50 protein-coding genes, 1 tRNA gene and 1 riboswitch (2 of these 52 running past the window's edge) are annotated in these 57,671 nt (G+C 43.1%); of the genes, 27 read left to right on the forward strand and 24 right to left on the reverse strand.

Features of this window, described 5'->3' with window-relative positions; genetic code table 11:
* The 3 genes in view from DD657_RS01935 to DD657_RS01945 are tightly spaced (at most 42 nt apart) and all read left to right on the forward strand, a layout consistent with a single transcriptional unit that may run on beyond the window.
* On the forward strand, positions 1-133 hold the final stretch of the coding sequence (locus tag DD657_RS01935; protein ID WP_287048265.1) for an acetate and sugar kinases/Hsc70/actin family protein. Its footprint begins 854 nt before the window's first position; the window shows 133 of its 987 coding nt (coding positions 855-987); the start codon falls outside the window, past its left edge; the stop codon is at positions 131-133.
* A 42-nt stretch (positions 134-175) separates the two neighbouring features.
* Positions 176-1,459, forward strand: coding sequence for a hypothetical protein (locus DD657_RS01940; protein WP_287048266.1), 1,284 nt, complete (start codon positions 176-178; stop codon positions 1,457-1,459).
* Between the two features lie 22 nt (positions 1,460-1,481).
* Positions 1,482-2,132, forward strand: a complete 651-nt coding sequence (locus DD657_RS01945; RefSeq protein ID WP_021989385.1) for a hypothetical protein — start codon at positions 1,482-1,484, stop codon at positions 2,130-2,132.
* 77 nt (positions 2,133-2,209) lie between these two features.
* Positions 2,210-2,403: riboswitch (cobalamin riboswitch) on the forward strand.
* 123 nt (positions 2,404-2,526) lie between these two features.
* Here the strand turns inward: DD657_RS01945 and DD657_RS01950 are convergent.
* Positions 2,527-3,093: a YtfJ family protein gene (locus tag DD657_RS01950; RefSeq protein WP_118773987.1), complete on the reverse strand. Its 567-nt coding sequence runs from the start codon at positions 3,091-3,093 to the stop codon at positions 2,527-2,529.
* Between the two features lie 118 nt (positions 3,094-3,211).
* Between DD657_RS01950 and DD657_RS01955 the strand changes: the two genes are divergently transcribed.
* Together DD657_RS01955 and DD657_RS01960 are read left to right on the forward strand one after the other, a co-directional pair.
* A complete protein-coding gene (locus DD657_RS01955; RefSeq protein ID WP_118773986.1) occupies positions 3,212-4,384 on the forward strand; it encodes a BamA/TamA family outer membrane protein in 1,173 nt (390 codons plus the stop codon).
* Positions 4,385-4,512: 128 nt separating this feature from the next.
* Entirely contained in the window at positions 4,513-6,114 is a 1,602-nt protein-coding gene (locus tag DD657_RS01960) for a phosphoethanolamine transferase family protein (RefSeq protein WP_235837440.1), read from the forward strand.
* 176 nt (positions 6,115-6,290) lie between these two features.
* Here DD657_RS01960 and DD657_RS01965 read toward each other — a convergent pair whose 3' ends face one another.
* Together DD657_RS01965 and DD657_RS01970 are read right to left on the reverse strand one after the other, a co-directional pair.
* Positions 6,291-6,929, reverse strand: coding sequence for a SagB/ThcOx family dehydrogenase (locus DD657_RS01965; protein ID WP_021989389.1), 639 nt, complete (start codon positions 6,927-6,929; stop codon positions 6,291-6,293).
* Positions 6,930-7,036: 107 nt separating this feature from the next.
* Positions 7,037-8,020: a lamin tail domain-containing protein gene (locus tag DD657_RS01970; protein WP_287048270.1), complete on the reverse strand. Its 984-nt coding sequence runs from the start codon at positions 8,018-8,020 to the stop codon at positions 7,037-7,039.
* A 515-nt stretch (positions 8,021-8,535) separates the two neighbouring features.
* Here DD657_RS01970 and DD657_RS01975 point away from each other — a divergent pair.
* Positions 8,536-9,552, forward strand: coding sequence for an aspartate-semialdehyde dehydrogenase (locus tag DD657_RS01975; protein ID WP_068691175.1), 1,017 nt, complete (start codon positions 8,536-8,538; stop codon positions 9,550-9,552).
* Positions 9,553-9,604: 52 nt separating this feature from the next.
* Here the strand turns inward: DD657_RS01975 and DD657_RS01980 are convergent, their stop codons facing one another.
* Complete coding sequence (locus tag DD657_RS01980) at positions 9,605-10,273, reverse strand: 4'-phosphopantetheinyl transferase family protein (protein WP_287048273.1); 669 nt, start codon at positions 10,271-10,273, stop codon at positions 9,605-9,607.
* A 255-nt stretch (positions 10,274-10,528) separates the two neighbouring features.
* On the opposite strand from DD657_RS01980, the gene DD657_RS01985 reads away from it, so the two are divergent.
* Complete coding sequence (locus DD657_RS01985; RefSeq protein ID WP_021989393.1) at positions 10,529-11,218, forward strand: energy transducer TonB; 690 nt, start codon at positions 10,529-10,531, stop codon at positions 11,216-11,218.
* 219 nt (positions 11,219-11,437) lie between these two features.
* The gene (hflX, locus tag DD657_RS01990; protein WP_021989394.1) at positions 11,438-12,688 is read left to right on the forward strand and encodes a GTPase HflX; all 1,251 of its coding nucleotides are present in this window, start codon (positions 11,438-11,440) and stop codon (positions 12,686-12,688) included.
* Positions 12,689-12,744: 56 nt separating this feature from the next.
* On the opposite strand, the gene DD657_RS01995 is transcribed toward hflX, so the two are convergent.
* From DD657_RS01995 to DD657_RS02005, 3 genes are all read right to left on the reverse strand, one after another.
* Entirely contained in the window at positions 12,745-13,089 is a 345-nt protein-coding gene (locus DD657_RS01995) for a hypothetical protein (protein WP_021989395.1), read from the reverse strand.
* Positions 13,090-13,353: 264 nt separating this feature from the next.
* The gene (tyrS, locus tag DD657_RS02000) at positions 13,354-14,643 is read right to left on the reverse strand and encodes a tyrosine--tRNA ligase (RefSeq protein ID WP_021989397.1); all 1,290 of its coding nucleotides are present in this window, start codon (positions 14,641-14,643) and stop codon (positions 13,354-13,356) included.
* Positions 14,644-14,700: 57 nt separating this feature from the next.
* Positions 14,701-15,180 (reverse strand): CvpA family protein, encoded by a 480-nt coding sequence (locus DD657_RS02005; protein ID WP_021989398.1) that lies wholly within the window; start codon positions 15,178-15,180, stop codon positions 14,701-14,703.
* A gap of 143 nt (positions 15,181-15,323) precedes the next feature.
* Between DD657_RS02005 and DD657_RS02010 the strand changes: the two genes are divergently transcribed.
* From DD657_RS02010 to DD657_RS02045, 8 genes are all read left to right on the forward strand, one after another.
* Positions 15,324-17,726 (forward strand): glycoside hydrolase family 95 protein, encoded by a 2,403-nt coding sequence (locus DD657_RS02010; protein WP_287048278.1) that lies wholly within the window; start codon positions 15,324-15,326, stop codon positions 17,724-17,726.
* 242 nt (positions 17,727-17,968) lie between these two features.
* Positions 17,969-19,714: an aspartate--tRNA ligase gene (gene aspS, locus DD657_RS02015; protein WP_021989400.1), complete on the forward strand. Its 1,746-nt coding sequence runs from the start codon at positions 17,969-17,971 to the stop codon at positions 19,712-19,714.
* A gap of 61 nt (positions 19,715-19,775) precedes the next feature.
* Positions 19,776-20,894, forward strand: coding sequence for a DNA polymerase III subunit (locus DD657_RS02020; protein WP_287048280.1), 1,119 nt, complete (start codon positions 19,776-19,778; stop codon positions 20,892-20,894).
* A 37-nt stretch (positions 20,895-20,931) separates the two neighbouring features.
* Positions 20,932-22,482, forward strand: a complete 1,551-nt coding sequence (locus tag DD657_RS02025) for a PSP1 domain-containing protein (RefSeq protein WP_021989402.1) — start codon at positions 20,932-20,934, stop codon at positions 22,480-22,482.
* Positions 22,483-22,494: 12 nt separating this feature from the next.
* On the forward strand, positions 22,495-23,313 hold the full coding sequence (locus tag DD657_RS02030) for a rhomboid family intramembrane serine protease (protein WP_021989403.1): 819 nt from the start codon (positions 22,495-22,497) through the stop codon (positions 23,311-23,313).
* A gap of 78 nt (positions 23,314-23,391) precedes the next feature.
* Positions 23,392-24,309, forward strand: a complete 918-nt coding sequence (locus DD657_RS02035; protein WP_021989404.1) for a rhomboid family protein — start codon at positions 23,392-23,394, stop codon at positions 24,307-24,309.
* A gap of 18 nt (positions 24,310-24,327) precedes the next feature.
* Positions 24,328-25,395, forward strand: coding sequence for an endonuclease/exonuclease/phosphatase family protein (locus DD657_RS02040; RefSeq protein ID WP_021989405.1), 1,068 nt, complete (start codon positions 24,328-24,330; stop codon positions 25,393-25,395).
* Between the two features lie 82 nt (positions 25,396-25,477).
* A tRNA-Ala gene (locus tag DD657_RS02045) sits at positions 25,478-25,554 on the forward strand.
* Between the two features lie 121 nt (positions 25,555-25,675).
* Here DD657_RS02045 and DD657_RS02050 read toward each other — a convergent pair.
* The 3 genes from DD657_RS02050 to DD657_RS02060 all read right to left on the reverse strand — a co-directional run bounded on the left by DD657_RS02050 (position 25,676) and on the right by DD657_RS02060 (position 27,729).
* Positions 25,676-26,140 (reverse strand): hypothetical protein, encoded by a 465-nt coding sequence (locus tag DD657_RS02050; RefSeq protein ID WP_287048284.1) that lies wholly within the window; start codon positions 26,138-26,140, stop codon positions 25,676-25,678.
* Positions 26,141-26,142: 2 nt separating this feature from the next.
* Complete coding sequence (locus DD657_RS02055) at positions 26,143-26,661, reverse strand: Panacea domain-containing protein (protein WP_147379495.1); 519 nt, start codon at positions 26,659-26,661, stop codon at positions 26,143-26,145.
* Between the two features lie 381 nt (positions 26,662-27,042).
* The gene (locus DD657_RS02060) at positions 27,043-27,729 is read right to left on the reverse strand and encodes a hypothetical protein (protein ID WP_287048287.1); all 687 of its coding nucleotides are present in this window, start codon (positions 27,727-27,729) and stop codon (positions 27,043-27,045) included.
* Positions 27,730-28,012: 283 nt separating this feature from the next.
* Here DD657_RS02060 and DD657_RS02065 point away from each other — a divergent pair, with 283 nt between their 5' ends.
* From DD657_RS02065 to DD657_RS02080, 4 genes are read left to right on the forward strand one after another with little or no spacing between them, the layout of a single operon-like run.
* On the forward strand, positions 28,013-29,113 hold the full coding sequence (locus DD657_RS02065) for a lysylphosphatidylglycerol synthase transmembrane domain-containing protein (RefSeq protein ID WP_021989406.1): 1,101 nt from the start codon (positions 28,013-28,015) through the stop codon (positions 29,111-29,113).
* Positions 29,097-29,417: a hypothetical protein gene (locus tag DD657_RS02070; RefSeq protein ID WP_287048288.1), complete on the forward strand. Its 321-nt coding sequence runs from the start codon at positions 29,097-29,099 to the stop codon at positions 29,415-29,417. Before DD657_RS02065 ends, DD657_RS02070 begins: the two co-directional genes overlap by 17 nt.
* 43 nt (positions 29,418-29,460) lie before the next feature.
* Positions 29,461-31,320: a DNA mismatch repair endonuclease MutL gene (gene mutL / locus DD657_RS02075; RefSeq protein WP_287048290.1), complete on the forward strand. Its 1,860-nt coding sequence runs from the start codon at positions 29,461-29,463 to the stop codon at positions 31,318-31,320.
* 36 nt (positions 31,321-31,356) lie between these two features.
* On the forward strand, positions 31,357-32,280 hold the full coding sequence (locus tag DD657_RS02080) for an ATP-binding cassette domain-containing protein (RefSeq protein WP_287048292.1): 924 nt from the start codon (positions 31,357-31,359) through the stop codon (positions 32,278-32,280).
* On the opposite strand, the gene DD657_RS02085 is transcribed toward DD657_RS02080, so the two are convergent.
* From DD657_RS02085 to DD657_RS02125, 9 genes are all read right to left on the reverse strand, one after another.
* Positions 32,266-33,162 (reverse strand): radical SAM protein, encoded by an 897-nt coding sequence (locus DD657_RS02085; RefSeq protein WP_021989410.1) that lies wholly within the window; start codon positions 33,160-33,162, stop codon positions 32,266-32,268. The two genes, DD657_RS02080 and DD657_RS02085, sit on opposite strands and share 15 nt — an antisense overlap.
* A 15-nt stretch (positions 33,163-33,177) precedes the next feature.
* Positions 33,178-34,179, reverse strand: coding sequence for a prenyltransferase (locus tag DD657_RS02090; protein ID WP_287048294.1), 1,002 nt, complete (start codon positions 34,177-34,179; stop codon positions 33,178-33,180).
* 142 nt (positions 34,180-34,321) lie between these two features.
* On the reverse strand, positions 34,322-35,674 hold the full coding sequence (locus DD657_RS02095) for a TlpA family protein disulfide reductase (protein WP_287048296.1): 1,353 nt from the start codon (positions 35,672-35,674) through the stop codon (positions 34,322-34,324).
* A gap of 105 nt (positions 35,675-35,779) precedes the next feature.
* Positions 35,780-36,226: a ribose 5-phosphate isomerase B gene (rpiB, locus tag DD657_RS02100; RefSeq protein WP_021989413.1), complete on the reverse strand. Its 447-nt coding sequence runs from the start codon at positions 36,224-36,226 to the stop codon at positions 35,780-35,782.
* A gap of 143 nt (positions 36,227-36,369) precedes the next feature.
* The gene (gene rprY / locus DD657_RS02105; protein WP_021989414.1) at positions 36,370-37,059 is read right to left on the reverse strand and encodes a response regulator transcription factor RprY; all 690 of its coding nucleotides are present in this window, start codon (positions 37,057-37,059) and stop codon (positions 36,370-36,372) included.
* A 41-nt stretch (positions 37,060-37,100) separates the two neighbouring features.
* Positions 37,101-38,636: a sensor histidine kinase gene (locus tag DD657_RS02110; RefSeq protein WP_021989415.1), complete on the reverse strand. Its 1,536-nt coding sequence runs from the start codon at positions 38,634-38,636 to the stop codon at positions 37,101-37,103.
* Positions 38,637-38,708: 72 nt separating this feature from the next.
* Complete coding sequence (gene ruvB / locus DD657_RS02115; protein WP_021989416.1) at positions 38,709-39,734, reverse strand: Holliday junction branch migration DNA helicase RuvB; 1,026 nt, start codon at positions 39,732-39,734, stop codon at positions 38,709-38,711.
* Between the two features lie 110 nt (positions 39,735-39,844).
* Complete coding sequence (locus DD657_RS02120) at positions 39,845-40,810, reverse strand: DUF4435 domain-containing protein (RefSeq protein ID WP_068691194.1); 966 nt, start codon at positions 40,808-40,810, stop codon at positions 39,845-39,847.
* A gap of 202 nt (positions 40,811-41,012) precedes the next feature.
* Positions 41,013-41,849, reverse strand: a complete 837-nt coding sequence (locus tag DD657_RS02125) for an AAA family ATPase (RefSeq protein WP_021989418.1) — start codon at positions 41,847-41,849, stop codon at positions 41,013-41,015.
* A gap of 94 nt (positions 41,850-41,943) precedes the next feature.
* Between DD657_RS02125 and DD657_RS02130 the strand changes: the two genes are divergently transcribed.
* On the forward strand, positions 41,944-42,312 hold the full coding sequence (locus DD657_RS02130; protein ID WP_021989419.1) for a DMT family protein: 369 nt from the start codon (positions 41,944-41,946) through the stop codon (positions 42,310-42,312).
* Positions 42,313-42,345: 33 nt separating this feature from the next.
* Here DD657_RS02130 and DD657_RS02135 read toward each other — a convergent pair whose 3' ends face one another.
* On the reverse strand, positions 42,346-44,982 hold the full coding sequence (locus tag DD657_RS02135) for a PAS domain-containing protein (protein WP_068691196.1): 2,637 nt from the start codon (positions 44,980-44,982) through the stop codon (positions 42,346-42,348).
* Between the two features lie 198 nt (positions 44,983-45,180).
* Here DD657_RS02135 and DD657_RS02140 point away from each other — a divergent pair, with 198 nt between their 5' ends.
* The gene (locus DD657_RS02140) at positions 45,181-46,989 is read left to right on the forward strand and encodes a TrkH family potassium uptake protein (RefSeq protein ID WP_021989421.1); all 1,809 of its coding nucleotides are present in this window, start codon (positions 45,181-45,183) and stop codon (positions 46,987-46,989) included.
* Positions 46,990-47,011: 22 nt separating this feature from the next.
* On the forward strand, positions 47,012-47,683 hold the full coding sequence (locus tag DD657_RS02145; RefSeq protein WP_021989422.1) for a potassium channel family protein: 672 nt from the start codon (positions 47,012-47,014) through the stop codon (positions 47,681-47,683).
* A gap of 55 nt (positions 47,684-47,738) precedes the next feature.
* On the opposite strand, the gene DD657_RS02150 is transcribed toward DD657_RS02145, so the two are convergent.
* Entirely contained in the window at positions 47,739-48,932 is a 1,194-nt protein-coding gene (locus DD657_RS02150) for a phosphoglycerate kinase (protein WP_021989423.1), read from the reverse strand.
* A 216-nt stretch (positions 48,933-49,148) separates the two neighbouring features.
* On the opposite strand from DD657_RS02150, the gene DD657_RS02155 reads away from it, so the two are divergent.
* From DD657_RS02155 to DD657_RS02170, 4 genes are all read left to right on the forward strand, one after another.
* On the forward strand, positions 49,149-49,580 hold the full coding sequence (locus DD657_RS02155; protein WP_068692314.1) for a nucleoside deaminase: 432 nt from the start codon (positions 49,149-49,151) through the stop codon (positions 49,578-49,580).
* 158 nt (positions 49,581-49,738) lie between these two features.
* Positions 49,739-50,779, forward strand: a complete 1,041-nt coding sequence (gene aroB / locus DD657_RS02160) for a 3-dehydroquinate synthase (RefSeq protein ID WP_287048302.1) — start codon at positions 49,739-49,741, stop codon at positions 50,777-50,779.
* A 10-nt stretch (positions 50,780-50,789) separates the two neighbouring features.
* Positions 50,790-52,010, forward strand: coding sequence for a 3-phosphoshikimate 1-carboxyvinyltransferase (locus DD657_RS02165; RefSeq protein WP_287048304.1), 1,221 nt, complete (start codon positions 50,790-50,792; stop codon positions 52,008-52,010).
* A 94-nt stretch (positions 52,011-52,104) separates the two neighbouring features.
* Positions 52,105-53,700 carry an aspartate:alanine exchanger family transporter gene (locus DD657_RS02170; RefSeq protein ID WP_287048306.1) on the forward strand — a complete coding sequence of 532 codons (1,596 nt, stop codon included), beginning with the start codon at positions 52,105-52,107 and terminating at the stop codon, positions 53,698-53,700.
* Between the two features lie 62 nt (positions 53,701-53,762).
* Here DD657_RS02170 and DD657_RS02175 read toward each other — a convergent pair whose 3' ends face one another.
* The 3 genes in view from DD657_RS02175 to DD657_RS02185 are tightly spaced (at most 35 nt apart) and all read right to left on the reverse strand, a layout consistent with a single transcriptional unit that may run on beyond the window.
* On the reverse strand, positions 53,763-55,328 hold the full coding sequence (locus DD657_RS02175; RefSeq protein WP_287048307.1) for a sulfatase family protein: 1,566 nt from the start codon (positions 55,326-55,328) through the stop codon (positions 53,763-53,765).
* A 35-nt stretch (positions 55,329-55,363) separates the two neighbouring features.
* Complete coding sequence (locus DD657_RS02180) at positions 55,364-57,319, reverse strand: alpha-L-fucosidase (RefSeq protein ID WP_287048309.1); 1,956 nt, start codon at positions 57,317-57,319, stop codon at positions 55,364-55,366.
* Positions 57,320-57,327: 8 nt separating this feature from the next.
* On the reverse strand, positions 57,328-57,671 hold the final stretch of the coding sequence (locus DD657_RS02185; protein ID WP_287048311.1) for a RagB/SusD family nutrient uptake outer membrane protein. 1,285 nt of this gene lie beyond the right edge of the window; 344 of the gene's 1,629 nt are visible here — the last part of the coding sequence; the start codon falls outside the window, past its right edge; its stop codon occupies positions 57,328-57,330.

Raw genomic sequence — 57,671 nt, forward strand, 5'->3', positions numbered from 1 at the left:
GCAGGAGAACCAGGTCATGCTAGAGAAACTACGTATAGAAGCAGCTAAAAAAGCAGGAGAAAATTACACGAGAACTTCTTCCTCAGACATGGAAAAACAGGTCAGCAAATGGTTTCTGGAAAGATTCAAATAATACCCGATTGTTGACAAACAACAACTCAAAAACCGAACTACTATGAAACATATACGCGTTTTATCACTGCTTCTTTTTATCGGAATACTTCCTTGTACAGCACAATTGAAAGTTGTTCAGAAAAGTGCCAAAAAAACACCGGTATGGGTAAATACAACCCAAAAAGACTACATCGTCACCTCTGCCATTGCAGACAATATAGAAAGGGCGAAAAACGAATGTATGGATAACATCCGTAAATACGTCATCGATGCTGTAGCTCAAAATGTAAAATCCTCCAGTGAAAGTACGATCAACCAGGAGTCTGTCAACAGCGGCATCGTCAATTTCCTGGACTCATACACCTACACAGCTCAGACCCAATCTGCCAACCTGCCTTATCTGACAGGAATTTCCGAATCTAAAATAGAAGAAGCTTATTGGGAAAAAAGAGAGGATAAAAAAACAAAAGAAATATCCTACCTGTATTGTGTAAAATATCCGTTCCCGAGTCTTGAACTGAAAAAACTCGTTCATGAATTCCAGCGCAAAGACAACGAAATGAATGAAAAATACAATACACTGGAAGAACAATATGAGAACATCACCTCTGTCGCGCAGATCGATAAAGCCGTCACAGACCTCAACAGCCTCATCCGGTATTTTTTCGACGATGTCAGAAAAGAGGCTGCCAGAAACTTACAACGCAATTACAGACAACTATACAATGAAATCTCTATTCACGAAATTTCCAACAAACTGGGGTGTTATTGTCTTGACCTGCAATTGAGAGGAAAAGCCATAAAAGTTTCACAACGGCCTGTCGTAAAATCAGCAACATTGACACAAATAAGACCGGAAGCAGAAGAAGACCACTGGAATATCCATTATAATTCCGAAACCTGTGATCCGACAGAAGAAAACTTTGCTACAATAACTTTCAAATTGGGAAACAAAAACTTATCCCAAACATTTTATATCGATCCCGAACAGGATAAAGTAAAAGTAATTTTAAGCAAAGACGTCTACCTGACAGCGGAGACGAAGACCGATTCTACCTTAGCCAACATCAGTATTCGCATAAACCTCGAATCCAAAGCAGCTTATACCATCGACAACATTACCTTAAATGTTCCGGGATTAAGCATGCCGTTATTTATTGACAATTTAAATCAGACTGTTTCCAAAGGTACACAAACGGTTAATGTCGATTATAACGGTGAGGTAGAATTATTAGAGAAACAAAACAACAGGATGAATCTATTAAAAGGCCATCTGGAAATCAAAAATACGGAAGGAGTTTCCAAACGTATTGATTTTTCCCTTCCTTTTAAAGCAAATTGGTAACAAATAACTCAAATTATCGACTATGAAAACTATTGTAAAAGTATTAGTATGCTCATTGGCATTGGTATTTGCCTGTTCAGCAGTTGAAGCACAAACCAGTAATAAAAAACTGAAAAAAGACCTGAAAAGTAAAGTAGAAAAAGACTGTCGTAAAACAGCTAAGAAATTAGAAAAAGAAGGCTGGAAAGTTATGCCCGGTAAGCTTCCGATGGAAAGACAAATCCAGGACAGCCGTTATGCCGAACTCGACAAGGATAACAAAGGTGAAAAATTATACTTTACCGGTACACATAAAGCAACGGGCGGTAATTATTCTGCCGCAAAAAAAATCGCTGACGACCGCGCCCGGATGGAAATTGCAGAACACATCAATACCACACTTTCGGGTCTTGTAAAAAGTAAACTTTCTACCACCAACTACGGTGAAGACGATATCGAAACGATCGACGAGTTTGTTTCTACCAATAAAAACCTGGTATCCGCCTCTTTAAAGGGAGTATTTCCTGTATTGGAAATATACCGTGAAAAAGGAAACGGCGTCGTGGAAGTGCAAGTAATGGTAAAAACCAATGCAGCCGATGCTCTTAAAGCAGCTAAAAAGGTGTATCGCGATGAATTATATCAAAAGTCTGAGAAATTAGCTCAGGAACTGGATGAAATCTTACCGTACTAACAGTAATTATTCTTCCGGATCATAAAATTTAAAAAGGAAATATTTCAAAATATTTCCTTTTTAATTTTAACTTCATATCTTTGCCTATAGTATTTGGTGTTTGTCTCCAAGTCTTTAGAGATGAATGAAAAGGGAACCGGGTGAAATTCCCGGACAGTACCCGCTGCTGTAAGCTTCCTCAAGGAAAGACATTCTCTGCCACTGTTATCAAACGGGAAGGCGTCTTATTCCGGAAGTAAGTCAGAAGACCTGCCAAATACGGATTTGTAGCTTTCGGGACAAAAGCACAAGGTCATATCAAGCCTGCACTTGTTATTTCCTATTTTTCCCCCGAAAAAAAGAAGCCCGGAGAAAGAAGAATAACTGTAACTGAAATTCTTTCCCGGGTTTTATTTCAATTTGCCGCAGTATCCCTGCTCTCTTCCCGGGCCGGCTTTACAGGAACAGGGTTCTTTTTCCGGTATTTACATATCAGGTCTTTCAACTGTACAATTTCATCTTCCGTTAGTTCTCCGGCCTTAAAAAATTCAATCGTACACTCTTTATTGATCCACAACACGACAAATTTATTATTGACATCTCCCAATTTCCAGGCCCGGCTCACGGTGTGATCCGGATCATTGTACACATAGGCCTGTGTTCCTGCGATCTCCTTTCGGATCATAAAACGCAACAAAGAATTAGCCAGCAAAGGAGCATCTTTCAAATTAATAATACCATACGATTCAATATTTTCATCGGTAAAAGGATGTTTTCTGAAATAATTCCGCAATACCCTGTTCTGACTCGGATGATCGGGGTCTACGTAAAACAACAGCAAATGCTTCTCTCCCAGAAACGGCAATTGAAGCGGTTTATTATAAGCATCATAAATCGTAATCGGGCATACCTTCTGGCCTACCTGTGCTCTTCCGATACAAACACAGCAAATAAAAGATAGAAGAAGGAAAAAACGCCCCATCTTTAAAATTGATTACAAAAAATTAAACATTGGCATCATTATTGCGTATGAGTGAATACACAATAATATTTTTTTTACAGCAAAATGTGTGCTAGACACAGTAAATCGTCAACAAAAAATGTCAACACGTAGCATTTATATTGCATTCATTTTTAATTTGTTCTCCTTTCAGGGAATTTGTCAGGGCAATGAACAAACTCAGGATAGCCTGATCATTCAATACCAGGATACCTTAAAAAAACAAAATATCTTTCACCGCATATATAAATATTTTCAGGAATCAAACGAAACGACAAAAGAAAAAAAATTCGATTTTTCCATCATCGGAGGTCCGCACTTTGCCAGTGACGTAAAATTGGGCTTAGGACTTGTTGCATCGGGATTGTACCGCATAGACCCAACCGATCTGTCGATATCACCTTCCAATGTATCGTTGTACGGTGACATTACCACTACCGGATTTTACCTGTTGGGAGTACGGGGCAATACAATTTTTCCCCATGCAAACTATCGGCTGGATGCAAATATATATTTCTTTTCATTTCCCAGTAAATATTGGGGAATCGGATATGAAAACGGCAGGCAGGAGCACCACTACACAGAATACAAAAGAAAAGAAGTACAGGTCAAATTGGATTTCTTAAGAAAGATCGCAACCAACACCTACGTCGGAATTACAGGTATGTACCGACACGTCAACGGAAAAGATTTCAATAATATCAGTTTCCTAAACGGAGAACGAAGCGACATCAGCACTTTCGGCGGAGGACTGCTCATCTCTTACGATTCCCGGGATTTCATTCCCAATCCCTATTCCGGTTCTTTCGTCAAACTGGAGCAATTGTTCTTCCCTTCTTTTCTGGGAAACAAATACTCTTTCAAACGTACGGAAATTATTGCCCGTCATTACGCTAAATTGTGGAAAGGAGCAATCTTAGCCTCCGACCTTCAGGGGATATTCAACTATGGCGATACCCCCTGGAGCATGGTTGCCCTGATGGGTGGTCCCTATCAGATGAGAGGTTATTACGAAGGTCAGTACCGGGACAACGATTTGATTCAGGCACAGGTGGAATTACGCCAAAAAATATACAACCGTCACGGTATCGCCGTTTGGGGCGGAGCCGGAAATATTTTTCCCGAAGTGAAAAAATTCAAATGGAGTCATACCTTGCCAACATACGGACTCGGCTATCGCTGGGAATTCAAAAACAGAGTCAATGTCCGACTCGATTATGGTATCGGAAAAGGTCAGACCGCTTTTTACTTCAGTATTAACGAAGCATTCTAGATTTTAACAACAATATGTATCGCTTTTTCAAATTATTTTTTTCTAATCCCTATCGGTTATTCTGGTTTTATGTCGGTATGAGCCTCATACCGAGCGTATGCCTTATATTTACCGAACCGTTTTCCTTTATGGGGAAGGTCGTACTCATTACTTTCCCGTTCGGACTTTACATTTTTCTGCTTTCTTTATCCAAAAATACGGGAAAAGTGCAGCTTTTTCTATTCCCGCTGTTGTTTTTACATGCTTTTCAGCTTGTACTGTTCTATCTATTCGGAGAGGCCGTCATAGCAGTAGATATGTTTCTCAATCTGGTAACAACAAATGTCAGCGAAGCTTCCGAATTATTAGACAACATCTGGCCGGCGGTCGTGATCGTATGTTTGTTATACCTTCCGACGACAGCCATTGCCGCCGTAGCCTGCAAACGCAAAGTATACCTTCCGTCACCGTTTCGGAAAAAAATGATCATAAGCGGAGCCTTCCTTATATTGATTTCCTATGGCCTGACATTTACAGCGATAAACAAAAATACAGCACGTTTCACGTTACATGAAGATGTATATCCCGCCAATGTCATATATAACTTAGGATTTGCTGCTCAAAAATGGTCCCGCAGCGAAAAATATCCCGAAAGTTCCCGGAATTTTACATTCCAGGCCCGGAAAGACATACATCCGCAAAAAAGGGAAATATACGTTTTGGTTGTGGGAGAAGCCAGCCGGGCGGGAAATTGGAATCTTTGCGGATACGAACGGGAAACGAATCCCTATTTGAGTAAAACCCCCGGTCTTGTTTTCTTCCCGGATGCCATTACCCAATCGAACACGACACATAAAAGTGTCCCTTTGATTTTATCCGCAGCCTCTGCAGAAAATTATGATGTCATATATACCCAAAAGAGCATTTTGGAAGCATTCAAAGAAGCCGGATTTACAACCCTATTCCTGTCCAATCAAATCCCGAACCGCTCTTTTACAGACTTCTTTGCAACACAGGCTGACTACCGCCACAATATCCGCACCGACGGAGGAGAAAACCTCATCACTCACAATCATTTTGACGGCGACCTGCTCCCTATTGTCCGGCATTACCTCGATTCTTTACCGGGAAACCTGTTTTTCGTACTCCATACCTACGGTTCTCATTTCAATTACAAAGAACGTTATCCCCAGTCATTCTCCAGATTCCTTCCCGACAATGCGACCAAAGTGGCCGTAAGCAACAAACAGGAACTGATCAATGCCTACGATAACAGTATTTTATACACGGATTATTTCTTACACCAATTGATCGAATCGCTCCAGCAAACCGAAGACTGCACAGCCCTATTTTACACGGCCGATCACGGGGAAGACTTATTGGATGACAACCGGAAGCGGTTTTTACACGCATCTCCGAATCCGACTTATTACCAATTACACATTCCGATATTTATTTGGATGTCGGGAACCTATCAGACAGCTTACCCGGAAAAAGCCGAAGCCATCAGCCAAAACCTGACGAAACCGGTCGCAACGGACGCAGCATTTCATACCGTACTGGATATGGCTGCAATCCGGACACCCTATCTACAACCGGATTTATCACTTGCCAATACGGCATTTAAAATCACAGACCGAATGTACCTGACCGACCACGACAAACCGATATTCTTTTACAATGCCGGATTAAAACCCCAGGACAAAAGCATGATCGAAAGAAGAAACATATACCACGGAAAGAAATTTTAAAATTTTTGATTTACGATTCCAGACACCTTTCCTCATCACAAACCTGGAGATTGGGTAAATAATAATGAATCCGGTTATGACAAAATCATTGCTAATTAAAATTTTCCGATCTTACCCAAGAACCGGTTTTCTCACAACAATCTAAAATCGTAAATCAAAAATTGTAAATCAAAAATCTATTTAGGGTATCCTACCGGATTATTCAAAAAGAGCTGCTGGCTGTCTTTCAATTTAAGAGAGGCCCGCAACTTATCCTGATCCATTGACATACGAGGAACGGTTACCAAACCGGTTCCCGCACAAAAAATCGCAATATTTTGAGAGACAATCCCGGCATCTATAGCTCCTGTCATCATTTGGTGCTCTCCTTTTCCTCCGAACTTCGAAAGATCAGATACCAAAACCAGACATACCGGAGCCGTTTTTACCCATTCCTGCCCACCTGCCACAAAAGATCTTAAATCATCCGGAGACACCGGCTTCAAAACACGGTTCACGGCATCGTAGAGGTAAGCTCCATCGGCCCGGCAAACATACACATCAATATCCTGGCGATTCATGGCAGACGGCGCCGTACGCTTTCCCGATTCCGGTCGGTTTATACCGTTTGTTGCCCATAACAAATCGGATAAATCCTGTAAGCTCAACTCTTTATTTGCAAATTCCCGGTCCGATTTACGTTGCTCGAATGCTTTCATAACCGGTATCCCCCTGTCCTTGTCCGGCGCATTCAATTTTATCTCTTTCATTTCCTGAGCTTTCCCGGTAAGAGAAAACAAACAACATACCGTTAATAATAAAACAGAATCCTTCATACTATCGTGTTTTAAAGATTTAGTCTTGTAAAGATAAAGGAAAACTTTTTATTTTGACTCTCCGGATAAACACAAATCCGTTTATTTACCGGAACAATTATACCCACTTATCTGGAAAGCACGCATACTTTACGCACTTCCCGCCGTCCCCCATCCGAATATACAATGCATCCGTAAATCACATAGATTCCGGCAGATAACAAACACCCGTCCCCGGATGTACCATTCCAAGAAAAACCGATGCCTGAATAAACCGGGACACGGTCGGCTATTTTACGGACACACCTGCCCCGGGCATCATACACCGACAACTGCAATACAAACTCCCGGTCCGGAACCGTGATTTTTATCTCTAATTCATCTTCCAATCCATCCCCATCCGGAGTAAATACTTCCGGAACACATTTCATAAATTCCCCGTCATTTCTTTCTGACAAAATCTTTCCGGCCCGGTTAGGCATACCCGGACTTCCGAATCCGTTTCCGGCATCCCCTCCGGCCGAAGTCCATTTCCCTTTTCCTGGCATACCGGTATTACTCCACCCTTTTTCCAAAGCTATCCCTTTTGTTTGGGTAACCATCGGATGATGCAAAAACTTACCGTATGTAACCTCATCGATAACCTCCCGGTTCCGATTTAGCACAACCACAATACCTCCATCATCGGCATAAGCCAGTTTTGCAGGCAACACAACACAGTTTTCCATATGATGATAAGAATAAGCCATTGCAATAGCCGCTGGATTAGAACATATCCACACCAATGCTCCGGGTTTCAAAACCTCTTCCGATTTCACAATCGGTTTTACAGCAATCAGACTTCCGGTTCTATCCCTTTTACCGATATAAATTTCACATAACGCAATATCTTTATTGCCGGAATTATACAGTTCAAGATACTCCGCATCGGCAGGTACAGCCTCATAGAGAATTTCATTAATCAACAAATCGCCTTTACCCGGTATTTTTCCGGCTTCCTGTGAAAACACAACAACTACAGACAACAACAAGCAAAAACAAAGACCTACTTTCTGTCCTCCTGGAATATAGCCAGAAACAGAAAAAATAAAAAGATAAAAAAACAGTATCATTACTTCGGCTTTTAATTCAAACTCCCGGTCTATGTATCGCAAATTGAACAAAATTTCCACCCATTTACAATTCCACCTCCTTATTCAAATTGTAAATTACCTGGTAAGCTGATTTATTACCGGATCTGTTTCACCTAATACCGTAAATCCGGAATCAACCATTAAAATATTCAACATTCTGCATAAATTTTAACCGGAAAAATACGCTCTCCCTACACACCTGTAAATCAAACATCACCTTCAATCGTAAACCGGCAACCACCTTCCGTTTCCCCCTACCTTATCCTCAATCTTCAATTTAAAATCTAAAATCTACAATCCCTGATTTTTTAAATTTACGAAAAAATCCGGTCGCATTCAATAGTAATCCTTATTCCATACAAAATGTTTCATTTTAAACATATCCGGTATCTTCTGAAAAATACATCAATTAAATTTCTGATACTTACTCTATTTACTACTTTTGCAAATATGAATAACTGAAATTTTAAGACATTTTATTCCAATTTAAAAAGATGAAAATAGCAATTGTTGGGGCCAGCGGAGCTGTAGGACAAGAGTTTCTGCGAGTGCTGGATGAACGTAATTTTCCGATAGATGAGCTCGTACTATTCGGTTCGGCAAGAAGCGCCGGTACAAAATATAATTTTCGGGGGAAAGACATTGAAGTAAAACTTTTGCAACACAATGATGATTTCAAAGGAACAGACATTGCTTTTACCTCCGCAGGAGCAGGTACCTCTAAAGAATTTGCAGAAACAATCACACGTTACGGCGCTATTATGATCGACAACTCCAGCGCATTCCGGATGGAAGAAAACATTCCTCTGGTTGTACCGGAAGTCAATCCCCAGGATGCTTTAAACCGGCCGAAAGGAATTATTGCGAACCCGAATTGTACCACGATTCAAATGGTTGTCGCCCTGAACGCCATTGAAAAATTAAGCCATATCCGGCGGGTACATGTATCCACTTACCAGGCCGCAAGCGGTGCAGGCGCAGCAGCCATGGAGGAACTTTATACGCAATGCAGACAAATATTAAACGGAGAAAAACCGACGGTGGAAAAATTTGCTTACCAGCTTGCCTTCAATCTGATACCTCAGGTTGACGTGTTCACCGACAACGGTTATACAAAGGAAGAAATGAAGATGTATCACGAAACACGCAAAATTATGCATTCTGATATACAAGTCAGCGCTACCTGCGTTCGTGTCCCTTCTTTAAGAGCGCATTCCGAAAGCATCTGGCTGGAAACCGAGCAACCGGTTACCGTCTCTGAAGCACGCCGGGCTTTTGAAAACACGGACGGCATCATCCTTCAGGATGATCCGGCGACAAAAGAATATCCGATGCCTCTCTTTATCTCCGGCAAGGACCCCGTATATGTAGGGCGTATCCGCAAAGACCTGACGAATGAAAACGGTTTGGCTTTTTGGGTGGTCAGTGACCAAATCAAAAAAGGAGCCGCTTTGAATGCCGTTCAGATTGCGGAATACCTATTGACACAACCCGGGCAATTCCACAAATAAATCTTATTTTACAATGCTTTGCTTCCGTTAAAGTAAAGCATTGTAAATAACCCTACAAATCTTGCAAGCACCAGCGAACCGGCGTCGCAACATCTTTCAAAGGACTGCAAACATAGCATTTATAACCTTCCGCTACCGGACATTCCCGGATATTTAACGTCAGTAAATGTCCTCCTTCGTAAATCAATGCTTTACCCGGAAAGATATTTACCTGAAAAGAAGACAATGGACAAGTCAAACCGGTACCTTTATATTTTAGAAAACTTTCTTTAACCACCCAGATATCATAAAACAAACTCTCATTTTTAAACTTTCCGTTTTCCAATAACCGGACTTCTTCCGGATGAAAAAAACGACGGGCGACCTCATATCGGGGAGAGGCAATCTTCTCGATATCGATGCCGACTTCCGCATCTGAAAAAGCACAAACAATATAAGTCCCTGAATGGGAAATATTAAAATATACCTGTCTCTCTCCTTCCAGATAAGGCTTTCCGTGCTCGCTTCTCTGTATTCGACAATCTTCTTTTTCCATTCCGAACAATTTTCTTAAACCGGACCATACCATCGCCTCTCCCAACAAACGGGTAAGCCGCACTTTGTCATTCCGAAATGACATTGCTTCATCAAAAGTTGCCCGCTTTACCCGGGATTCGAAAAAGGACAAGCCCGGTTTCTCCCCTACGGCAGAATCTATTTCCAGATAAAATATGCTCAACATGCCTTGAAAATTTCACAAAATTTATAATAATGCGAATACAAAATAAAAAAGTAAAATCATATCTTTGCAAAAGAGGAAGGATAAAAATAGGAATTAAGTGGTATTATTCAAATAATTAACATTTATCAACAGCTTCGTTTGTTTTTTAACGTTTCATTTAAAAAAAACGTTTGAAATATTGGAAAGTTGTCCGAATTTCTATATTTTTACCCGCTGTAAGTGAGATGTAATAAAAATACAAATTAAATTTATATCATGGAAGTAAAAAAGGCACCGAAAGCAGATCTTGAAGGGAAAAAAACACTTTTCTTTGAGATTGGTCTTGTAATTGCTTTGGGTATTTTGTTATATGCTTTCGAATGGAAAAGTGAAACGTCCAAAATGAAAGATTTAGACACAACTGCCCAGATGCAAATAGAAGATGAAGTTATTCCCATTACCCAGCAGAATACTCCTCCTCCTCCTCCTCCTCCTGCAGCGCCCAAACTGGCGGACTTGATCAACATCGTAGAAAACGATCAGGATGTGGATGATGATCTGGAAATTACCGATGCTGAAGACGAAACAGAAAATACGGTCGTTGATGTTACCAGTTTCGATGACTTTAAGACTGAAGATACGGGAGAACAGGAAATCTTCCAGGTGGTAGAAACGATGCCGGCATTCCCGGGGGGAAGTCCTACCGCATGGGTGAACAAAAATATCAAATATCCGGTATTGGCCATGGAAAACGGTATTTCCGGTAAAGTATACATTCAGTTCGTTATCGAGAAAGACGGTAGTATTACTGACGTAAAGGTAGCGAGAGGTGTAGACTCATCATTGGACAAAGAAGCTGTTCGTGTGGTAAAGAGTATGCCCAAATGGACTCCGGGAAAACAGAGAGGTAAACCTGTGCGTGTGGCTTACACGTTGCCTATCAATTTCCAGTTAACCAACAACTAATACAAGTTTCACATAATATGTAAGGGGCTGTCAGTAATGTCAGCCCCTTCTTGTCTGAAATGCTTTTGTCTTCGCACAGAAACTTTAGGACAGGATATACGTTCATATAAATTGTAATTTCAGGTTGTAACTTGTAAATTACTTGGTGACCTGACGCGTTATCAGATTTTTAATCTAAAACCTACAATTAAACATTCCACTTAGCAAGACATTACATATATGAGTGAATATTTTTATACAGAGAAAGAAGCAGAAAGAGCGATTTTAGTCGGAGTTTCCCTCCAGGATGCAGGGATCAGCTATGAAAGGATGAACGAATATTTGGATGAACTGGCGTTTTTGGCAGAAACAGCCGGAGCCCAAACCGTAAAAATATTTACACAAAATCTGGATAAACCGGTCAACAGTACGTTTATCGGAAAAGGTAAATTGGATGAAATTCGTCAATATATAGAAGAACACGGAGCCGAGCTGGTTATCTTCGATGACGAACTCTCTCCGACCCAACTCCGGAACATCGAAAACGAATTGAAAGGCGTCAAAATACTCGACCGCACCAACTTAATTCTGGATATATTCGCCAATCGGGCCCGTACAGCACATGCTAAAACACAGGTAGAACTGGCACAATATCAATACTTATTACCCCGTCTGACCGGTATGTGGACCCACCTCGAAAGGCAAAAAGGAGGTATCGGTCTGAGAGGTCCGGGAGAAACAGAAATTGAGACCGACCGCCGGGTCATCCGGGATAAGATTACCCGCCTGAAAGAACAACTGTGCCGGATCGATAAGCAAATGTCCACTCAGCGCAAGAATCGGGGAAAACTGGTAAGGGTGGCTTTGGTCGGCTACACCAATGTCGGAAAGTCGACATTAATGAACCTACTCAGCAAATCGGAAGTGTTTGCTGAAAACAAGCTTTTTGCCACCCTGGATACCACCGTCCGGAAAATTACAATCCGTAACGTGCCTTTATTACTTGCTGACACCGTAGGCTTTATCCGGAAACTGCCTACTCATCTTATTGAATCCTTCAAATCGACACTGGACGAAGTCCGTGAAGCCGACGTCATCCTGCACGTCGTAGATATTTCCCACCCGCAATTTGAAGATCAACTGAAAGTCGTTAATGAAACATTGGCGGAATTGATACCGGACCCCAAACCGACAATCATCGTTTTCAATAAAATCGATGCCTTCACTTACATAAAAAAAGACGAGGACGATCTGACACCGGTAGAACGGGCAAACTACAGCCTGGAAGATTTAAAACAGATGTGGATGTCCAAGCAAGGCCGTGAAACCGTCTATATATCTGCTGCCCAAAAAGAAAATATCGAAGAATTAAAAGACAAATTGTATTCAATTGTCAAAGATATCCATTCGGCCCGTTTTCCATACAACGAATTCCTGTATACGGAATATACGGACGAAACAACTACGGGCAAGGAAAATCCGTCAATGTAATTTCTTTTGCCACAATTGTGGCAAAAGAAATTATCCATACCAACCATATACATCCACTATTGAGCCAATAAAAATCCAAAATCAAAAATAGGAAACAAAGGGCGTTTTTCTGTGGTATAACGACAAATATAAGGTAACATTAACAGCATCTGAAAAGCACAAAAAAGCTCATTTTTCTTCTCTTCCGGAATTTTAACGTCGGCCCGTTCGGCATACTTCTTCAAAGCATATTCAAAAATCATATACTCGTATCTGCTTTGATAATTCCCTTCCAGGTATTTATCCAAAGGAATAAGAATATGCCAACATTTAAGCAAATCTTCAGGCACTTCATCCCAAAGGGCATCCGGATGTTCATCAATAAAGCTAAAGCTCATTCGGAGAATTTCTTCAATAGTCATAGCTCTGGTTTTAGGTAACATTCGCATATGACCAAAAGAAAAGTTAGCGCGGAACTTGCATCTTCTACTCAACGGCACCTGGCAGGCCTTGGGAACAAAGAGCAAGCCCACGCTAACATGACTATAGCGCAGGCGTTGCACACATCCCCGATTCCCATTCTAAACTAACCAGGTTTTTTGAGTAGGGTCTATGCGAACGTAAATATATAACATTCTACACAATCTTGTGCAAATGTAAAGAAATTTTTTATACTTTCAATGAAATTATTTTACTATCACCAAATAATAATTCTTTTTACCGCTTTGAGCCAAAATATATTTTCCATCGATCAGATAGCTATCTGAAACGATGGTTTCTTCTCCGACCTTCTCTTTATTAATACTTATCGAATTTGCCTTTACAGCTCTTCTCGCTTCACCTTTCGACGACATGATCTGCGTCTTTTCTGCCAAAAAATCAATAATAGAAATACCATTTTTTAAATCTGTAAGGGCTATTTCAAACTGGGGTACACCTTCAAAAACAGACAAAAACGTCTTTTCGTCTATTTTTCGCAAGGTTTCGGATGTTGCATTCCCGAATAAAATCTGGGAAGCCTCCAAAGCCGAATGATAGGCTTCTTCACCGTGAATCAGACATGTAATTTCCTTAGCCAAAGTCTTCTGCAATTTTCTAAGATGCGGAGCTTCTCCGTGCTCGACAATCAAAGCATCGATCTCTGCGGGAGGCAAAAGCGTGAAAATTTTTATATAACGGGCAGCGTCATCATCCGTAGAATTCAACCAAAACTGATAAAACTGGTAAGGAGAAGTACGTTCCGGATCCAGCCAAATATTTCCGGATTCCGTCTTGCCGAATTTCTTACCGTCGCTCTTTGTCATCAAAGGCCACGTCAAGCCATAAGCTTCCAGTCCCTCCTTACGACGGATCAATTCCCCGCCTGTCGTTATATTGCCCCACTGATCGGATCCCCCCATTTGCAACATACAATCATAATTTTTCCGAAGATAAAGAAAATCGTAGCCCTGCACCAATTGGTAAGTAAACTCCGTAAACGACATCCCATCGGCATATTCACCATTCAAACGGCGTTTTACCGAATCTTTGGACATCATGTAGTTCACTGTAATATGCTTACCGATTTCCCGTATAAAATCCAGAAACGAAAACTGCTTCATCCAATCGTAATTATTCAGCATAATAGCCGCATTGGAAGCAGAAGAATTAAAATCGATAAAATGGGAAAGCTGAGCCTTAATTCCGGCCATATTTTGCTGTATCGTTTTTTCATCGAGCAAATTTCTTTCCAGAGACTTGCCGCTTGGATCCCCGATCATACCGGTAGCACCACCGATAATAAAAATCGGTTTATGACCGGCCATCTGAAAATGTTTCATCATCATAACGGATACCAAATGTCCTACATGCAAAGAATCCGCCGTAGGGTCTATCCCGACATAAGCCGTCGTTTGCCCTTTTGCCAACTGTTCTTCTGTACCTGGCATAATATCGTGTATCATGCCTCTCCACTTTAACTCATCTACAAAATTCATGATTATATTATATTACTTCAACATTCATACATACCGGCCTTCCCAACCATCCCCCCGTCAAAACCGGATCATATTGTACATTTGTTGTGCAAAGTTAAGAAAAGGATTATAAAACAAGCTGTTCTCCTTCACCTCTTTATTCATAAACTGGAATTTATCGTCCAAAGCGTCCGCAATCAAAAGAATAATGCACAGGATAACAAAGGATTTAGCAATGCCCAAAACAGTCCCCAATAGCTTATTAACCAAGCCCAGCGATACGATATCCACTAATTTAGTCAGCATTTTCCCCAAAAGATAAATGGCCACAACAACCAGCAGGAAGGTCACACTCAAAGCGATATACGATAAATATTTGGAGGATATATCCAGAAAATCCCGCAAAATATTTTCCGTATAATCCGAAAATTTAATCGCAACATATACACCCAGAATCAGCCCCAACAAGGTCGCAACCTCAATGACAAATCCCCGGGAAAATCCTTTATAAGCGCCATAAAGCAAAGGCAAAAGCAATAAAATATCGAGGTAATTCACAATATTTAAATTTATCTGTTGCCAAAGATAAGGAAAAGTTCAGAAAATCCATCCTTTTCACCCGACAGGACAGCAGCAGAAATGAAAGTACATTCAGAATTTTAAAGAGTTTTACTATCTTTGTCCACTCACATTCTTTAATTATGCGCAACACTATTTTACTTTCAATTTTATCATTGACAATTCTGGGATGCAGTTTTTCCCGGAGTGTCGAACGCCAAAACGAACAACTCCGTTTTAAAGCGCCTGCCCGCATCTGGGAAGAGACATTACCCCTGGGCAACGGACGCCTCGGAATGATGCCTGACGGCGGAGTCGAAAAAGAACGCATCGTACTTAACGAAATATCTCTTTGGAGCGGTTCGGAAGCAGATTACAGCAACCCGGAAGCTGCCGGCAGCTTATCCCGTATACAACAATTGCTATTTGAAGGCAAAAACAAAGAAGCCCAGGAACTGATGTATCGTACCTTTGTTCCCCGGATGCCGAAAGGCAATACCTACGGCACTTACCAAATACTCGGCAACCTGGATATCCGGTATCACAATGAAGGAACGATGGATACAAGCGGCTACAAACGGATTCTGCAACTGGATGAAGCCCTGGCAACGACATCGTTCGGGCAAAACATACACCGACGTGAATATTTCGTCTCCCGTCCGGACAATGTATCGGTCATTCATTTTAACCAGCAAAAAGCTTCGGATTTCGACCTGTTTTTAAGTCGTCCGCAAAACGCCCGGGTTTACCGGGACAAGGATACGTTAATCATGGAAGGGACGATGGATAGCGGGCAGACCGGCATCAAGGGAGTCAGCTATATTGTCCGTATGAGCGGACGCCTGGAAGACAACACCCCCGGAGCCGGCATACAAGTCACGGACTCATGTATTCGTTTCCAAGCCGTCCGGAATACGACTATATTCATCTCCGCAACGACCGATTATAACAATCCCGCCTACAGAGAACAGGCTGCAATGTTACTTTCCAATGCCATCCATACGCCTTACGAAGAACTGAAACAAAGACATATCGACGCACACAAGGAATTATACGACCGGGTAGAGGTATTTATCGGTACCCCCCAAGACTCCGTACTACAACTTACAACCCCGGAACGTATCGCACGCTTCACACAGGAAGACGATCCCGCTTTAGCCGCCCTTTATTTACAATTCGGACGCTATCTGCTGATCAGCAGCGCGCGTCCCGGTTGTCTCCCTCCCAATTTACAGGGGGTGTGGGCAAATACGCTACAAACCCCGTGGAACGGTGATTATCATACGAATATCAACGTACAAATGAACCACTGGCCGTTAGAACCGGGAAATCTGACAGAATTGTACGAACCGCTGATATCCTTAACGAAAGGTCTTGTCGCTTCGGGCGAAAAAACAGCACGTATTTTTTACGGCCCCAATGCCCGTGGATGGGTTGCTCACATGATGACCAACCCCTGGAAATACACCGTTCCGGGCGAACATCCCTCCTGGGGAGCAACCAACACCGGTGGAGCGTGGTTATGCGCTCATTTGTGGGAACATTACCTGTATTCCGGCGACACGGCTTACTTACGGGAAATTTATCCCGTAATAAAAGGCGCTGCGGACTTTTTCTTATCGACAATGGTAAAAGAGCCTGTTCACGGTTGGCTTGTAACGGCTCCGACCTCCTCCCCGGAAAATGCGTTCTATATCGGTAATGATCCGACGCCTATCAGTATTTGCATGGGACCGACCATGGACATCCAGCTGGTAAAAGAATTGTGGGGGAACACAATGGAAGCAGCCCGTCAGCTTAATACAGATAAAGACTGGTGTGCAAAACTGGCTGAAGCTTACAGACAACTACCTCCCCATCAAATCAGCCCGGAGGGCTACCTGATGGAGTGGCTGGAAGATTACCGGGAAGCGGAAATCCATCACCGACATGTTTCCCACCTATACGGCTTATATCCTGGAAATCTGATTACCCCCTCTGCAACCCCCGAATTAGCCGAAGCCTGCAAAGCGACCTTAAACCGGAGAGGGGATGCCGGAACCGGCTGGAGCCGGGCCTGGAAAATCAATTTTTGGGCACGCTTACACGACGGCAACCGGGCCTATAAACTATTCCATAGCTTACTGGTACCGGCAGTACGCCCGGACGGACGTCATCAGGGAGGCACCTTCCCCAATTTATTTTGCTCACATCCTCCTTTCCAGATCGACGGCAACTTCGGAGGAGCTGCCGGTATCATGGAAATGCTATTGCAAAGCCACGCCGGTTTTATTCATCTCTTACCGGCCCTGCCCGACAGTTGGAAAGAAGGCTATTTCAAAGGTTTATGTACCCGGGGCGGCATCACTGTGGACCTGACGTGGAATAATCATACCCCTCAAACGGCAACATTTACCGCCCGGCAGAATACAACCTGCCGGTTACTACCCCCACCGGGCGTCCGTCATATCAACCTCGAAAACAAAACAATCACAACGGATGATAACGGGTATCTCATTTTCCCGCTTGAAAAAGGGAAGCAGGCAGAAGTGAAATTCACTTATTAATCAGGCCTTTGTCATAAAATGACAAAAAATTCCGGAGTCAAAAAGTCAAAAAACAAATACCTTGACTTTTTGACTCCTTATTCTTTCCGGAAATTCAAAAAATAGAATCAATTTACTTTACCAACCGAACATTTTCAACCCCTGATTTTCTATTTTGCATTATTGTTCGTATTTTCGCAAGTTGTTAAAATAGGTAGATTAGGCTCTACCCGAAAAATAATTTACAAAATTAAGCAATCATCATGTATAGAACACATACCTGCGGTCAGCTTCGGCTCGAAAATGTCAATGAGAAAGTATGCCTGAGCGGCTGGGTACAAAAAATCCGTAATCTCGGTGCAATGAGTTTCATCGATCTGCGCGACAGATACGGAATTACGCAATTAGTTGTGGAAGAATCAGCTACGGCAGAAATAAAAGACAAGGCAGCCCGCCTGGGACGTGAATTCGTTATTCAGGTAAATGGAAAGGTCGTTGAACGTGCCAGCAAAAATGCCAAGATCCCGACCGGAGACATTGAAATATGGATCGATACACTCGATATATTGAGCCATTCGGAAATCCCGCCTTTCACCATCGAGGACAATAGCGACGGCGGCGACGAATTACGAATGAAATACCGCTACCTGGATTTACGCCGGTCGATTGTTCGGAAGAATCTGGAGTTACGCCACCAGATGGCTCATTTGGTACGCAATTACCTGGACAACGAACATTTTATGGAAGTGGAAACTCCGGTATTGATCAAGAGTACTCCGGAAGGAGCCCGGGACTTTGTCGTTCCTTCCCGCATGAATCAGGGACAGTTCTACGCCCTGCCGCAAAGTCCCCAAACATTCAAGCAATTACTTATGGTAGCGGGTTTCGACCGTTACTATCAGATTGTAAAATGTTTCCGGGATGAAGACTTACGGGCCGACCGTCAACCTGAATTTACTCAAATCGACTGTGAAATGTCATTTGTAGAAAGAGACGATGTATTGAATATTTTTGAAGGTATGATGCGACACCTATTCAAAGAATTGAAAGGTGTCGATATTCCGGAGCTACCGCGTATGACCTGGCACGATGCCATGGAATACTATGGATGTGACAAACCGGACATCCGTTTCGGCATGAAGTTCGTCAATCTGACCGATAACGCCCGCAACCGGGATTTCGCGGTATTCAACGATGCTGAATATGTAGGAGCAATCTGCGTACCGGGTTGCGCTGTATATACCCGGAAACAATTAGACGAACTGACGGAATTTGTAAAACGTCCGCAAATCGGAGCCAAAGGATTGGTGTATGTCCGCTACAATGAAGACGGCAGCTTAAAATCCTCCGTCGACAAATTCTACACGCCGGAAGATTTGAAAAACTGGGCGGAAATCTGCCAGGCAAAACCCGGTGATTTGCTCCTGCTCCTTTGCGGTCCGAAAAATAAAACGTTACCGCAACTGTCCGAATTACGTCTGGAAATGGGAGAGCGGCTTGGCCTTCGGGACAAAAACGTATTCAAACCATTGTGGGTCGTAGATTTCCCCTTGCTGGAATGGGACGAGGAAACGCAGCGTTTCTATGCCATGCACCATCCTTTCACTTCTCCCCATCCGGAAGATGTGGATATGATGGAAAGTAACCCCGGAGCGGTACGGGCAAATGCTTATGACATGGTTATCAACGGTGTGGAAGTTGGAGGCGGCTCCATCCGTATCCACAATACAGAATTGCAATCCCGCATGTTCAAATGTCTGGGATTCACGCCGGAACAAGCTCAAAAACAATTCGGATTTTTGCTCAACGCATTCAAATACGGTGCACCGCCCCACGGAGGTATCGCTTTCGGCTTCGACCGGCTGGTATCGATTTTTGCCGGTTTGGACAGTATCCGGGATACCATCGCATTCCCGAAAAACAATTCAGGCCGGGATGTCATGATCGATTCTCCGTCAGAAATCAGTGACGAGCAATTTAAAGAATTGGGTATTGAACTCAAGCTTTGATAAAGACACAAACTTTCAGACAAAGCTCCGCCCGGTCATAAATATTTAAAATTGAATTAACTTGTTCAAGGACATTATCGGACACGAAGACATCAAGCAAAGGCTGATTACCTCCCTGCAAACGGGACGTATCAGCCATGCCCAATTATTTGCCGGTTCAACCGGCTGCGGCTCGCTTGCTTTGGCACTCGCCTTCGCCCAATATGTGTTCTGTACAGGCGATAAAAAAGAAGATGCCTGCGGAGTTTGTCCCTCATGTAAGCAGATGCAAAAACTGATCCATCCGGACTTACATTTCGTTTTTCCGGTCGTACGGAAAACCAAGCTGCCCGTAAGCGACGAATATATCAATGAATGGAGAAGCCTGCTCCTGCAAAGTCCGTATTTCAACCTCGAAGATTGGCAGGCTGCCATGCACGTGGAAGACAATGCCCAATCTGCCATCTATACCGAGGAAAGTGCGAACATTCTGCGTAAATTAAACCTCAAAGCCTTTGAGTCCGATTATAAAATCATGATTATCTGGCTGCCGGAGAAAATGAATCCGGAATGTTCCAATAAATTATTAAAAATTATAGAAGAACCGTATGATAAAACATTGTTCCTGATGGTATCCGAACACCCGGAACAAATTATCACTACAATTCAATCCCGTACCCAACGAATTACCATTCCGCCGTTAGAAAAAAGTGTGATAAAGCAACACTTAATGACTGAAAAAGGTATAAATGAAGAGAAAGCGGAAGAATATGCCCATGTGGCTGCCGGAAACTGGTATAAAGCTTTGCGGCTATTAAACGAATCGGAAGAGCAAATCTACAACCAGGAAAAATTTATCAGCCTGATGCGGCTTTGTTGGGAAAGGAAAATGTTACCGGTAAACGAATGGGTAAGCGAAATAGCCGGAATCGGACGGGAACGCCAAAAAAATTTTCTCACTCACTCTTTGCGAATGCTGCGCGAAAATTTTATGAAAAATTTTGGTTTACATGTCTTGAATTACATGACCGAAAGAGAAAAACAATTTTCCATAAAATTTTCTCCTTACGTTCACGAAGGGAACATCATCCCTTTATCGGAGGAATTCGAAAAAGCATATCATGACATCAGCCGGAACGGCAATGCCAAAATTATCTTCACCGATTTATGTATTAAGGTGATGCAAAATATAAGACCTTAATTAAGGAACAACCAATAAAGTTAAAAGATTGACATTTATGAACAAAGACAATATATTATACGACGATCAACTGGAACTCCCGGAAAATGCCTCACCTTCAAACGACACGGAAAAGGAGGAAATCATTATACAGGAAACAGAAGAGATTATAGCTGTTGAAGAAATCCAGCCGGAAACGGTAAATAGTACTGAAAATTCAGACACCACTCCTCTGTCTGCCGAGGAAGATACGGAAATGCCCCAGGTAAAATGGGAAAAGCAGGAAGAAGCCGAATCAACCGTGGAGCCCGAACTACTTTTACGCCGGGAACGCAAGGAAGTCCGGCCGGTTATCGACCACCGTCTGTTGGCCGGAAAATTATCCGTGTACAACTGGCTCAGCGATGTCCCGGACAACAGTTGCCCTTCAGAAATTGTAGAAGTACGATTTAAAAATACCCGGAAGGGATTTTACAGTAATCCGTCCAGATTGAACCTCCAGGAAGGAGACATTGTCGCCGTTGAAGCTGCCCTCGGTCACGATATCGGTATCATATCACTGACCGGAGAACTGGTCAAAGAACAACTCCGCATGAAAAAAGTGGATTTGGTCAGAAATCCGTTGAAAAAAATATACCGTAAAGCTAAACCTCACGACATAGAGAAATGGCAGCAAGCCATTGCTTTGGAGCATGAAACCATGATTCGTTCCAGAAAGATCGCTGCCGACCTGAAACTGAATATGAAAATCGGGGACGTCGAATACCAGGGCGACAAAACCAAAGCTATTTTCTATTACATTGCAGACGACCGTGTCGATTTCCGGACATTGATCAAAATACTGGCCGAAACCTTCCACATCCGGATTGAAATGAAGCAGATCGGAGCCCGGCAGGAAGCAGGGCGCATCGGAGGTATCGGACCGTGTGGCTTACAACTGTGCTGTTCAACTTACATTACGAATTTTGTATCCGTGTCTACTTCGGCAGCACGCTATCAGGACATTTCCCTGAATCCTCAAAAACTGGCAGGACAGTGCGGTAAACTGAAATGCTGCCTCAACTACGAAGTAGACGCCTATGTCGATGCTCAAAAAGATTTTCCATCGGCCAATATTACCCTGAATACCGGAGAGGGCCTTCTTTATCACCAGAAAACCGACATCTTCGGACAAGTTATGTATTACAGTTTCGACAAAGAAGGAAGAGGAGCTTTGATTAAATTGCCGGTTAAACGTATCAAAGAAATTATAGCCTTAAACCGCAAAGGAATCGTACCTCCGAAGGCAAACGATGCCACCGAGGAAGAAGAAGCCGCAATCAAATATACAGACGGTGTCGGAGAAGAGAGCCTGAACCGTTTCGACGACAAAAAACAAAAAAGACGTCGTCCGAAAAACAGAAACAATAATCCGAACAAGAACAACAATGCCAACCCGGGAAACAACCGGCCGCAAAATAACAATCGGCCGGAAAATAATAGCCGGCCGGAAAACAAAACAAACCCTTCCGGAGAAAATCCGCGTAATAACCCCAGAAGAAACCGCAGACCGGAAGACAGAGGCGAAAAACCGACGAACCAAACCAATCAAAGACAGAAAAACGAATAAAGCAGATGAGTTATGAATAACTACCGTCCATATCCGTCCATTACACCGGCCGTCAAAATCATCATTATCATCAATGTCATCATGTATTTCATGACAGAGATAATCGACAAAAAGACCGGTTCAAATCTTTCCAACACACTCGGTTTGCATTTACCGCAATCCGAATATTGGGCACCCTACCAATACATCACCCACATGTTTATGCACGGGAGTATCAGTCACCTGTTCTTCAATATGTTTGCCTTATTCATGTTCGGACGGGTACTGGAAAGTATATGGGGTACCCAACGTTTTCTGGTGTATTATTTTGTTACCGGATTGGGGGCTGCCGCCTTAAACAGCGCTGTCGGCTGGTGGGAATACGATAAAATGTATGAGCAATTTCAAGCTTTTCAAAATACACCTCAACCGGAAATACTGGCCGAATTCATACGGGCACACATCTCCCATCCGGCAGGCTGGGTATGGGAACTTATCGACAATTGGTCGAACAATCCCAATGTTCCTCAATACATTCAGGCCGGAGAAGACCTTTTCCGCAGAGTAATTACGGAAACCGTCAACATCCCGACCATCGGGGCCTCCGGTGCCATATTCGGAATATTACTGGCTTTCGGCATGCTTTTCCCGAATACCGAGCTTTTCCTGATGTTCATTCCGATTCCGATCAAGGCCAAATACTTTGTGATCGGTTACGGTCTATTGGAATTTTTCCTCGGCATACAAAACAGTGCCGGAGACAACGTAGCCCACTTTGCCCATTTGGGCGGTATGCTATTCGGCTTTATCCTGATTAAATATTGGGGGAAAAACCGGAAAAAATTCTATTAGCAGACGGTTTCAGATTCAGGATGTATCAGCAGGTCATCGCTATTACAATCTTAAATCCAAATCCAAGATAAAAATTACATGTTTTACAGAGCTTACGGCGGAAATTTTTCAGAAGGGTTAGGAAAGGGGATACGGACTTCTTTCAAACGGGGTTCTTCGTTGACCCGGTTGATATACATCAATATCGGCATCTTTTTAATCATAAAGATATTGGGTGTGGTAAGCATCCTGGGCGGCAAGGGGAATATACTGGATAACTTCCTGTTGGAAAACTTAGGGATTTCTGCCGATCCGGAATATCTGCTTTTCCGGCCGTGGACTTTATTTACTTACATGTTCACCCATTTCGGCTTTCTGCATCTGTTATTCAATATGTTATGGCTATATTGGTTCGGCAGTTTCTTCCTGAATCATTTTTCGCAGAAAGAACTGACAGGGGTATACCTGTTCGGAGGTATATCGGGAGCCCTGTTATATATGCTGGCTTATAACATCTTCCCGGGATTCGACAGCGCTCATTCCTGGGCAATAGGAGCCTCGGCTTCCGTCATGGCTATTGTATTTGCAGTCTGTTTTTATCTGCCGCAACACCGGATATACATCTTTCTGATAGGACCGGTAAAGCTGATTTATCTGGCACTTTTTACCGCAGCGATTGACATCTTAAGCATTCCTTCTTCCAACCCGGGAGGACATATCGCCCACCTCGGAGGTGCCCTCTTCGGCTATCTTTTTATCATCGGCGTAAAACACCATTGCAACCCGGTTAAAGCATTGAGTTCTTTACCGGAAAAAGTAACACAATTATTCACCCGCAGAAAAAAGGTACACCTCAAATACAAAAAAAACGTATCCGAAATGAACGACCGGGAATACAATGAGTACAAAAAAAACAGAGATGCCCGCATCGACCACATTTTAGATAAAATCTCCCGGTCCGGTTATGAAAGTCTGACCCGGGAAGAAAAAGAAATACTGTTCCGTTCGGGAAAATAAAAGATTTTAAATATCGGGATGAGTAAGCTTTTGGACAAAATCGTTTTTATCGGCAGCCTTATTGCCATCGTAGGACTACTCGGGTCCTATACGGCCCGCTATATCGATCCCAACACTTTTGTCATTCCGTCCCTGTTAGGACTAGCTTATCCCTACCTGTTACTGTCTAACCTGTTATTGTTGCTATATTGGATTGCCCGTTGGAAAAAAACCGCTCTTATCCACGTCTGTGTATTGGCACTCGGCATTCCGTTTTTCACCAGCTATTACGGTACCAACAACAATCACACGGACGAAACGGCTCACGACATAGCGGTTTTATCCTACAACATACGTTATTTCGACCGCTACGGCTGGAACAAAGACGATAAAACGAAAGAAAAGCTGATCAAATACCTAAACGGCTACAAGGGAGATGTCGTATGCCTGCAAGAATTTCCGTTTCAGAATCGTTCCTCCAAAGTTTCGGGACCGGTCCGGCAATTATCTTCCTACCCCTATCGGTATATACAAAAAAACATGGCCGTATTCTCCCGTTACCCCATCATTAACTGCCGGGAAATACCTTTCAGTCAGGAATATACCAGTTCCTGTATATATTGCGATATTGTAAAGGAACAAGATACCGTACGGATTTACAACATTCATCTGGAATCCTATAAACTGGGCACAAAAGAAAGAAAATTCGTCAAAGACATCACACAGGGAGAGGGACACGATATTTCAGGAGGTGTTAAAAATCTGGTATCGCGCATTACAAAAGCCAACAAAAACCGGGCTACACAAGCTTTACTCATCAAATCGGAAATTCAAAAATCCCCCTACCCACTCATCGTCTGCGGAGACTTTAATGACACCCCGCTCTCTTACAGCTACAGGACGATTTCCAAAGGACTATCCGACAGCTTCCTTGAAAAAGGACGCGGCCTAGGCAACACATACATCGGAGAATTTCCGTCCTTCCGGATTGATTATATATTACACTCTCCCGATTATCAGGCCCTCAGCTACAGCCGGGAGGCCGTAACCCTATCCGATCACTATCCCATCAGTTGCAAGCTGAAAAAACATACACCCAAAAAATAATCGGAACGACTCTTTTCGTTTTGGTTTTTCCTGAAAAATATATACATTTGCAAACGCAAGAAGGCAATATGGTTTTCATATCGGGGAATTAGCTCAGTTGGCTAGAGCGCTTGCATGGCATGCAAGAGGTCGTCGGTTCGATTCCGATATTCTCCACCAAACGGACAAGGTTTCAGCTTTGTCTGTTTTCTTTTTTTGGCTAACAACGGAAATTAAAGCCTATGGAAGGGAAACAGCAGATACTGACCAAAAAATCATTTTGTTTTCATCTATCTACCCGTCAATTAGGAAAAATTCCAAATATTTCCTTATCCTCTTCTGTTATCGTCGGTGCATCCAACATCCGCAACTTAATATCCTCAAGATCATCCGGAGTAATATCTCCCAATATGACGTCTTGATGAGAAACAATATAAGTTTTAATGTCATTCAAATCATGTGAAATAAGATGATTGCAATCAATTGTAGAATCATGATCTAAAAAATCATATTTATCGGCTTTTATTTTAATACACCGATATTGAGAAGCCTGATCCCGATAAACATTCGCATTCATAGTACTATTAATTCTCACGGTTCCCAATAAAACCCGTTCTTCACTAACACCTACGACAATATGATATTTTACTTTAGGAGGGATTGTTCGATTATCAAATACCTTAAAAACGTCACCGGGTGTAACAGAAAATGAAGTTATATCTATCTGGCTACTATTTGCAGAAAGTAATTCATTCAATTTAGCCATGATTAACAAATTGCTTGATAGTCAGACATCAATTCATTAATGTACTCGATCATCTCATCAGATGCACCGGCTTCCTTTGCCATATCAAGAACTGATATCGTGCCTCCGCACGCTTTATTATAAGCCTCTTTATGAGATTTATTTACTAAATCCCAAAATTGCAAATCTTTATTTTCCTGAATAGATTCAGACAAACATTCAACATCTGTCTTGGACAGCAGTTTCATATCAGGAAACTGATCTGAAATAACAGCGTTTCCATCCAAATTCAAAGCTTCCTGAAAAAGAGGAAGACCGACAGTTTGTTTCACTCCGTCATAAATTCTTGAAGGTACAGGTCCATACGGCATGGCAACATAACGATCGCCTGTGACAGGACGGGCATATCTTAACAGATGCTTCTCATCTGCATAATAAAGTATCTTGGCAAGCTTGTGTTTATCAACCTTACCTCCCATCTCTTTAAGTACAAAAAGCACTGCAGCAAGAGCTTTACGTTCATTAAAAGGGAAGCCGGACATTGTGATGAGTTTTAACTGTAACTGTTTGTAATACAAATATACTACAAAAATTCCATATACCAAATGAATTATTACAGCAATACGAATAATCCGCTCATATATAACACACTATCTACATCATGAATCTTCAACAAAACTTTCAATTGCCTTAACGTATCACAAAAAAATCCGAAATAACCCCTAAGTTTTTAAATAGTTAAACTTCAAGGATCCTATATCGATTTGAAATTCTCCGTAAAATTCATATTCAACTTCTTACCTCTCCTTGTCTTTCTCCTCATACTGTTCCTTTTCTAGCCCAATAGTCGAAAAGAGTCGGTTGTTTTGGGTCCTTTTTTACAGAAGACGGAGTTCTGGCAGAAGAAGATGATACTTCTGATCCTACTTCTTCGTTCCTTGTAAATGATAAGGTACATCAGGACGTACAATAAATGCATAAGCAGGAAATTTATGTTCCGCTTGAGGAATATAAGCAGAAGCAACCGTTTCAACTCCAACTCCAGAAACAAAATGACTATTCACGACATCATTAGTTTTATACCTTTGATGAAGCAAATGGCCCCGACAATTATGTTCAGGACTTGAGCAGGGAGCTCTTTCTGTAAATAAATCAAAAGGATCCGCAGAAGTAACACCATCTGAATTAACGTTTCTTCCATCGGCAGCAGCATTGGCTGCTGTCCAATCCCCATAATCTCCAGTATATTTTTTACTTATTAACTTAGGTTCAGTATGTGTCCCCCGAAAATTATTAAATATAGTAACCTCTCCATTAATAAAACCGGCATTCATTCCAAATCCTTGGCCAGGCGCACCTCCTACATATATTGTACCATCTCCGTCACGTGTTCCACCTACCTCCACCATTGCATCTTCCCGAAAAGTTTTTATCGCCTGCGGAATCTGCTGCCCTCCGTTAAGAGTTGCCGCCCGTTGAACAACTCTGATTAATTTAGCCTGTGAAACCTTATACGGACAGTTATCAGCGATATTCAATCCCTGCCCTGTCGGTTGTCTTTTAGTTACAGAACGGCATAACGCATTTGATTTTACATATTCACTTTCCATAATTTATCCTTTTTTGCTACTGCAATTTAAAACAGGATCAAGTTATATACAAATTATATACAAAATCATTCTTTACTTTTACAAACAAAAGCCATATTCCTGCAAAAAAGCCCACTTTTCCATCTCCGATTTTACAAACCTGAAAACGTCACAATTATATATAACATTTTTGCCCGGATATATTCCATATACGATATCCATTTCCTCCGAAACGGACAAGGTTTCAGCTTTGTCCGTTTTCTTTTTTTTGCTAACTTAGCCATCTCAACGGAAATTAAAGCCTATGGAAGGGGAACAGCAGATACTGACCAAAAAAATCAGTCCGTATAAGATTATTTATCCGATACTCATCGGTCTGGCTGTGGTGTCATACATGCTTTACAAGGAATTCGATCCTAAAGCGTTCGACCAGATTCATTTTACGTGGACATCGGCAGCCTGGCTATTGGTAGCGATACTGTGTATGGCCGTCCGGGACATCGGCTATGTCATCCGGCTGCATGTTCTCGCCGGCAAACGGCTTTCCTGGGTACAATCGTTACGGATTGTCTTTTTATGGGAATTTACTTCAGCGGTCACGCCTTCCGCCATCGGAGGCACCAGCATCGCTATATTGTTTGTCAATAAAGAAGGGATAAAAGTGGGACGGAGTTCTGCCATTGTCATGGCCACTTCCTTTCTCGACGAATTGTATTTCATCATCATGTTCCCGCTGATTTTATTGTTTGTCAACCACACCCTTTTGTGGAATATACCGGACGCCAGCAAAGCCGTTGCCGACAGTTTATTCTGGTTCGCCATCGGAGGTTATTCCATCAAGCTGGCTTACCTGATTATTCTCAGCTACGGACTATTTAAAAATCCCCGGGGATTGAAATATCTCATCATGAAATGTTTCAAATGGCGGATATTGCGAAAATGGAGGCAAAATGCCAACGAAGCCGGCTACGACATTATCCGGAACTCCAAAGAATTAAAACAAATGCCCTTCTCGTTCTGGCTGAAAACATTCGGAGCAACGTTTTTCTCGTGGACAGCCCGGTATTGGGTAGTAAACGCGATCCTGATGGCTTTCTGGGCAGGACGTTACGACTGGGCCCAACATTTTCTGATCTTTGCCCGTCAACTGGTCATGTGGATTATGATGCTGATAAGCCCTACTCCCGGTGGCAGCGGATTTGCAGAATATGTATTTTCCAAATACCTGGGCGAATTCCTGCCCAGTGCCGGAGTAGCTGTAGCAATGGCCATATTATGGCGGCTGATCAGTTACTACCCCTATCTGTTCATCGGCGCTTTTATTGTTCCCCGATGGATTGCAAAACATTTCGGACAAGGAAAATCCAAAACTTTAAAATCAGAACACCATGGCACGCATGTTTGAAAGAAAAGATTCCCGGAAATTTGATCTGAAACCCCGCTATTGGGATCCGGAAAAAGAAGAACGGGAAGAACGGGAAAAGCGAATCAAAGCCGAACTGGGCATCCGGGAAGACGACAAAGATGCTTATATCCCGAACATAAAGGGACATTTTACCGAATTGTATAAACAACGGAAAGCCCAGCGAAAAGGTCACAACGGCCAATATGCTGTCCGCCTCTTTATGGTGCTCATCATTATCTTTTTAGCAGCACTTTTTATTATGATGCGTTACTCCGAAGGTGTGTTGAAATTTCTCGGCATGTAAACCATCGCTATTCAATTTATAACAGTTAGTATCAAATTATTATATGCCTGATATTATTCAACTTTTACCGGATTCGGTTGCCAACCAGATTGCAGCCGGAGAAGTTGTACAACGTCCGGCCTCCGTCGTAAAGGAACTGATGGAGAACGCCATTGATGCCGGTGCCGATCAGGTCCGGATCGTATTGAAAAATGTAGGTAAGGCTCTCATACAGACCATCGATAACGGTAAGGGCATGTCTCCGACAGATGCCCGGATGGCTTTTGAAAGACATGCCACCTCTAAGATATCCTGTGCTCAGGATTTATTCAACATTCATACCCTGGGATTTCGGGGAGAAGCATTACCGTCCATTGCTTCCGTCGCCGACGTTGAAGTAAAAACCCGACGGGCAGAAGATGAACTCGGCACCTTCCTGTCTATATCCGGTTCTGAATTGAAACAACAGGAAGCCATCAACACCCCGAAAGGGACCAATATTTGTGTTAAAAATCTCTTTTTCAACATTCCTGCCCGCAGAAAATTTCTGAAATCGGATACGACGGAGCTACGGAATATCATCAATGAATTCCTACGGGTAGCACTCACCAATCCCAGTATCAGCTTTACCCTCGAAAACAACGGCAACGAAATCTACAACCTGCCGGTGTCCGGTATGCGCCAGCGGATAGTCAATGTGTTCGGGAAAAACATCAATAGCAAATTACTGAGCATCGAATGTAAAACCAGTCTGGTTTCCATTCAGGGGTTCATTTGCAGCCCGGAACACTCCAAAAAAACTTACGGAGAACAGTATTTTTTCGTAAACAACCGTTTTATGAAGCACAACTTCTTCCACAAAGCGGTTATGGAAGCTTATTCGGGTCTGATCGGTGCAGAAACGATACCGTCCTATTTCCTCTATTTCACAGTCGACCCGGCATCTATCGATGTCAATATACATCCGACCAAAACAGAAATCAAGTTTCAGAATGAAACGGATTTCTTCCAGATACTGATGGCCGGAGTCAAAGAAGCATTGGGAAAATTCAACATCACTCCTCCTTTGGATTTCGACACGGAAGGAGCCATTGATTACACTCCGCAAGCACCTGTTTCTTCAACAACTCCTTACGTACCGAAGGTAAATTACAAATCGGGATACAATCCTTTCAATTACAAATCCGGAATCAGCATCGAGGAATCGGATTTCGAAAAGAAGAGTGCCGGCAACACACCTGCATTTTCCAAGGATAAAGTTCCGGCGAATTGGGAATCCTTATTCGAAGGTCTACAACATAAAGAAGAAGCTCAACAGACAACCATTGCCGGCCTGTCCGAACCCGAAAAAAAATCTTCCGTTCCTTCCTCATTCGTACAGATGAAAGGACGTTATATTGTCACTCCGGTACACTCCGGCCTGATGTTTATCGATCAGAAAAGAGCACACGAACGTATCCTTTTCGAACAATATACCCATACTCTGGCATCCCAGAAAACAGCGGGACAGAAAAACCTCTTTCCGGAAACACTCGAACTCTGCGCCGACGATTTCGAACTTATCCGGGACATCAAGGAAGATCTGGAGTATTTGGGCTTCGAATTAGGAGAATTCGGGAAAAACTGTTATGCCATATATGCCACTCCTTCCGATTTATCCTGTTCGCATGCCCGGGATATCCTTATGCAACTGATCGAACATTATAAAAATACCGAAGGGGACATCAAGCAAAAAATGAAAGAGCACGTTGCCCTGTCTTTAGCGAAAGCGGCAGCCATCCCATACAATACAACACTAAGCCGGGAAGAGATGAGCGATATGCTGGACAACCTGTTCGCCTGTCAGCATCACAATTATACCCCCGATGGAAAGACGATCATATACATCCTCAATTCCGAAGACGTAAATACCTGGTTCAAATAGAGCAACGAAAAGGCGTCAGAACTCAAAACACACAACATGGCAGTCTCGATAAATAATGTCTCTAAATATTACGGCAGGCAAAAAGCCCTCAACAACATCAGCTTCACGCTCAATAGCGGTGAAATATGCGGCTTTCTGGGACCTAACGGAGCCGGAAAATCAACCCTGATGAAAATCATTACCGGTTATCTGGACGAGTACGAGGGAGACATTATCGTCAATGGAAAAAACCTCCGGCAATATCCGCTGGAAGTGAAAGCGGCCACCGGTTATTTACCGGAGCATAATCCGCTCTACCCGGATATGTATATCACCGAATACCTATTGCACGTTACCCGCCTGTATCATACCCCCAACGCCATGCAACGGGTAAACGAAATTATGGAAATGACAGGACTGCTTCCGGAGAAAAACAAAAAAATAGGGCAACTCTCGAAAGGCTACCGGCAACGGACCGGTTTGGCCCAGGCACTTATCCACGAGCCGGATTTATTGATTCTCGACGAGCCGATGACAGGACTCGACCCCAATCAACTGGAAGAAATACGGGATTTGATCATCCGGATCGGAAAAAACAAAACCGTTTTGCTTTCCACTCACATTATGCAGGAGGTAGAAGCCATTTGCGACCGCATTCTGGTCATCGATAAAGGCAACCTTATCGCCGATAAGCCGAAAAGTGTATTTCATCATACCGGCTCCGGGGGTATGGTGTTAAAAGTCAGCTTCGCACCCGGTAACCCGACTGACTGGCTATCAGAAATAAAAGGGATTTCCCAAATAAAACGGGACGGAAATGATTCATTTCGTTTGCTTTCACTCCCCGGGCACGATCCCCGCATTGCTTTATTTGAAGCCGCCGCCGGCCACCATTGTCCGATCATCGAACTAAGAGAAGAATCCAACCTGGAAAATGTCTTCAAAGAATTAACCGGAAAAAACAACTCACTTCACACGTAAATTCATTCCTGCTCTGATCGTATCGATTTTAAAATCGAAAACACTCCGCATTTCTCCGGCCATACAGAATCCGCACCGGTCACAAACGCCGGCTGTTTTTCCGGTACACTCCGCAAGACGGGTACCGTCGGGCAAAATAAAATTAGTCACCCAACATTGTTTCCTGAATTTATTGTGCGCCATCAAGCGCAATCCGGAAACAGAATTCATAATCGGATAACCGGCTTTTTTCATCCGGATAAGCTCATTAACCACTTCCCCACGGACTCCCCAATTGACAAAAAGTTCCTCCGTTCCCGGAAAAGGAGTATGAAAATTAAAAGAAATCGATTTTATATGCGGATTATCCCTGACAAATTCGATCGTTTCCACAACGGAAGGATGATTCAGCCGGTTGACGACCATATTCACGCTTACGGCAGAATGTCCGCATTCCGCAATATTTTTTACCAGACGCTCAAACGTGCCTTTTCCCCGTATTTCATCATGATACTTCCCCAACCCGTCCAGACTCACCCAGATCGAATCCGCTTCACATCCCTTGAAAGGCAATTGCGCATTCGTCGTTACAGTCGTTGAAAAAAAGCCGATTTGCTTCGCCAGACGTATCAGGTCATTGATATTCTTTTCTCCATCTTCCCAAAGCATAGGCTCTCCACCTTCAAAATCGACAAAGCGGGAACCCAAACCATAGGCATATTCCAATTCTTCACGAATCTGCTCATAGGTTTTGATCTTCGGGTTTTCTTTGCGGTATATATTACAATGCCGACACGCCAGATTACACTTTTCAGAAATAAAAAGAACCGTTTGTAAAGGCTGCTTTCTCCCGAAAAACTTTGCCTTAAAAAACCAGGAAAAAAGATATAATAATCGCCCCATACCGCTAAATTTTAATCACAACCGAATCAAACCAATCACAATAATAATCAAACAAAAGAAAGAAAGCAAATTACGTGCCAGGTACCAACGAATCATAAACCACCCGATACCTGCACCTTCGATACGTTGCCAATCCGTCATCGGTCCCATCCAAAATGCCGGTTGAAATGTCTTTTTCGGATAACGGATATACTCAACCATCAGATAAAACAAACCTCCTGCCATCGGTAAAGTCAACAATACGATATAATACAGCGGAACAAGATAACCGGCCCACACACCATATACAACGATCCCGAAAGGAACAAACAACATGAGTCCCAAAACCACAAGCATCGCCTGTCTATTATTGAGTAATACCGCCAGTGTCATCTTTCCCACCTTTTTATCCGGCTCGAAATCCATAATAGAATGCGTATACAGGATATTAGCGACCAACATACCCACAGGAATTGAAATAAACCATACAGAAGCATCCAGGTGTCCGCAAGCGGCATAATAAACCCCGGTCATCAACAAAGGCCCGAACATAAAACCGACTTGCAATTCGCCGAATCCCCGGTAACTCAACCGGACAGGATCACCGGAATAAGAAACTCCCAACAAAGCTGTAATCAAGGCGATATATAATATCGTTTCCCCTCTTTTTAAAAAAATGATCCCTCCGATGACAAATGCAACTCCTCCGAAAACCAGGCAGGCATACAGCAACTGCCGCATGGTTACAGCCCCGGAAGTGATATAAGAGCATTTGGCAATCCTGGAGCGGATCCCCTCTCCGGCCAGTTTATCCCGGAACTCACTTCCCTTCTTCCGGTAATCGAAATAATCGTCGAACAAATTCATTCCCAAATGCCCGACAGCACACCCGAATACAGCCAGAATAGCGTATGTCCAGGCAAATCCCTCCTGGCCCAATGCCATACATACCGCCAATATTGCCGGCAGCATACTCTGCGGCAAAGAATTCCAACGTGCATTGCGACACCAAAAAAGTATAATATTTCTTTTTTTCATAAGTTCATTATAACTGTTTATCGTTATTTTACAACAGTCAGAAAATACATTATCCGGCCGAAGTTTCACACCCCACGGATGAATGTCCGCCCTACCTGTTGAATATAGAATAATTAAATGTCGTCAGTCAAAATTCGTATATCTATTCCGCTGTTAATTGCGGCAAAATTCCCATCAACCGGCTTCCGGAAGGCAAAGGCATTCCCACCCGCACAATTTTACCCTGTGGGTCCAGAAGAACGGCATACGGCAGTCTTTGAGCCCGGTAGTAATCCAATATAAAAGGAGAATTCTCAAGATACCATTGTATCCCTGCCGGCTGTTCTTCCGCCAGCCAGGATTCCCACTGTCCCCGGTCTGTATCACAAGATACAGCGACAAATTGTATATTTTTAGTTTTAAAACGGACACTTAATTCTTTCAAGTAAGCCAGTTCCCTTGCAGAAAAATCACAATCCGTTTTCCAAAACAAAAGATAAGTATATTTCCCCGTCAGAGCATCCGGCTGTATTCTCACAGAATCCCGACTGCCCGCATACATCGCGGGCGCTGCTTTTCCCGGCTGTATTCTTTCCCACATCGCACACAAATGCCTGAAACCTGACCGCAAAGCCTCATCTTTTACACGCTTATTATAAAACGGCATAAGCCGGTTTAAACTATCGATACCGGCTTTTTCAACGTAGCCCGTAATCATACGATCGACAACAAACTCTGTAACGGCCGGATGATGCAACGCCGTATCTACAAATTGCAATGCCCGCTTCAAACGCTCAAATGTATCCGCTCCGGCTGAAATTCCCTGTACCTCTATCCACCCCGACAATGCTTCCCGGTAGATCGTAAAATCCAACCACTTTTCATCTTCCGTTATCAGATTTCTCACATAATCTTTGTAAAAACCGGAAGGCTCATACCCTTCTGCATGTTGCCCGGGATAAGTTCCCAGAGAAGCAAAAACGGTATACTTCAGCTTTTCCTTTGCAAAAGATACAAAGTCCGGAGGCAATGCCAGCGAATCAAGAATACGTATTCCTTCTTTCAACTCCGCTTCCCGCTCCGCAATAAAAACTTTTTCATCCTGCCGGTAATCGGTTTTAATAGCCGTAGAAAAAATATCTCCGTTCAGTACCTCGTTTTCCAAAGCACCGTCTCCTGTAAATTCTGCACCTAAAGCAGAAGGAGTCAAATTAACATAAACATCAAAACTTTTTTTCGGTTGAACATACAACAACAAACGGTATTTTCCGCATTCCAGCATTCCGTCCTGCGGCTTATCCAGACCTTCCGGATAAAAAGAAACAAAACCCAACGAATCGGGTATCAGTTCAAATGACTCCCCTCCCACCGTCAAAACAGGATGCATTCCTTCGGTAATTCCGTCCAATTGAAAATTTATTACCGTATTCCTCGTCTCTCCACACGCTCCCATCAGTATTCCTCCGAATAAAGAAATACAACACCACTTAACAATATAACAAAACCTTCTGTTCATCCGATCGGTCTTTATTTTACAGACAAACAAGAAAGAGAGGAAACAGGCGTATCCTCTCTTTTCTGTTTTCAGAATATGAATCATTCAAAGGCGTTCCCCTTGGATTTACTTACATTCACAACCTTTCAAAGGTATTTTCTCTACCCTCCGTTGATGCCGCCCTCCTTCGAATTCCGTCGTCAGAAAACGGTCCACAACTTCCCGGGCTTCTTCATAAGCGATAAAACGAGCCGGCAAACCGCATACATTTGCATCATTGTGTAACCGCGCCAACCAGGCAATCTCAACATTCCAGCATAAAGCACAACGGATTCCCTGGTGCTTATTGGCTGTCATCGAAACTCCGTTACCACTTCCACAAAGTACAATGCCTTTATCGTACTCTCCTTTTTCTATAGCTACGGACAAAGGATGAACAGTATCCGGATAATCCATACTTTCCGGAGAATATGTACCGAAATCCTTCACCTCATAACCATTTCCCCGAAGATATTCCACGAGTCTCTCTTTATATTCAAAACCCGCGTGATCAGAAGCTATCGCAATTTTCATACTGATAAAATATTATAATATTTAATATCCCCGGACAATTTCACATTTTATCATGCCCGGTATTGCAAAGTTAAAGGATTATCTTTTACGAATGCAAAAAAAACGGGTATTCTTACAAATACCCGTCCAAAAAATTTATTGCATCAAAGTATCAACTTATACCCCTTACCGTGTACATTGATAATTTCCACAGAAGGATCTTTTTTCAAATGCTTACGCAGTTTAGTGATATACACATCCATACTTCTGGCGTTGAAATAGTTGTCGTCAGCCCAGATGTTTTTCAATGCATAATTTCTTTCCAGTACTTTATTGACATTCTGACACAAAAGCTTCAGCAATTCCGACTCTTTCGTCGTCAGTTTTTGTTCTTCTTCCCCATCAAACAAAGTCTGTTTTTTAGAATTGAATGTCAATTTACCGATCTTGAATATTTCTTGCTCATCTTCCGGTTTCAAACCTGTAGAACGACGCAATACAGCCTCGATCCTCAGCAGCAATTCTTCCATGCTGAACGGTTTACTCATATAATCATCGGCACCGATTTTGAAACCTTCCAATACATCTTCCTTCATATTCTTAGCCGTCAGGAAAATAATCGGAATTTCGCTGTTAATTTGTCTGACATCTTTTGCCAATGTGAAACCGTCACGTTTCGGCATCATCACATCGAATATGCATAAATCAAAAGGCTGATTCAAAAAAGCATCGTAAGCGGCATCGCCGTCCTCACACAAAATTGTGTCAAACCCCTTTGCTCTCAAATATTCTTTCAACAGCATTCCCAGGTTTGTATCATCTTCGGCTAATAAAATTTTAATTTTCTCATCCATAGCTATGTAGTTTTAAATAATTTCTTGAAAAATATACGCTTTTAAAAAAATAAAGTTCTCTTTACTTTTTGTTTTTTCGACGTCAAGGGCAAAATAATGTCAAAGCGACTTCCTTTATCCAATGCACTCTCGACTTCAATCCGTCCTCCGTGTGCGTCCACAATCTTTTTCACATAAGACAATCCTAATCCGAAACCTTTTACATCATGCAAATTACCGGTAGATACCCGATAAAACCGCTCGAAAATAAGCTTCTGTTCCTTCGCTGCAATTCCTATGCCATTATCTATCACGCTGATAATAATTTCATCGCCCTTATTCCGGGTATATACACTGATCTCCGGCGTCTTGGCACAATACTTGATTGCATTGTCCAGCAAATTCGAAAACACATTGGTAATATGCACATCGTCAGCCACCACCTCATCCCTATCGGCATCCAGATGTCCGAATAACTGTCCTCCCTTATCCTCCACACGCAAACTGAATTTCATTAATAAATTTTCAATAACTTCATTCAAATTTACGTTTTTCAACTTCAGTTTCATCCGCGTTTCCGTAAACAAGGCCGTTTGTAACACTTTTTCAACCTGATACGTCAGACGCTTACTCTCATCCCGGATGATACCGGCAATATGATCGATAGACTCCGGTGTTTGTTGCACCGCCCCGTCCTTCATCATTTGCGCAGCTAAAGATATCGTTGCGATGGGAGTTTTAAACTCATGAGTCATGTTATTGATAAAATCATTCTTTATGGCCGACAACTTTTTCTGCCGGATGATAACGGCGATACAAAAAATAAAACACAACACCAGCAACAAGGTAATGATCAAACTCGGTAACAGCAGAAAAACAGAAGACATCACATCCTGTAAATGTTCCGGAAAAATAAGATATAAACTTGCCTGGCTCTTATTACCGCCGAAAAACATCTGCTTGTTAAATACGTAATCCGAATGCCGGTTGAAAAAATGCTGCGACATAACGATAAAATGATCGCCTTCTTTCACGGCAAACTCAAACTGCGATTTTATGCCGTTATTCTTCAAGCGTTCCCGAAGCATACTTTGCAGGTTAAGCCCTTTTATCCGTTCTTCTACCGAACGCTCGGGCTCCGTCCACTTTTTCTTCAATACCAATACGTAATCCGTACCCAAACGATCTTTTACAACCTGCCTGTATTTTTGCAAAGAAGTAATTAATCCTGAATTCTTCTGTTTCAGGAATTCATTTTCGTTGTCGTTTTCATTCTCATTGTCCAGCAGATTCAAAGCAGGACTGACCACCATATCCACCTGGTCTTTCAATGGCTCTTCGTGTTCTCCGTCCACATAAACGGATTTATTCCCAACCTCTGTTTCCTGCAACTTTTCCGTCCCCTTTTTAATCTCATTCAAATTGTCTCTTTCTTCAATACAAGCAACCACCTCATCCAAAGAACGGTTCACGGCATAATCGAACTGCGCTTTCTTTAACTTAAAAGCCGTTTGAAAATACCGGGCCTGCATAATAATCAACCCTACCAATGCCAATCCGAGCACCACCCCTAAAACAATAATCTGCTTTTTTTTCATACCCACCTTAATTTTTTAATTTCAATCCACACCTGTTGAACAAATCCACATGTCATTTTCATACCCTTTCCATCAAAACAAAGTCGGTTGCCAATCCGTTCTTCGCATGTCTTTCCCCAAATGTTTAAAGGCCAGCTCGGTCACTTCTCTTCCCCGGGGAGTACGTTTCAGAAAACCCTCTTTGATCAGGAACGGTTCATAGACTTCCTCCAGTGTTCCCGGATCCTCTCCCACGGCTGTCGCAATGGTCGTCAAACCGACAGGACCGCCTTTAAATTTTTCAATAATTGTCAATAGTATCTTATTGTCCATTTCATCGAGACCGTATTTATCGATATTCAAAGCCTCCAATGCGTAACGGGTAATATCCCTGTCAATCGCCCCGCTACCTTTTACCATAGCAAAATCCCTTACCCGCCTTAACAACGCATTGGCAATACGTGGCGTACCTCTGCTCCGGGAAGCGATCTCCATGGCAGCCTGGCTGGTAATCCCGATATTGAGAATGGCGGCGGACCGGGTAATGATCCCTGCCAATACCTCCGTATCGTAATACTCCAAATGAAAATTTATACCGAAACGGGCCCTCAAAGGTGCTGTCAGCAACCCACTCCTGGTCGTTGCCCCGACCAAGGTAAAAGGATTGATCTGTATCTGCACGGAGCGGGCAGCCGGTCCTTTATCGATCATAATATCAATACGGTAATCTTCCATAGCCGAATACAGATACTCCTCCACAATCGGACTCAACCGATGAATTTCATCTATAAAAAGAACATCATTTTCTTCCAGATTCGTCAATAGGCCGGCTAAATCTCCGGGTTTATCCAATACCGGCCCGGAAGTAATCTTTATTCCAACTCCCAACTCATTGGCAATAATAGCGGATAAGGTAGTCTTCCCCAACCCCGGAGGACCATGCAGGATAACATGATCCAAAGCCTCTTCCCGCATTTTGGCTGCACTTACAAATATCCGCAGGTTTTCTACGATCTTTTGTTGTCCTTGAAAATCTCCGAAATTCAACGGACGCAGCGCACGCTCAAATTCCCTATCCGTCTCTTTTACAGTATTGTCTCTTATATTAAATTCACCCATAACCCTTTACATCTGACATCAAAAATATAAAAACAATAGCTCAACTCAAAGTGTTAAAATCGAAAAGTGTTAAAAGAGTAGTAAATTATAAAGAAGATTAACATTTGAAGTTAGATTTTAAAAAAAGCTTCTATATCCGCCTCCAGTTTCCGGATCGGCAAATAGGCTCCATATTTCAGATTCCGCTTCAATTCAATGTCGACATGATTCCGGTCACGATACAAGGCCGCTATCGCCTCCCGGGTACGATGACCGTCCTTCGCCCGTTTCAATAAAGCTTTACACACCTCCTTGCACAAACAACTGATCATGTCGTACATATTATGTCCCCGCAAAAACAAATACGCCGTATCGGGATGCAAACCCAACCTTTCTAATTTCTGCCGGATAAACTCCAAATCGGCATTCGGGTAGGTATGCTGAAAATAATTGACCCGTTTTTGCACCTTTCGCTGTAATTCCTCCAATACCCGTCTGGCATTATCACGCAAAGATTGTGCAGGCTTGCATATATTCGGATTGAGATAGCGGTTAAACTCGTATTTGGAAAAACGGGCCGGATCGGCACCCATAAAATAAAGATGCCAGATAAAAAGAGGATAAAGAATCCGCGAATAGTCTTTCAAAAATTTACGAAAATCAAAGATATAATTCGGGATATGCGTAACCCGTCCGCAAACTTCGTCCAGTCCCTCCGCAAAACAATGGTGATTCTCGAAAGAATAAGTATAAGTCTGCAAAACAAAATGAGCAACGTCCATCTCCTTCTCCTGCATCAAATAACGATAATCACTATCGATGCAAATGAAAAAATCCGGACTCAAATAATTGAAATATTTCAGGCATTGTGTCACACCGCTTGTTTCATGCCCAAATTCATTCCTGGACCCCGCAATAAAATGGAAACGATCGTTGGGCCGGAAATGCTTCAACACCGTACTCCAGAAAACAATATCGTCCTTATTTTCGACATGTACGGCAGCCCTGCAACGAAACATTTTGGCATCCAAGGCAAAACGTCTGGCTGCACTCGCAAAGTACAAATCTCTATCATTATCCGCACGCACACCGAACATACTCGAACGTTTAAATTGTAGATTGACGATTTTAGATCTTAGATTAAAAAAATCTGATAACGAATCAGGTTGCCAGACAATCTAAAATTTACAATTTATATAAACATTAAAATCAGAGGTACAAACTTTTAGGCTAAAATTCATCCAGGCACATACACAATCTATTCCCCAAAACTTATACCTACAAATAATTTCTCAACTTCTATTTCTTTACTAAATCTTCGACAAAAAACAACTTATCTCCCCAGCCGTCCCCGAATAAACTGGGCGAATGAGTCGAAGTTATAATCTGACAATTGGGATTCAACCCCCGGATTTCTTCAAACAAACGGTATTGCCATTCGATATGCAAAGATATTTCCGGTTCGTCCATCAATAAAATGTAAGGTTGCTCCTCCATCAAAAACACCCGCAACAAGATAATCAGAAGCTGTTTTTCTCCCGAAGACAGCTTATAAAGAGGAATCGTCTCTCCATGATCGATAAATATCAAATGATTGGTATGCGGATCTATTTCTATGGTTTTTTCCGTTTTGGCAAATAAACGATTCACCGTATCATAAAACATCCGTATCCGCTCGTTTATACAAGTGGCCTGTTCCGGAAAATTCGTCGCTTTCAGCCGATAATCGGAAAAAGAAGGAGAATCTCCCCCGATATTATAAACAATATCGTGCAATTCGTTATAAAGCTGGCTGTATTCTTTACCGGCTTTCGGCTTATCCTTCATCGGTACATCGAATGTACTGATTTTCAAATACCGGACACCCTCCAAAGCTTTCTTCAATTCTCCGGACGGAGTTTTGGGAGTATATTCAATCGTAAAATCGTTTATCCAGGCATTCACACTAACATCATACGCCTTCAGACGCTTTACGTCCGCTGTAAATATGGCGTCGATAATATTGAACAAAGTTGTTTTACCACTACCATTTATACCGATAAGTATATTTACGTCGGGATTCAGATCCTTCCAGCAGAAATCAATCTTCTTCCAAAGATTAAAAATCTCTATCCCATGAATAAGGTTCGTTTCCATAATCTACACTTTCTACAAAGATATAAAACTAAACAGGAATAATGAATGACAAAAAATATAATTTTGCACTGTTTTACTATTTTGAATTTTCATTATGAGAGGACTTGCAACAATCGGCCTGCTGATTTTATCCAACATATTTATGACCTTTGCCTGGTATGGCCATCTGAAACTACAAGAAGCTAAAATAAGTACCCACTGGCCACTTATCGGCGTCATCCTCTTTTCATGGGGGATTGCTTTTTTTGAATACTGCGCCCAGGTTCCTGCCAATCGTTTAGGATTCGAAGGTAACGGCGGCCCTTTCAACCTGATGCAATTAAAAATCATCCAGGAAGTCATTACCCTGGTGATATTCATTCTGTTCTCCTTGATCTGTTTCAAAGGAGTCAGCTTCCAATGGAATCATGCTGCCGCCTGCGTATGTCTGATTCTGGCCGTTTATTTCGTATTCATGAAATAAACCGACAAAATAAGCGGTGCGGGGAATTAAGCGTCAACATACCTTGGAGTAAGGCAACGTAAACCAAAACTCGGAACCGGCTCCAGGAGAAGAAATAACACCGATTTTTCCTCCCAGCTTACATATTATCGTTTCACAAATGGAAAGTCCTAATCCCGTCCCCTGAGCAAAGGAATTCAATTTAACGAAACGCCCGAAAATTTCCTGCTGCTTTGCCTGATCTATACCGATCCCCGTATCTTTAACATAAAAATAAAGGTATTGCGGGTCTGCATCCAGGCGATATCCCAGGCGGATACTTCCTGATTCTGTAAACTTGATGGCATTCGTCAGAAAATTAATCAAAACCTGTGACAACCGTTTTTCATCCGTCCGGATCACACAACCGGGAATAGATTCCTCAAACAAGAGGGAAACCTTATCCGATTTCAAACGCAAACGGACCACTTCCAGCAAATCGGACAAAACGGTATTTACCTCTACACTACGTTCAAAAAAATCCAATGTACCGGCTTCTATTTTCGAAAGATCGAGAATATCATCGATCAATTGCAGCAGCAGTTTATTGTTCGTTTCTATGATATGAGTATACTCCCGGTTTTCAGGTGTATTGCAGGACTGTAATAATATTTCGGAAAAACCGACAATCGCATTCAAGGGGGTACGGATTTCATGACTCATATTCGCTAAAAATGCCGATTTCAACCGGTTCGATTCTTCGGCTTTCTCCTTAGCATCCCGAAGCTCCTGTTCCATACGCTTTCTTCCTTCGATCTCATGCATCGCTCCGGTTACGATTTTCGGAAGCCCTCTTTCATCCCATTCCATTACGATAGCATATGTTTCGACCCATATCGGTTCATGTGCACAAGGTAATACAATCCGGTACTCTGACAGGATAGCCTCCGTCTTCCCATCAAGCAACTGTTCGGTAATCCTTTTTATCCGTTCCCGGTCCTCCGGATGAACCATATTGTAACAAATGTTTCCGTCGATGACCCTATCTTTGTATTGCTGTAAATCTTCCCGCTCCGCATATCCCATATTCACATAAATTTTCTGAGTTTGTATATCCCATTCCCAAGGGATCAGGTGTGTCGCTCTCAATACAAACTCATATTTCTTGTTCAATCGCTCCAATTGCTTACGCTTCTGTTCCACTTCGGTCAAATCAATAGTAGAACTCGTAATCCAACGGCGTCTGTTCTTATAGGAAACGACCACTTTATTCATCAGGAAGAAATGTTCCCTCCCGTCCGCAAATTGGGCATGATGTACGGCAGAATAAGTACCTTCACGAATAACGATATCGTCTAATTCTCTGAAAAGCTTCATAACTTCACCGCCCAAAGCCGCATTTTCATTCTTTCCGATCAAAATATCCGCAGACACGCCGAACATATCTTCCAGACTCTTATTCCACAAAACGTATTTCCGGCCGTTGTCCAAATCTTTAATACTAACCGGAATCGGCAGATTATTTAAAATAGAATTCAGAAAAAAACGGTCTTTTTTACTCTTTTTATCAAAATACAATTTTACACCTACAATTCCCAATAACAACAAAACGACAGCCCAAACAACATACCAATACCTGTGATAAAAAGAGGGAGGAACATTGTAATAAACAGCCCCGTCCGGATATAAATCCGGATCTATCCCATACCATTGTAAGGCCAGATAATTCAAGTATGTCTGTGCCTCTCCGCCGGCCTGACAGGGTATGTCGGAAGCCTTTTTGCCGGCTAAAATCGCTTTAAGCTCCCGGAGAAAGGTCGTTGTGAAATCATGTACCGAAATAAAATGCCCCCCTGCAAAATACCCCTTTTGCAGATCCATATCCGTCAAAGTAAACACAGGAGTATTCGTAAATCCGAATATCGATTTCCAGACATTGTTTTCGAGGTAAGCCGAAGTTTCCTCTACCGACCGTAAAAACCAACTATAATAAATGACCCCTACATTTTTATCGTATTCAGTCAATATACTCAATAAACGATCTGTACTCAAATCTTGTGTACACAACTGTTCGACTTTCAAATCAGGGTAATTCTCCCGCATAATCCGTTCAAAATCCGACCGGGTCAAGGTACTGACATAACGGTTATCGGAAATCAAAGCCACCTTGCTCATATTCGGGATGATACGACGCATCACCTCTATCGTTTCCCGGATGTAAAAAGGCTGCCACAAAACCGTAATATTATAGTCCCGGTTAAAATCCTCCAACAATATCGTATTTTCCGGTGTTAAGGTCTCCTGTGCCAGTAAAACCGATATGGATGCAGGCATCCGTTCCCTGACAAAACACAGGATCACCGGCACATCTTTCCATTCCGAATCGAATAAAGGAGCACATATCATCCAGGCAGGGTCACCGATAAATACAACAGCATCGGGCTTTTCCGGATATTTCTTTAAAATATCCCGCCGCAACAGCTCCACATCGGCCTCTTTTTTCAAACGAGGCAATACCAATTCATAAGTTTCAAAAACGATACTATCCCGGTCTGAAATTTGACGATAAATCATTTTCAAAAACAAATCACTCCAATTCTCATTAAACGTTATGGAATTAAATACAATGACCTGATTCTTTTGATCCGTAGCAGAAACAGAACCTCCTGCCAACCATCCGATTAGGATAATCAGGCCTACACATTTTCTCATGACCTACTTTTTCAAAACTTCTGCAAAGATAGGAAGAATCTCAAAAATAAAATCGACAGACTTAAATTATATCATTGTGCCATAAACTTTTCCTTATCAAAAGAGAATACCGGAAAAATACCGAATCACACAAAAATTTTTACCTTTGTGATAAACGGAATTTTAAACAAAATTTCCGATCCTTAAAGGGAATGCATCATGCGACTTGCAGAACTAAAATACAAAACGAGATTATTTCTACGTACCGGCCGAGCAATTGTCAGAATATCCGCTACAGTCATTTCATTCATAGCCTCTTTCTGTACCTTGTGCCTGCTGATTTACGAAATCGGTTTTCAGGAAGACCCTGAAACAAAATATTACATTCTGGAAACCTATAAAATACTTCTACGGATATTTTTTTATACAGCTTTGGGAAGAATCCTGTCCGACATAAAAGGCTTCAGACGGGAAAAAGCGTTTTGGCTGGATTCTATTATCCTCGCCTTCATTTTATTAACTGTCATTCTGGATTCAAGGCCGGCAGCCCATTTAAGTGCTTTCATGCATCATGCGATTACGATCATGACTTACATACTCTTATCCGTCGTCAGCCTTATCCAGCTATCGAAACAAATAGTGACCACTCTGCAACGCAACCTGAAACCGGAAATGATGTTTGCTTACAGTTTCCTTTTTATTATATTGACAGGTACGTTCCTACTGCTATTACCCAATGCCCACCATGGACATCTGCAATTTATAGATGCACTTTTCACCTCTACCAGTGCGGTATGCGTTACCGGACTTACCGTTGTGGAAACGTCCTCCACGTTCACATTCACCGGACTGATTATCCTGGCAACCCTTATTCAAATAGGAGGTATCGGTGTCATGACATTTACCAGTTTTTTCGCCATGTCATTTTTTTGTCAGGTATCCTTCCGGGATCAGCTTAGCCTGAAAAACATCCTGAATGAAAACTCTTTAAGTGACATTTTCCGTACCTTATTCTACATTTTACTGACCACCTTCATCATTGAAACCATAGGAGCCTATCTTATTTACGATCAGATCCGGTCCGTTCCCGCTACAGAAATTCCGGATAAGCTGTTCTTTGCTGTCTTTCATTCGGTATCGGGATTTTGCAATGCCGGATTTTCGACGCTACCGGGAAACCTCTACGATCCGACCGTACGACACCTATATGGATTACAATGCTGGATAGCTCTCCTGGTCATTCTCGGCGGTATCGGCTTTCCGATCCTATTCAATTTCGGGAGACTTTTCAATTACCATTTCCGGAATGCCGTCAACCGAATAAAAAGAAATCCCTCCACCTATAACCGCCAATTACATATCATCAGTCTGACAACACGTATTGTCATCCCGATGACCCTGATTCTGGTGATTGGGGGCACCTGTCTTTTCCTGGGTCTGGAATACAACAATACGTTGAAAGACCTGCCTTTTTCCGGTAAACTGGCCATTTCTTTTATGAGTGCGGTAACGCCCCGTACGGCGGGATTCAGCAGCATAGACATGGCCAGCCTTTTACCTCCGACAATCTTCGTCACTATGCTTCTGATGTGGATCGGAGCCTCTCCGATGTCAACCGGTGGCGGTATTAAAACAACAACATTCACCATTGCCATTAAAAATATTTTCAGCGTTATCCGGAATAAAAACAACGTTGAAATAGCCCGCCGTCAGATTCCGTCTGAAAATGTAAGACGGGCACATGCTATCATCCTATTGTCTGTACTTTGGATCGGAATCGCAACCTTGCTTCTGTTACTCACAGAAAATCACGTGTCCGTTACAGAAGCTACATTCGAAGTCATTTCTGCCATCAGTACGGTCGGATTGACACTGGGACTGACGCCCGAATTAAGCATTGCAGGTAAAATTATTATCAGCCTCACGATGTTTGTCGGCAGAGTCGGACTCATTACCTTACTCACGGGTATCGCAAGGCAACAACTTTCACAGCCCTACCGTTATCCCGAAGAAAGAGTCATTCTTTAACTTATAACTAAAACCAATACATATGAACTGCATCATCATCGGACTCAGCAATTTCGGAATAGCACTGGCACAACGGCTCACCGACCTGGGACACGAAGTTTTGGGAATTGACAAAGATATCGACAAAATAAACGAGTACCAGAACAGCATCAAAAACACAATCAGTCTGAACATCAACAGCCGGGAAGCTATAAGAACCCTGCCATTAAAAGATGCGGATATTATTTTCGTAGCCATTCGGAAAGACATCGGAGCTTCCGTTATGGCTGTTGCCACATTGAAGGAAAACGGAGCCAAACGAATTGTTGCCTGTTCGATTTCCGACCTGCATTCAACAATTCTGAAAGCTATGGGAATTACAGAAATTGTGCGTCCGGAAAAAGAATATGCGGATTTCTTCGCTTTGAAAATAGAATTGACAACTTCCATTTATTCGTATATGGTAACCCCAAACTACTTTATATACGAAATGAAATTACCCGCTCCTTTTATCGGCCGCCAATTGGGAGATGTGGAATTCGAAAAAAATTTAGGCCTGAAACTCATTGCCATCAAGCACCCGGTAAACGGAGAAGAACACGGGAAAAACCGGCTTGAATTAATCGATAAACCGGAAAACAGTTTTATCGTCGGTCAGGACGACGTATTTATTTTAGCCGGAAAACCTAAAAATTTCCAGACATTACTGAACTGAAATAAAACAGCCGAAGTTAAAAACTTCGGCTGTCACCTAAATCAGTTAAAGACTATTACTCCCCACGAATAGCCTCAATCCCCGGCAATTTCTTGCCTTCGATATATTCAAGCAATGCACCACCTCCGGTAGATACATAGCTAACTTTATCCGCCAATCCAAACTGATTGATTGCAGCCACCGAATCGCCGCCGCCGATCAATGAAAAAGCACCTTTCTCCGTCGCTTTTACAATAGCATCTGCCACAGCCTTCGTACCTTCTGCAAATTTCGGCATTTCAAAAACCCCTACCGGACCATTCCAAAGAATCGTCTTGGAATTTTCAATTACCCTGGCAAACTTTTCACGGGTAGCCGGACCGATATCCAAACCTTCCCAACCGTCGGGAATATTCATCGGATCACATACCTGCGTGTTAGCATCATTACTAAAAGCATCGGCAACGACAGCCTGATCTGAAAGCACCAGATTAACACCTGCGTCTTTTGCTTTTTGCATAATCTCACGGGCCAACTCCAACTTATCTTCCTCACAAATAGAAGAACCGACATGACCGCCCAAAGCTTTTTTAAAGGTATAAGTCATACCTCCACCCAGGATCAGGTTATCCACCTTACCCATCAGGTTCATAATAATATCGATCTTAGAAGATACTTTCGATCCTCCCATGATTGCGGTAAACGGACGTTGCGGATTTTTCATCACGTTATCTACAGCATCCAGTTCACCTTTCATCACATAGCCGAACAATTTATCATTCGGGAAGAATTTAGCGATAACAGCTGTAGAAGCGTGAGCACGGTGAGCCGTTCCAAAAGCATCATTGATCCAAACATCACCTAAATCAGCCAATTTACGGGCAAACTCTTCGTCTCCTTTTTCTTCTTCTTTATAGAAACGCAGATTTTCCAACAACAGGATTTCTCCCGGTTTCAATGAAGCTGCTTCTTTTCTTGCACTTTCTCCGATACAATCATCTGCAAATTTTACCTTCACTCCGGTTAATTCTTCCAGATGTTTTTGAATATGTTTCAGTGAAAATTTATCTTCCGGACCATTCTTCGGACGTCCCAGGTGTGACATTAAAATCACAGCACCTCCTCCGGCCAATACTTTTTTAATCGTCGGAATAGCTGCCCGCATACGCGTGTCATCCGTGATCTCAAATTTGTCATTCAAAGGCACATTAAAATCTACACGTATCAAAGCTTTTTTACCTCTGAAATCATAAGTATCAATTGACTGCATAGTTAAAATTTTAAATAATTATTTGATTTAGAATATACTTTATAAGTCTCTCTCCTCTATTTTCCGCCGTTAAAAATAACAATAAAACGAATGCCTCCCAAATATTTTCAATTTATAAAACCGACAAAAAACTCAAACGATTGTAATTTTTCCCTTATTTTTGCACTCAAATACACAAATAAAAGGGGCTCTTCAACCCTGCTCAAAATCAGATATATGACACACGAGTTATACATGCGCAAGGCATTAGAAGAAGCATCTCTGGCGGAAGAGGAAGGCGAAATTCCGGTAGGGGCAATCGTCGTTTGCAAAGGCAAAATCATCGCCCGGGCCCACAACCAGACCGAACGGCTCAATGATGTGACAGCTCACGCTGAAATGGTCGCCATCACGATGGCGGCAGCCGCTCTTGGCGGAAAATACCTGAACGAATGCACCCTTTATGTCACCCTGGAACCCTGTACCATGTGTGCCGGAGCAATGGCCTGGGCCCAACTCGGGGAATTGGTATACGGAGCTTCCGACTCCCAGCGGGGATTCAGCCGGTTAAGCCCGGCAGTGCTTCACCCCCGCACCAAAATTACTTCCGGTATTCTCGAGCCCGAATGCAGTGAGCCTGTAAAACGCTTTTTTCAAAAACGCCGCTAAGTTCCTATCCGGCAAAATACAATGCTTTAACTTTATCAAAAAAAATGATCATTCCGACCGGTATTCGCTGGATTTAAATCACCAGTCTGAAAACATTACAAACCGAATTAATTTTTAGTTTTTGTTTTTCGCCCTATCTTTGTCTCAAACTTATTGATATGGAGAATATAATTTTCACTTCGGATATACGGACTGTTCTCGACGATTGTCTGCAGGGTTTCAAACCGGAAGATATTTTTATACTGACCGATCACAATACGGCTCAGTACTGTCTTCCTTTTCTCAATCTGACCCGGATAAAAGAGACCCACCGAATATCGATACAAGAAGGTGAAGCCCATAAGTCATTGGAAAGTGCCGCTTATATCTGGAAAGTATTATCGGATCAGAGAGCCCGGAGAAATTCGGTATTGGTAAATATCGGAGGAGGCCTCGTAACGGACATCGGAGGTTTTGCAGCTTCCTGCTTCAAGCGGGGCATAAAATGCGTCAATATCCCGACAACGCTTTTAGCCCAGGTAGATGCCTCCGTCGGAGGAAAAACAGGCATCAATTTCAACGGTCTGAAAAATGAAATCGGCACATTCGCACTTCCTTCCAAAGTCATTATCGATAGCTGCTTCCTGAAAACCCTGCCGTACACTCAGCTTTTATCCGGTTGCGGGGAAATGCTGAAACACGCTTTACTGGCAGGCGGGAAACATTTTGAAAAAATCCTGCAACTGGACCTGACTCATATCGATTGGGTAAACTTTTCTTCCCTGATACAAGAGTCCGTGGAAATCAAATATGCTGTAGTACAAAGTGACCCCAAAGAAGCAGGTATCCGGAAAGCTTTAAATTTCGGACATACCGCAGGACATGCTTTAGAAAGCGCAGCTATCAGCTCCGGCCGGGAATTATCACACGGTGCAGCAGTAGCATACGGTATGATTGCAGAACTTTACCTATCCGTCCGGAAAATGGGGTTTAACTCTGCTTTATACGAAAAAATCGTCCGTTTTATCCGGAATATCTATCCGGAATACATGGTATCCGAAGACGATTCTACCCTATACGAACTCATGTTACACGATAAAAAGAACGACCGGGAAGGTGTAAACTTTACCTTATTACAAGAACCGGGAGCATTTTCTATTGACAATTATTGTTCCCGGGAAGAGATAGAGCAAGCATTGCAAGCATTAAAACAGAAGTAAGATAAAACGTATGGAAATAAGCCTGAATTCTATACCTCAAACAATAAACGGAGAAGTGAAGCTACCGGCTTCAAAAAGTATTTCCAACCGGGTATTGATACTGAACGCTTTATCGGACAGCGATATGCCGGTTGAAAATCTGTCGGATTGCGACGACACCAACCACATGCTGGAAGTGCTGAATTCTGACGACTGCCATTTCAATATCGGTCATGCGGGTACAGCCATGCGCTTTCTGACAGCTTTTCTTTCACGTATTGTCGGACGCTGGGAAATCACAGGCTCTGAACGTATGCAGCAACGTCCTGTCGGAGTACTGGTAGATGCCCTCAACAAGCTGGGAGCACATATCGAATATGCAGGCCAAAACGGTTATCCCCCTTTACGCATCTACGGTTCATACCTGAAAGGGGGCGCCATCGAAATACCGGCCTCTGTCAGCAGCCAGTATATTTCAGCGATTCTGATGATCGCTCCTTATATGGCAGACGGATTGCAACTGACATTAACCGGTAAAATCGTTTCCCGTACATACATAGATATGACCATCGCCTTGCAACGGGAATTCGGAGCTGAAATATCCGTAAAAGGACATTGTATACACGTAAAACCGGGAAATTATCGTCCGGTACACTACCGGGTAGAGTCCGACTGGAGCGGAGCTTCTTATTTCTATGAGCTATTGGCTATGACTGAAAGCGGACAAATCATTTTACCCGGCCTTCTACCCGAAAGCCTGCAAGGAGACTCGCACCAAACGGAGGTTTGGAAACAACTGGGAGTGCATACCCGTTTCACCTCACAGGGAGTCGTCATTGAGAGAAAAAATTCAGACCCAACCGGTTTAAAATACGATTTCACAGAAATGCCCGATCTGGTACAATCTTTTGCCGTAGCCTGCTGTATACGAAATATTCCTTTCGAATTTTCGGGTGTAGAAACGTTACGGATTAAAGAAACCGACCGGATCAGCGCGTTAATTACCGAATTAAAAAAGCTAGGATACATCCTGACAACCGGGGATGGCAGCCAACTGATATGGAACGGGGAGCGCAGGCAGGCGCAAACACATCCCCGGATCATGACATACAACGATCACCGCATGGCCATGGCATTTGCCCCGGCAGCCCTGAAACATCCCGGCCTAACAATCGTCGATCAGGAGGTTGTATCGAAATCCTTTCCCACCTATTGGGAACAGCTTTCGGCCTTAGGGCTCGAATTCACTTAAATAATAAAACGGCAGACCCAAGGTTCCCATACGGGATCACGCCATTGGAAACCGCATATTCACTATTTAGTATATAAACCTTTTTATTGATCCTATGTTAGAAAGCTTATTGCAATCTTCTTATTTTGCCTTATTCCTGATCGTAGCATTGGGATTTGTATTGGGACGTGTAAATTTCCGGGGCATATCACTGGACGTTTCTGCCGTAATCTTCATCGCTTTACTTTTCGGACATTTCGGCGTGATTATTCCCAAAGAACTGGGAAACTTCGGCTTGGTATTGTTCATTTTTACCATCGGCATACAAGCCGGTCCCGGCTTTTTTCATTCCTTTAAATCCAAAGGAAAAATGCTGATACTACTTACCTTATTAATTATTGGATCAGCCTGTATTACCGGTGTTATCTGCAAATATATCTTCGACTTGAATACGCCGGAAGTCGTCGGCCTGATCGCCGGGGCGCTGACCAGTACGCCCGGTTTGGCCGCAGCCATCGACAGCACACAATCTTCAGCCGCATCCATCGGATACGGTATCGCCTACCCTTTCGGGGTTATCGGGGTTATTTTATTCGTAAAGCTGTTGCCCGGTATCCTGAAAATAAATTTAAAACAGGAGGAAAAACGGCTGGAACTTCAACAACGTGACAAATTCCCGGCATTACAGACAGGCACCTTCCGGGTTACAAACGAGAATATTTTCGGAAAAAGCCTGATACAGCTTCAGGTACGTACCATGACAGGTGCCGTCATTTCCCGGATAAAACACGAAGATTCGACTTCCATCCCGACTTCGAAAACCGTTTTATTCCAAAACGATCTGATTAAAGCCGTCGGTAGCGCATCTGCCCTGCAACAACTGGGGATGTTGGTCGGAGAAGCCGTCCAGGAGGATTTGCCGCTGGCCACTTCTTACGAAATTCAATCCCTATTGCTCACCCGCAAAGAAGTCATCGGAAAAACATTGGGTAGCCTCAATTTACAGGAAACATTCGGTTGTACCATAACCCGCATAAGACGAAGCGGTATCGACCTTTCGCCGGATCCCGGATTAATACTGAAATTCGGAGACAAGCTATTATCCGTCGGCCACCAGGATAGCCTGAAAGAACTGTCCAAGCTCCTCGGTAACGATGAAAAACGGCTTTCCGATACGGACTTTTTCCCCATTGCCATGGGAATCGTATTGGGGGTACTGGTCGGGAAAATAAACATCTCTTTCTCCGATAGTTTCTCTTTTTCTCCCGGCTTGACCGGAGGAATATTGCTGACGGCTTTAGTATTGAGCTCGCTCGGTAAAACCGGTCCTATTATCTGGTCGATGTCCGGAGCCGCCAACCTATTGCTGCGTCAATTGGGACTCTTGCTTTTTTTAGCCGAAGTAGGTACCTCTGCCGGCGCAAACCTGGTCGCCACCTTCCGGGAAAGCGGCTGGACCCTTTTCGGCGTAGGTATGGCCATCACTTTAATACCCATGCTCATTGCTTCCGTTATCGGCTATTTCATTTTTAAAATCAATATTTTCGATTTACTGGGAACCATTACCGGCGGTATGACCAGTACGCCGGGCTTAGCAGCAGCCGGATCCATGACCGACAGCGATGCTCCCAGCGTCGCTTATGCAACCGTTTATCCCATCGCTATGGTATTCCTGATTATTTTCATTCAGTTGATTGCCATAGGTATGTAAAAAGCTCTGATACCGAACGGATATCAGAGCTGTATAATCGGAATACATCGCATTTTATCCCGTCAGGGCTTGAGATTCTTCATCCTGACACGCCTCAGTATATTCTGCAATTCGAAAACGACATCAGGATAAAGTAATGCCGTATTGTCCCGTTCAGCAACATCGTCGGCGATACGGTACAATTGCGGAGTACTCAGATTACCCGTTTCTATTTTCGGCCCCCAGGTAATCAGGGCAGGACCGTCGTTCGGTTCGATGTATTTCCAGTCTTTAGTACGTACGGACAAAGTATGGTTGGCAGCCTGTTCTATCACCCAGGGGCGATCTGTCTGATTCTTACCCAACCACGTACCAAGGTAATCGAAACTGTCGGGAGCTGCCCCCTTCGGCAATTCAGCCCCTACCAGCGAAGCCAGTGAAGCGAACCAGTCGATTTGCGACACCAGAGCATCGGATATCCGGTCAGGAGGAACCTGACCGGGCCATCTGACAATGACAGGAATACGGGTTCCTCCTTCAAATGCACTGTATTTGTTACCGCGAAGCGATCCTGCGGGACTATGTCCGTTCAAAAGTTCTTCCGCACGGTCCTGATATCCGTCATCTACGACAGGCCCGTTATCACTGGAAAGAATGATAAGCGTATTTTCTGCCAGCCCCAATTTATCCAAGGCATCGATGATTTGCCCCACACTCCAGTCGAATTGCACGATAGCGTCTCCCCGCAACCCCATCGGACTCTTTCCACGAAAACGCTCATGCGGAAAACGGGGAACATGTATATCGTTTGTGGCGAAATACATAAAAAAAGGCCTGTCCTTATGCTCCCGGATAAAACCGATGGCATGGGTAGTGATGGAATCGGCAATATTCTCATCTTTCCAGAGTGCCTTTCCCCCTCCCTTCATATAACCGATACGCCCGATACCGTTCACAATTGCCATATCGTGTCCGTGACTTGATTTCAGATTATAAAGCAACTCCGGATGATCTTTCCCCAGCGGTTCCCCTTCGAACGGTTTCCGGTAGCTCACTTCTATCGGAGCTTCCGGATCGTAGTCGGCAACTTTGCCGTTTTCTATGAAAACACAGGGGACACGATCGGCTGTCGCAGCCATTATATATGAATAGTCAAAACCCAGGTCGCCCAATGCAGCCGAAAGCGGAGCATTCCAATCCTGTTGCCCGTCCTTATCCCCCAATCCCAAATGCCATTTCCCGATTGCGGCAGTAACATATCCGGCATTCTTAAACATATCCGCCAGGGTATATTGCTCCGGACGGACGATCATTCCGGCATTCCCGGCCGCAACATCCGTTCCGGGACGTCGCCAGGCATATTCCCCCGTAAGCATCGAATAGCGCGAAGGCGTACTCGTCGCTGCCGTGGCATGTGCATTACGGAAACGTATACCTTCCGCTGCCAATCGATTTATATGGGGAGTCTGCACATTTTTCGCTCCATAACATTCCAAATCACCGTACCCCAAATCATCGGCATAGATAATCAAAACATTGGGGCATCGGCGGTCTGCCGAATCAGGATTGAGCTTTTCGCTTTTCTGAGTGGCACTCCCGGTTACACAGGCCAGTGAAGAAAAACAAGTGAGAAATAAATATCGTTTCATAAAATTACCGATTGATTATTTACAAATTAAATATATCATTTTTCAAGCAAACCACATTCGGCTATAGAGAATTTTTTCGTCCCCGAAGTCGTACTCAGAATTTCAAATTTCACATACAGTACACGATCGGCGTCGAACAAAACAATTTGCTCTACCGGGTTATTGGTTATATTTCCGAACCGTCCCGAAACAACCGGTCTCCCCCAATGTTTCCCGTCCGTACTCACTCTGACAGAATAATTTTCAATATGGCCCAGACCATTTTCTACCGGATAATAAGAAAATCCGGACAAATCACGCGGACTGTCCAATTTTAAAATAAATGCAGCAAGCCCTTTTTCTATTTCACCGTCCCAACGGGAATGTACATCTCCATCGGATAACGTTTTTTCATCACCCGAAAGGGAAGTTATTCCGTCCAATTTTATTCGAATACAAGCAGAAGGCACCGCATTCCGTTTTTGCCGCTCTTCTTCTTCACCGGGTAGTTGCTCCAAATAGTACATGGATAAATTACCCCAAGAAACAGACACCCGGGCATCCATAAAACGTATCCGAAACCGGTCAGCCAAAACAGGTTCTGGCAAACGGAGCATCTTTCTGAATCCAATGGTCGTACTTTGTATTACTTCTTTCCAGTCTTTACCGTTCCATACATCGATAGCAAAGCGTTCGACACGCTGACCGAAATCACAGACATTTTCTTGTAATTTTATCACATTGATCAGAGCAGGCTTTCTCAACTGTACCTCCGCCACGGCAAGTGTCGTCCCATCCGCCGTATGCCAGGAAGTAAAAGGCGTATCATCGGTAATCACGTCCGAAGGGGTTTCTCCTTCCCACCCCGCAATAGCCGTCACAACAGCACCCTTGGCATAATCCATCCGCTTCATACGGGAAATGATCTCCCCGAACTGAATCAAACGTCGGCCGTCTTTTTCCGGAATTTGTCCTGTAGGACCAGGAGACAAGTTGGGCAACAAATTCGAATTTTGTCCGACCGTCTCAAAATAACTATTCACCAAATAAGACAAAGACTTAATCGTATTGTCATCCCGCTCATTGTAAAACCATCCTTTACGTAAAGGAAGTCCTCCCCGGGAAGGATACCAAACCAAACGCTTTCTCTTCATTAAATCATCTATACTGCCCAAATCGGATAATGTCGGATCATATCCCGGCAGCGATCCGAACAACCTTTCGTTATTGTCTATCCCCTGCACACACCATTCCGTTTCACGTCCTTTCCCTTTTTCATTACCCACCCAACGTATATCGGGCGCATTGCCTGAAAGTATAACACCGGGCTGCAATTCCCGGGCTCTGCCGAATATCCGCTCCCAATCGAAAGGCATCTCTCGACCACTCACGTCGCTTGTGATCCCGGCCCCGTCAAACCAAAGTAAATAAACCGGTCCGTACTCCGTCAGCAATTCCTCCAACTGACGGATATAATAATCATTATATGCTTCTGTTCCGTATGTTTTTTCATGCATATCCCAAGGAGACAGATACAAACATAATTTCACGTCATACTCCCGGCAAGCCTCAGCAACCTCTCTGACCAAATCTCCTTTACCTTCCCGCCATGGAGAATGCGCTACGGTATGCGAAGTGTACTTACTCGGCCATACACAAAAGCCGTCGTGGTGTTTCGCGACCAGAATAATGCCTGTAATTCCTGCCTCTTTGAATATTCTCACCCACTCGCCGGCATTTAATTGCGAAGGATTGAACAGGGAAGGACTTTCCTTCCCTGTACCCCATTCCATACCGGTAAACGTATTCATCCCGATATGTATAAAACCCAACATTTCCCGCTGCTGATAATCCAGTTGCCGATACGACGGACGGACTTCCGTTGCCAATCGTATCACTTCTTCCTTCGACGGATTTTCCGGTAAAAAGACCGATATGGCTTCCTGTGCCGTCAATCCACCCCATAACAATGAAAAGATCACAGTCCATATTTGTTTTTTCTTCATTCCCATTCTCTGAATCAATTACGTAAATTCGGATTAATGTCCTGTTCCCCTTGGGGGATCGGCCATTTATAATCCATATCTCTACGGAAAGCGCGTTGATTTACGTACCATCTGCCGTATTGATCAACCGTTCCGTCCGGAGTAGGGCTTGTCCGCACCGATCCGGGAAAAGGCGCACCAAAAATATATCCGTTAAGCACCTCATGAGCAATTTCCCAGCGAAGCAAATCCCAGTAACGAATACCCTCCATTGCCAGTTCCACCCGGCGTTCATTCCTCAAAAGAGGCCGGAGCAAATCGGGGTTTGTCTGTGTTACAGACGGCATCATTACACTGGCACGCCCTCTTACTTTATTGA

The sequence above is a fragment of the Culturomica sp. genome (assembly GCF_003524185.1).
GTDB classification, from domain to species: domain Bacteria; phylum Bacteroidota; class Bacteroidia; order Bacteroidales; family Marinifilaceae; genus Culturomica; species Culturomica massiliensis.

Bases quoted from the DNA above. Each gene is read 5' to 3' on its own strand.
- DD657_RS02085 (WP_021989410.1), bottom strand. From the start codon at position 33,162: ATGGGGCGATTATTATATCTTTTTTCCTGGTTTTTTAAGGCAAAGTTT.
- DD657_RS02180 (WP_287048309.1), bottom strand. From the start codon at position 57,319: ATGGGAATGAAGAAAAAACAAATATGGACTGTGATCTTTTCATTGTTA.
- rprY (WP_021989414.1), bottom strand. From the start codon at position 37,059: ATGGATGAGAAAATTAAAATTTTATTAGCCGAAGATGATACAAACCTG.
- DD657_RS02150 (WP_021989423.1), bottom strand. From the start codon at position 48,932: ATGCAGTCAATTGATACTTATGATTTCAGAGGTAAAAAAGCTTTGATA.
- DD657_RS02065 (WP_021989406.1), top strand. From the start codon at position 28,013: ATGGAAGGGGAACAGCAGATACTGACCAAAAAAATCAGTCCGTATAAG.
- aroB (WP_287048302.1), top strand. From the start codon at position 49,739: ATGGAGAATATAATTTTCACTTCGGATATACGGACTGTTCTCGACGAT.
- DD657_RS02120 (WP_068691194.1), bottom strand. From the start codon at position 40,810: ATGTTCGGTGTGCGTGCGGATAATGATAGAGATTTGTACTTTGCGAGT.
- DD657_RS02155 (WP_068692314.1), top strand. From the start codon at position 49,149: ATGACACACGAGTTATACATGCGCAAGGCATTAGAAGAAGCATCTCTG.
- DD657_RS02175 (WP_287048307.1), bottom strand. From the start codon at position 55,328: ATGAAACGATATTTATTTCTCACTTGTTTTTCTTCACTGGCCTGTGTA.
- DD657_RS02145 (WP_021989422.1), top strand. From the start codon at position 47,012: ATGAACTGCATCATCATCGGACTCAGCAATTTCGGAATAGCACTGGCA.
- hflX (WP_021989394.1), top strand. From the start codon at position 11,438: ATGAGTGAATATTTTTATACAGAGAAAGAAGCAGAAAGAGCGATTTTA.
- DD657_RS01975 (WP_068691175.1), top strand. From the start codon at position 8,536: ATGAAAATAGCAATTGTTGGGGCCAGCGGAGCTGTAGGACAAGAGTTT.
- DD657_RS01965 (WP_021989389.1), bottom strand. From the start codon at position 6,929: ATGAAGGATTCTGTTTTATTATTAACGGTATGTTGTTTGTTTTCTCTT.
- DD657_RS01995 (WP_021989395.1), bottom strand. From the start codon at position 13,089: ATGACTATTGAAGAAATTCTCCGAATGAGCTTTAGCTTTATTGATGAA.
- DD657_RS02040 (WP_021989405.1), top strand. From the start codon at position 24,328: ATGAGTAAGCTTTTGGACAAAATCGTTTTTATCGGCAGCCTTATTGCC.
- DD657_RS01960 (WP_235837440.1), top strand. From the start codon at position 4,513: ATGGGGAAGGTCGTACTCATTACTTTCCCGTTCGGACTTTACATTTTT.
- DD657_RS02080 (WP_287048292.1), top strand. From the start codon at position 31,357: ATGGCAGTCTCGATAAATAATGTCTCTAAATATTACGGCAGGCAAAAA.
- DD657_RS02125 (WP_021989418.1), bottom strand. From the start codon at position 41,849: ATGGAAACGAACCTTATTCATGGGATAGAGATTTTTAATCTTTGGAAG.
- DD657_RS02110 (WP_021989415.1), bottom strand. From the start codon at position 38,636: ATGAAAAAAAAGCAGATTATTGTTTTAGGGGTGGTGCTCGGATTGGCA.
- DD657_RS01955 (WP_118773986.1), top strand. From the start codon at position 3,212: ATGTCAACACGTAGCATTTATATTGCATTCATTTTTAATTTGTTCTCC.
- DD657_RS02095 (WP_287048296.1), bottom strand. From the start codon at position 35,674: ATGAACAGAAGGTTTTGTTATATTGTTAAGTGGTGTTGTATTTCTTTA.
- DD657_RS02070 (WP_287048288.1), top strand. From the start codon at position 29,097: ATGGCACGCATGTTTGAAAGAAAAGATTCCCGGAAATTTGATCTGAAA.
- DD657_RS02030 (WP_021989403.1), top strand. From the start codon at position 22,495: ATGAATAACTACCGTCCATATCCGTCCATTACACCGGCCGTCAAAATC.
- DD657_RS02170 (WP_287048306.1), top strand. From the start codon at position 52,105: ATGTTAGAAAGCTTATTGCAATCTTCTTATTTTGCCTTATTCCTGATC.
- DD657_RS01985 (WP_021989393.1), top strand. From the start codon at position 10,529: ATGGAAGTAAAAAAGGCACCGAAAGCAGATCTTGAAGGGAAAAAAACA.
- DD657_RS02055 (WP_147379495.1), bottom strand. From the start codon at position 26,661: ATGTCCGGCTTCCCTTTTAATGAACGTAAAGCTCTTGCTGCAGTGCTT.
- DD657_RS01980 (WP_287048273.1), bottom strand. From the start codon at position 10,273: ATGTTGAGCATATTTTATCTGGAAATAGATTCTGCCGTAGGGGAGAAA.
- DD657_RS02035 (WP_021989404.1), top strand. From the start codon at position 23,392: ATGTTTTACAGAGCTTACGGCGGAAATTTTTCAGAAGGGTTAGGAAAG.
- rpiB (WP_021989413.1), bottom strand. From the start codon at position 36,226: ATGAAAATTGCGATAGCTTCTGATCACGCGGGTTTTGAATATAAAGAG.
- DD657_RS02165 (WP_287048304.1), top strand. From the start codon at position 50,790: ATGGAAATAAGCCTGAATTCTATACCTCAAACAATAAACGGAGAAGTG.
- DD657_RS01950 (WP_118773987.1), bottom strand. From the start codon at position 3,093: ATGGGGCGTTTTTTCCTTCTTCTATCTTTTATTTGCTGTGTTTGTATC.
- DD657_RS02130 (WP_021989419.1), top strand. From the start codon at position 41,944: ATGAGAGGACTTGCAACAATCGGCCTGCTGATTTTATCCAACATATTT.
- mutL (WP_287048290.1), top strand. From the start codon at position 29,461: ATGCCTGATATTATTCAACTTTTACCGGATTCGGTTGCCAACCAGATT.
- DD657_RS02010 (WP_287048278.1), top strand. From the start codon at position 15,324: ATGCGCAACACTATTTTACTTTCAATTTTATCATTGACAATTCTGGGA.
- DD657_RS02050 (WP_287048284.1), bottom strand. From the start codon at position 26,140: ATGGCTAAATTGAATGAATTACTTTCTGCAAATAGTAGCCAGATAGAT.
- DD657_RS01945 (WP_021989385.1), top strand. From the start codon at position 1,482: ATGAAAACTATTGTAAAAGTATTAGTATGCTCATTGGCATTGGTATTT.
- DD657_RS02025 (WP_021989402.1), top strand. From the start codon at position 20,932: ATGAACAAAGACAATATATTATACGACGATCAACTGGAACTCCCGGAA.
- DD657_RS02090 (WP_287048294.1), bottom strand. From the start codon at position 34,179: ATGAAAAAAAGAAATATTATACTTTTTTGGTGTCGCAATGCACGTTGG.
- DD657_RS01940 (WP_287048266.1), top strand. From the start codon at position 176: ATGAAACATATACGCGTTTTATCACTGCTTCTTTTTATCGGAATACTT.
- DD657_RS01970 (WP_287048270.1), bottom strand. From the start codon at position 8,020: ATGATACTGTTTTTTTATCTTTTTATTTTTTCTGTTTCTGGCTATATT.
- DD657_RS02060 (WP_287048287.1), bottom strand. From the start codon at position 27,729: ATGGAAAGTGAATATGTAAAATCAAATGCGTTATGCCGTTCTGTAACT.
- DD657_RS02135 (WP_068691196.1), bottom strand. From the start codon at position 44,982: ATGAGAAAATGTGTAGGCCTGATTATCCTAATCGGATGGTTGGCAGGA.
- tyrS (WP_021989397.1), bottom strand. From the start codon at position 14,643: ATGAATTTTGTAGATGAGTTAAAGTGGAGAGGCATGATACACGATATT.
- DD657_RS02140 (WP_021989421.1), top strand. From the start codon at position 45,181: ATGCGACTTGCAGAACTAAAATACAAAACGAGATTATTTCTACGTACC.
- aspS (WP_021989400.1), top strand. From the start codon at position 17,969: ATGTATAGAACACATACCTGCGGTCAGCTTCGGCTCGAAAATGTCAAT.
- ruvB (WP_021989416.1), bottom strand. From the start codon at position 39,734: ATGGGTGAATTTAATATAAGAGACAATACTGTAAAAGAGACGGATAGG.